Raw genomic sequence first — 56,577 nt, forward strand, 5'->3', positions numbered from 1 at the left:
TAAAACAAGCGATACCGGACGCGTTTTCAGGCGGTAGGCAATAGGAATTGGGCAATAGGGGGAGAGCGATCACTGCCACCTACTGCCTCTACCTACTGCCGAGTTCCCAATTCCCAAGACACACGAGGACAGCATGAGCAGCATCGAAATCAGACACATCGTTTTCGACATCGGCAAGGTGCTGATCCACTACGACCCGCATATCCCTTTCGCCCGCCTGATCCCCGATGACGCCGAGCGCAACTGGTTCTTCGCCAATGTCTGCACGCACGACTGGAACCTCGAGCAGGACCGAGGGCGCGACTGGGCGGCGGCGGAAGACCTGCTGATTGCCGAACATCCCGAGCGCAGCGAACATATCCGCGCCTTCCGCAAATGCTGGCATGAAATGGTGTCGCACGCCTATGTGGAGAGTGTGGCGATCATGGAAGCGCTCATTGCCGAAGGTCGCGACGTGACCATGCTCACGAACTTTGCCGCCGATACGTTTCGGCAGGCGCGCCAGCTCTACCCCTTCCTCGACATGCCGCGCGGCGTGACCGTTTCCGGGGAGATCGGCCTCATCAAGCCCGACCTTGCGATCTACGAGAAACACGCGAAGGATTTCGGCCTGTCGCCCGCCCATACGCTGTTCATCGACGACGCTCCGGCAAATGTGGTCGGCGCGCGAAACGCCGGCTGGAATGCCGTGCAGTTCACGGATCCGGAGAAGCTGAAAAGCGACCTTGCGGCGCACGGCATTGCGCTTTGATTGAGGGGGCGCGACGTACGTAGCGGCATCTAAACCGAAACGCCCGGAGCTTTGCGGCTCCGGGCGTTTTCACCTTTCCGGGACTGAAGGTACAAAAACCGGAAAAGCGATATCCGGCCTGCCCGGCCGGTTGATCGGCCCTGGCTTTCCGCAACGATTTCCGTTGCTTGGCCTGACGTGTTTACCAGATCACAGTAAGCGCTTGATGGTTAACATCACCTGAATCGCGCCCGTGGAAGTTGGGGGGATCGCGTCAAATGACGCGTGCACCCTCCCCTCAAAAGCCACAGCCCCCGGTGCAGGGAACACCGGAGGCCGCGGCTGGAGAAACCGTTTTGTCGTCGAGAGGTCTATTCGATGCCGGCCATGCCGGCGCGCACGATAGTGCGCAATGCATCGATCGGCTTCAGCGTGGCACCGTCCGCATAATGCCAGAAGGTCCAGCCGTTGCAGGCGTCATACCCCTGAACGCGCGCGCCGACGCGGTGGATGGAGCCGACATCGTTGCCTGCCGCGAGCGTGCCGTCGGCACGCACGATGGCGCTGTAGCGGCGACGTTCATCGGTCAGCACCGTGCCGGGGGCGATCAGGCCGCTTTCGATCAACGTGTTGAAGGCGACGCGCGGTTCGGCCTTCTTGCCGGTCATCACGGACAGCATGCCGCTGCCGAGTTGTTCGACAGCGTCGATGCGTTCACGCGCGGCGTCGATATAGGCCTGCTCACGTTCGATGCCGACGAAGTGGCGGCCGAGGCGCTTGGCGACAGCGCCGGTCGTGCCGGAGCCGAAGAACGGGTCGAGTACCACGTCGCCGGGCTTGGAAGAGGCCATCAGGATACGGGCGAGCAGCGCTTCCGGCTTCTGGGTCGGGTGCACCTTCTTGCCGTCGGCATCCTTCAGGCGCTCGCCGCCGTTGCAGATCGGGAACAGCCAGTCCGAGCGCATCTGCACGTCGTCGTTGGCGGCCTTCATCGCATCGTAGTTGAACGTATACCCCTTGGCCTTCGGGTCGCGGGTCGCCCAGATCATCGTCTCGTGCGCGTTCTGGAACCGGCGGCCCTTGAAGTTCGGCATCGGGTTCGCCTTGCGCCAGATAACGTCGTTCAGGATCCAGAAATTGAGGTCCTGAAGCGTGGCGCCGACGCGGAAAATGTTGTGGTAGGAGCCGATGACCCAGATCGTGCCGGACGGCTTGAGCACGCGGCGGCAGGCGAGCAGCCAGGCGCGGGTGAAGGCATCATAGGCCTCGAAGGAGGCGAACTGGTCCCATTCGTCATCGACCGCATCGACCTGCGACTGGTCCGGGCGCGTGAGCATGCCGCCAAGCTGAAGGTTGTACGGCGGATCGGCGAAGATGACGTCGACGGACTGGTCTGGCAGAGCCTCAAGGGCTGCAACGCAATCTCCCTTGATGATCGAGTCTAGCCAACCGCTTTTGCGGGGCGAACGGGAGACGTCTGCAAGCGAAAGAACAGATGGCATTTGATACTCGCTGATACGCTTACTCGGAGCTGAACTGATCCTCATGGTTACCGAAGATGGTTACCAAAGACTGAAAGGATTGGAGAAAAAGCGATATTCGTTCCGCGGTGGGACCTTCGGCGGAATTCAAGCAGCCGCGAATAGATGGTGCGTCCCACCCGTCATTCGATGAGCATGCCGCGCCCTGCCGGCGTGAACGACCGGGTTTGCCGGCAGACCGAGGAGAGCGATGTGCGACTGAGAGCAGCCTTCATGCTTCTGGCGGGGCTTCTAGCCGCCACCGAGACGATCGCCGCCGACAAGACAATGATCGTGCTCGACGCGTCCGGCTCCATGTGGGGGCAGATCGACGGTCGCGCGAAGATCGACGTTGCCCGCGAGACGCTGGGCACGGTGCTGAAATCCGTGCCGGTGGGTACGGAACTCGGCCTGATGGTCTATGGCCACCGCGAAAAGGGTTCCTGCAGCGATATCGAGCTTGCCGTGCCGCCGGGTGCGGGCACCGGGGATGCGATCAATTCCTTCGTCGCGGGCATCAACCCGAAGGGCAAGACGCCGATTTCGCACGCCGTCGAACAGGCGGCCGATATCCTGAAATACACCGAGGACAAGGCGACCGTCGTGCTGGTGACGGATGGGCTGGAGACCTGCGAGGCGGATCCCTGCGCGCTTGCCTCGGCACTCGAAAGCAAGGGCGTCGACTTCACCACCCACGTCGTCGGCTTCGGCCTGACGGAAGAGGAAGGCAGGCAGGTCGCCTGCCTTGCCGAAAACACCGGCGGCAAATATTTCCAGGCCTCCGACGCGACACAGCTCGTCGCGGCGCTGACCGAGACGGTGGCGGAAGCGCCGATGTCGAAGCCTGCGCAGGAGGTGGCGGTCGCCGAGCCCGAACCGGAGCCGGTGCCCGCAATCGAATTCAACACCGAACTCGACAGCGTGCTTGCAGAGGGCGGCCCGTCGCTTGGCGACAACAACGATGTGTTCTGGCAGATCTTCAAGGCGGACGCGAACGGCCAGCCCGCCGGCGACACCGTCGAGACCCAGTACAAGGGCAAATATTCCGGCAATTACCCACCGGGCAAATATGTCGCGGTCGCGACATTGCAGAGTTCGATCAAGCGGGAGGTCCCCTTCGAGGTAAAGGACGGCGCGGTGGCAAAACCCTTCGTCAACTTCGATGCGGGTCTGCTGACGATCAAGCCGAAGCGGACACCGCAGGATGCGGAAGCTGATGGCAATGCGGCTGTCCAGATCGCCTTCGGCGACTATTCCACCACCTATTACGGCACCGCGAAATTCTATGCTTCGGCCGGCGATGTAACGCTAAACGGCTCCATCGGCCCCGCCAAGGTGACGGAGACCGTCACGGTCAAAGCCGGGGAGACGATCGAACGAGACCTCGTCATCGGCTCGGGCATCGTGCTCAACAAGGCGATCTATGCAGAAGGCGGGCCGGAGGTCGATTCCGGCGACACGTTCTTCGAGGTGGTCGCCGCCAACAAGAGCATTGACGGCACCCGCAAGGTCGTCGCCTACAGCTATGGAACCGGAACGAAACTCGATGTCCCGCCCGGCGACCATGTGCTGACGGCGAAACTCGGCTCGGCGACGGGCGAGATCCCGTTCAGCGTCAAAGCCGGCGAGATGACGGAAGTCACCGTCAACCTCAATGCCGGCGTGCTGGCGATCACCGCACCCGGGGCGAACTTCATCGAAATCATCAGTGCCGCGAAGGATATCCAGGGCAACCAGAAATCGCTGTCCTACAACTATGGCACCGAGTGGCAGGACACACTGCCGCCCGGCGACTATGTCGTGCGCGTGAAATATGAGGGCGACGTGGCGCCGAAAGAGGCGAAGGCGACGGTGAAAGTTGGAGAGCGGTCGGAAGTGGCGGTGCAGTAGCCGCGAACATGATGGGAAGTCCATACGACACTCCTCACCGTTGTCATCCTCGGGCCTGACCCGAGGATCCATGCGACAAGGTTAGTGTTTGCCGTGTTGGTGGATCCTCGGGTCGAGCCCGAGGATGACAATGGTGAAGGTTGAGGGCCTTGTGAACGCAACACCGAGGCGTTCGGAACGAAGTGGAACGACCGGACGTGAGCGGGCCACTTGCTTTCACGCCGCATGAAACGCCCGGCTATCCTCCGGCGCCTGATCCCGGTCGTTCAACCCATAATCCCGCACCACGCTGGCGATGCGCAGCCGGTAGGCGTCGAATACGCCGTGGCGGCCGAGGGATTGGGCGGCGCGGTGTTCCTCGGTCGTCCGCCAGGCCTTGACCGCCGCCTCGTCGCGCCAGAAGGAGAGCGAGAGCAGGCGCGTCGGGTCGGTGAGGCTCCGGAAGCGTTCTATCGAAAGGAACCCGTCGATGCCGTCGAGCAGCGGGCGGAGGTCGCGCGCGGTTTCGAGGTAATAATCCATGCGACCGGGGGCCGGCACCACTTCGAAGATCACGGCGATCATGGCGTCACCTTGGGTGCATGCGGCAGCGAGACGTTTTTGAGGAAGATGCGGTCCTCCTTCAGGATGAAGCGCTCGCTGCTGGCGAAGTCGTAGTTTTCGCGGCCGAGCGGATCGGAAGCAAGCCGGGCGCGATAGGCCTCGTAGGCGGCAAGATTTTCAATGTTGTAGACACCGTAGGCCGTGGTGGCGGAGCCCTCATGCGGGCCGAAATAGCCGATCAGGTCGGCGCCGCAGCGTGGGATCGCCTGGCCCCAGTTGCGGGCATAGGTGGCGAAAGCATCCTTCTTGAACGGGTCGATCTTGTAGCGGATGAAGCAGGTGATCATCGTCATTTCCCTTTGTCTTGCGCGATCCCGGAGGCAAAACCGCTCGCGCACATTGCTGGAATTGCCTCGTTTGAGACACCCGCTTTTCCCATATTGCCCGACATGAATGCTTCGGCTAACATCGAAGTATGAAGGAAGGCCCGGACATTTCCCAGATCGGCGCGCTCATCGGCGATCCCGCGCGCGCCAACATGCTGACCGCGCTGATGGGCGGCCAGGCGCTGACGGCGACCGAGCTTGCCGGTGCCGCCGGCATCACCCTGCAGACCGCAAGCTCGCACCTTTCCAAGCTGGAGGCAGGCGCGCTGATCGCCCAGCGCAAGCAGGGCCGGCACCGCTATTTCGCGCTCGCCGACGACGAGGTCGGCCTGCTGCTCGAAAACATCATGGGCTTTGCCGCCAATCGCGGGCACCTGCGCACGCGCCCCGGCCCGAAGGACCCGGCGCTGCGCAAAGCGCGCGTCTGCTACAACCACCTCGCCGGCGATTTCGGCGTGCGCATGCTGGACCGGCTGGTGGCGGATGGCGACGTGACGCTGGACGGCGACGATGCCGCGCTGACTCAATCCGGCGAGGCCCGCATCGCCGCCATCGGCATCGACGTGCCCGCCCTTCGCGCCCAGCGTCGCCCCGTCTGCCGCACCTGCCTCGACTGGAGCGAACGGCGCTCGCATCTCGCTGGTTCGCTGGGCGAAGCGCTGCTCGGCCGCTTCATCGCCGACGGCTGGGCGAAGCGCGAGAAGGACAGCCGCGCCATCCGCTTCACGGCCGAAGGCGAGCGGCGGTTCGTGGCGCTGTTTCCCTGAACGAGAAAGGGCGGCCCGAAAGCCGCCCTTCAAACGCCTGCGACGCAAGACCCGTTTACAGGATGAAGTCCCCGTTCAGCAGCGTCATGGCGTCATCGAGGTGGATCGAAAAATCCGCCTTCTTGTCGCCGTTCACGTCACCGTGGATATAGGTATCCGAGGCCGTCCTGTCGTAGATCAACTGTCCGGCCTTGCCGGTAAAGCCGCCTTCGTTCGCGATGAAGGCAAAGGCCTGGTTGCCTGCGACCGTCGTGTTGGCGTCGATCGCCGACAGATTGATGCGGTCGCCCCTGACGAAATCGTGGATCGTATCCTGGCCGCTGGCGGCGACGGTTGAGTCCTTGATCGACGTGAAGACGAACGTATCGTTTCCGGACCCGCCAATGAGATCGTCGGCGCCCAGACCGCCATAGACCTTGTCCTGGCCGCCGCCGGCGGAAATGAAATCGTTGCCGCCCTTGCCGTTCAGCGTGTTCGCCCCGTCATTGCCACGCAGGATGTTGCGCACATCGTTGCCGATGCCGGAGATGGCGGCCGTGCCTGTCAGGCTGAGATTTTCCTGGTAATCGCCGAGGCGCCAGGTGACCGATGACCTGACCGTGTCCGTGCCGGAATCGGCGTATTCGAACCGGAGGACATCGTTGCTGTTGTCGATGATGTAGGTGTCATTGCCGGAACCGCAGACGAAGGTGTCGGCGCCGGTACCGCCATCAAGATAGTCATTGTCGGCGCCGCCATCCAAGTAGTCGTTGCCCGAGCCACCGGAAAGTAAGTCGTTGCCCGCCCCGCCCTTGATATCGTCATTGCCGGCTTCGCCGTAGAGACGATCGGCACCATCTGCCTTCGCGTAGAGATCGGCCCCATTCATGATGTCGTTGCCGGCGCCGCCGTAGAGAATGTCGGCACCGTCGCCGCCCTCCATGTCGTCGTCACCGCCACCGCCATAGATCAGGTCGCTACCAGCCTCGCCGTAGAGGTCGTCGCTGCCGGTTCCGCCATTCAGCGTGTCGTTGCCCGTGCCGCCATAAAGGCGGTTCAACGACTGCGCGGCATAGGTCACGCCCTGGATATCGGCCCAGAGAACATCGTTGCCGGCGCCGCCATAAAGGCCATCGCCACCGATGCCGCCGACAAGCAGGTCGTTGCCTTCGTCGCCGTAGAGCTGGTCGGCGCCGGCCTGCCCGTAGATCCGGTCGTTGCCGTTGCCGCCGTAAAGGGTATCGGACGCACCGTTCCCGCTGGTCTGCCAGTTCGGTTCGTCGGTACCGCAATCGCCGAAAATACGGTCGTCGCCATCGCCGCCATAGGCCACGTCGCCTTCGGTGTAGTCGTTACCATTGTTGTAGATGTCGCCGAAGATGGTGTCGTTGCCGCCATAGCCGCGGATTGCACCCTTGTGGCTTGCGCTGTCCATGTCGCTGGCATTGTCGTAGGTTCCATCGCCCAGAACGCGCGCGGTGCCCCACAGAACGTCATCGCTGTTGGTGCCTTTGATCTTGCCATTCGGATCTCTTGCCATTTCGATCTCCTGGTAGAACGGGTGCCGTCAATGGCTGCACTATAGGGCAGCGACCCGACGCCCATGTTCCCAGGGTAACAGCGCGGGGCGGCAAAACACAACTCGACCTTGCGAAAACCGCAACACAAGGTTGCCGCAAAACAGCCCTGCCAATCTGGCAATTGTCGCCTTCGGCCCTTTGGTGTAGGGAAGCCGCGCTTGCCGGGCGTATCGGTGCTCCCAAAGGAAAGACGACGACATGGACGGTTTCGACCTCATCATTTTCGACTGCGACGGTGTTCTGGTCGATTCGGAAATCATCGCGGCGGAGGTTGAATCCCGGCTTCTGACGGAGGCCGGCTATCCGATCGGCGTCGAGGAAATGGGCGAGCGCTTTGCCGGCATGACCTGGCAGAACATCCTGCTGACGATCGAACGCGAAGCCTCCATTCCGCTTTCGGCCTCGCTGCTCGACAAGTCGGAAAAGCTGCTCGACGCGCGGCTTGCCGCCGAGGTGAAGGTGATCGACGGCGTCAAGCTGATGCTCTCGCGCATCCGCAAGCCCTATTGCATCTGCTCGAATTCCTCCTTCCACCGCCTCGACATGATGCTGTCGAAGGTCGGCCTCAAGCAGGTTTTCGCGCCGCATATCTATTCCGCCAAGGATCTCGGACCGGACCGCGTCAAGCCGAAGCCGGACATCTTCCTGCACGGCGCCAAGCAGTTCAACGCCGATCCGGCACGCACGCTGGTCATCGAGGATTCGGTGCATGGCATTGCAGGTGCGCGCGCCGCCGGCATGCGCGTCGTCGGCTTCACCGGCGCCTCGCACACCTACCCTTCCCATGCCGACCGCCTGACGGAAGCCGGTGCGGAAACGGTGATCTCGCGCATGAGCGAGCTGCCGGGTGTCATCACGGCGCTTGCCGAATGGCAGGAAGCGATCTGATCTAGGCAGTAGGCAGTAGGCAGTAGGCAGTAGGCAGTGACATGAGGCTGACGGAAAGCGACGTCAATCTCTATTGGCTACTGCCTAATTCCCAACCTCTTACTTCGTATTGTACGGACCTTCGTCGAAGCCGACATAGACCTTCGTGAAGCCGCCGGAACCGCCTGGCAGGGCGACATTGGCCTGCGTGAAGACGAACTGGCCGGTCGTCGTGTTGATCGAGTGCTGCACGAGTTCGGAATAGAGCGTCGTCTTTTCGTCCGTCGCGGCGACCCGGATCGGCACATTCACCGTACCACCCGTACCGGCCGGCCCCTCGACCACGCGGCCCTGCACCATCACGGTCACGACGAGCTGGTTTTCGTTCAGCACGCACTGGCGCGTCGTATCGGCGAGCGTCACCTGATAGAGCAGCTTTTGCGGATCGTCCTTGGCGCCCTTGGCATAGCGACGAAGCACCGCCGTGCCATCCCGCAGATAGACCTGCGGGCACGCCCCCTGGACGACCGCCGTTCCGGTCTGCTGCTGGTGTGCGGTCTGCACGCCGGACGGGTCAGTCGTCACGCCCATATTGGCATTGTCGGTCTGGTTGCAGCCGGCGACGACAGCAAGAAGGGAGATGCCGAGAAAGCGGCGGATATTCAGTCCAAACACGTTACTTGTACCCCTGCGATCAGGCCCCGCCCCCGGCGACCAAGCCTTTCGGAACTCTTTTAGCGGGCCTTTTCACGACCCTAGGCGATGGTCTATAGCAGCGGCGTGGCGAAAAATCGATTGTCGAATGAAACCGCCCGCAGAATTTCGGACAAGCCCGTTTCAACGGGCATGACGCAACGGCATTGCCACGATCTGCCGCAAAGAGACCTGCGGCATGCGTGGCCTTTCGGGTAAGGTCGGAAGGACGATGGCAGCACAGCGACCGAACGACCGGCGGACGTTACCCTCCGCAAATCCCAACAATTCCAAGGACCTTTGAACGTGGATTATGTTTCGACACGGGGCGAGGCCCCTTCCCTCGGTTTCTCCGATGCGCTTCTGGCGGGTCTTGCCCGCGACGGCGGCCTCTACGTGCCGCGCGAATGGCCGACCTTCTCGAAGAAGGAAATCCGGGCGCTGCGCGGAAAATCCTACCAGGAGATCGCCTTCACCGTGCTGACACCCTTCGTCGAGGGTGACATTCCCGCCGACAAGTTCCGCGCGATGATCGACGAAGCCTATGCCACCTTCCGCCATCCGGCGATCGCGCCGCTGGTGCAGACCGGGCCGAACGCCTTCGTCCTCGAACTCTTCCACGGCACGACGCTCGCCTTCAAGGACGTGGCGATGCAGTTGCTCGCCCGCCTGATGGACCATGCGCTTGCCGTGCGCGGCGAGCGGGCCACCATCGTCGGCGCCACCTCGGGCGATACCGGCGGGGCGGCGATCGACGCCTTTGCGGGCCGCGAGCGTACCGACATCTTCATCCTGTTCCCGGAGGGCAAGGTCTCGCCGGTGCAGCAGCGCCAGATGACCACGTCCAAGCAGAAGAACGTGCACGCGCTTGCCATCCAGGGTAATTTCGACGACTGCCAGGACCTCGTGAAGGCGATGTTCAACGACACGAAGTTCCGCGACCGGATGAAGCTTTCCGGCGTCAACTCGATCAACTGGGCGCGCATCATGGCCCAGATCGTCTATTACTTCACCAGCGCCGTGGCACTCGGCGCGCCGGATCGCAAGATCTCGTTCACCGTGCCGACCGGCAATTTCGGCGATATCTTCGCCGGCTACGCCGCCAAGCGCATGGGCCTGCCGATCGACAAGCTGGTGATCGCCACCAACGAGAACGACATTCTCGCCCGCACGCTGAAGACCGGTCGCTACGAGATGAAGGGCGTGAAGGCTACCACCTCGCCCTCGATGGACATCCAGATTTCCTCGAACTTCGAGCGCCTGCTGTTCGAGGCCAGCGATCGCGATGCCGGCGCGGTGCGCCGCGCCATGGCGAGCCTCAAGCAATCGAGCGCCTTCGACATCGAGCCGCACGCGCTGAAGACGATCCGCAAGAAATTCCGCGCCGGCCGCGCCTCGGAAAAGCAGGTCGCCCAGACGATCAAGGACACGCTGAAGGACACCGGCTACCTGCTCGATCCGCATTCGGCAATCGGCGTCTTCGTCGCCGCCAAGCACGAAAAGCCCGGTTCGCCAATGGTTACGCTTGCCACCGCCCACCCGGCAAAATTCCCTGCCGCAGTAAAATCGGCCTGCGGTATTGACCCGGCGCTTCCATCATGGCTTGCTGATCTGATGCAAAGGGAGGAGCGTTTTGACGTGCTGAGTTCTGAACTCGACGTCGTGGAAGCCTTCATCGGCGACCATTCGCGAATCCGGGGCTAGGGCAATTCCGGAAGCGGTTTCGTCAGGGATTGTGTGATCACAGGAGGGCATGTCCAGTCTCCAGGCGAGCGGACATGCTGAAACGCAGAAAGTGCGCATGATGAAAGTTGAGTGCACCCGGCTTGCTTCCGGGTTGACCGTGGTGACCGAAAACATGCCGCATCTGGAGAGTGTCGCTCTCGGCGTGTGGATCAAGTCCGGGTCGCGAAACGAAACCACGGACGAGCACGGCATCGCCCACCTTCTGGAACACATGGCCTTCAAAGGCACGGAGCGCCGCTCCGCCCGGCAAATCGCCGAGGAAATCGAGAATGTCGGCGGCGAAGTCAACGCCGCGACATCCACGGAAACCACCTCCTACTATGCCCGCGTCTTGAAGGACCATGTGCCGCTCGCGGTCGATATCCTCGCCGACATCCTGACGGAATCCGTCTTCGACGAGGACGAGCTTCGCCGCGAGAAACACGTCATCCTGCAGGAAATCGGCGCGGCGAACGACACGCCCGACGACGTGGTCTTCGACAAGTTCTCCGAAGTCGCCTACCGCGACCAGATCATCGGCCGCGCCATCCTCGGCACGCCGGACTCGGTGCTCTCCTTCACGCCCGGTGAAATCCGCCACTATCTCGACCGCAACTACACGACGGACCGCATGTTCGTCGTCGCGGCCGGTGCCGTGAACCACGACGAGTTCGTGCGCCAGGTCGAGGACCGTTTTTCGAGCCTGCCGACCGCGCCGAAGATCTCGCCCGTCTTCGAGCCCGCCCGCTATACCGGCGGCGACATCCGTGAGACGCGCGACCTCATGGACGCGCAGGTCCTGCTCGGCTTCGAAGGCAAGGCCTATCACGCCCGCGACTTCTACTGTTCGCAGATCCTCGCCAACATCCTCGGCGGTGGCATGTCCTCCCGCCTCTTCCAGGAAGTGCGCGAGCATCGCGGCCTCTGTTACTCGATCTACGCCTTCCACTGGGGCTTTTCCGATACCGGCATTTTCGGCATCCATGCCGCGACGGGCGGCGAGAACCTGCCGGAACTGATGCCCGTCATCTTCGACGAACTGAAGAAATCCTCGGACACGATCGAGCAGCAGGAAATCGAGCGCGCCCGCGCGCAGATCCGCGCCCAGCTCCTGATGGGTCAGGAAAGCCCGGCCGCCCGCGCCGGCCAGATCGCCCGCCAGATGATGCTCTACGGCCGCCCGATCCCCAACGAGGAACTGATGGAACGCCTCGCCGGCATCACCATCGAACGCCTCACCGACCTCGCCGGCCGCCTGTTCTTCGACACCGCCCCGACGATCTCGGCGATCGGACCGCTCGACCATCTCGTGCCCACCGGCGACATTGCGCGCTCACTTGCGCGCGGGACCGTGCCGGAGCGCGCGGCGGGCTGAGGGGACCTCCCGGCCCCGTCGCCAACACGCCCGCCTGACAGCCGACCAGCGGGAGCTTGGGATATCGACGCCATGCTTGCGCCTGGCCGCGATATTCGATTGACGCAAAGCCGCTTTTCATCGAGTTCTTACGGATCATCGTATCCATGACTTGCGGATCCCCACATCCATGAAAAGCGTCCTACCTTTCACGCATGATCGGCCGGAAAAACGACGTTCGGTTCCGGCACGGGCAATGCTTATCCTGTTCGCGCTCCTCATCCTGTTCCCTGTTCTGTCGGCACCGGTATCGGCGCAGGTTTCGACGCCCACCCCCGAGAAGGTCGACCAGTTGCTTGGCCTGCTCGACGATCCCACGGTCAAGGAATGGCTGGCCGCCCGGCGGGCGCCTACGGCTGCTGCCGCAGAAGATGCAGCGGTGCCGCCGGCGGATAGCGACCAGGGCATGATGTCGTCGGCGCTCGACCGCGTGAAGACGCACCTGACGCGGCTTGCACATGCCTGGCCGCTCATGCCGCAGCGTTTCGATACGGTGCGCCAGGTGGTCATGAAGGATGTCGGCGAGAGGGGCGGCCTGAGCGTCGTTGCGCTGGTCGCGCTCTTCGTCGGTGTCGGGGCCACCCTGTCCTACATCGCCTTTCGTCTGTCGCGCCCCCTGCGTCTCTGGGTCATCGCGCAGGACATGGAAACGCCGCAAGGCAGGGTCGGCAAGTTCGGCGGGCGTTTCCTGGTCGGCCTGCTCATGCTGGGCGGTTTCACGATCGGCAGTGCCGGGGCGTTTCTCCTGTTCGACTGGCCGCCCCTTCTGCGCGAGATCGTGCTCGCCTATCTGACGGCGGCCATCGCGATCTGGGCGATCCGCATTGTCGCGCGTGTCGTCCTGCTGCCGTCTTTCATGGGCGTGGTCCGCGCGCGCGAGGTGCGCGCCTTCAACATCAGCGACGCACGCGCCGATCACTGGTATCGCTGGATCGTCATCTTTTCCGCCGTCGTCGCGGTCGGCGCGGCGACGATATCCCTTCGTTCGCGCTTCGGCTTCGCGCCGGATGACGTGCTCGCTCTCATCGTGCCTGCCGACCTTGCCCTGCTGGTCATCGCGCTGCTGGCCGTCTGGAAGCGGCCCGTGGCGCAAGCCGAGGATCAGGAGCGTCCCGGCCTCTTCAGCCACAAGGCGACGTCCTGGCTGCTCACCGTCTATCTTGTGCTGCTGTTCCTCGTCCGCGTCAGCGGTGCCAACGTGGCCTTCTGGTTCGCTGTGGCGGCCGTCGCCGCACCGATGGCCATTATCGTGGCGACGCATTCCGTCAATTACGTGCTGAGGCCGCCGCGAGGCGACAGCGGCACACCGCCCCTTCCCGCCGTCACCGTCGCGGTCGTCGATCGCGCCATCCGGTTGAGCCTGATCGTGCTCGCCGCCTATCTCCTGGCAAAGGTATGGGGCCTCGACATGTCGAGCATGGCGGAAACCAGCCCGCGCATGACCCTCATTCTGCGCGGCCTGCTCAATGCGGCGGTCATCGTGCTCGGGGCCGATTTCGTATGGTCGATCATCAAGGCGGTCATCCAGCGCAAGATCGGCGTCCAGGCGCCGGTCGCGATGCACGATGGGGAAGCTGCGCCGGTGCTCGATCCGCAGCAGGCCCGCTTGCGCACGCTGTTGCCGATCCTGCAGAACATCATGCTCGCAATCATTCTCGTCATGGCGGTCCTGATGGTGTTGTCATCGGTCGGAATTCAGATAGGGCCGCTGATCGCGGGCGCGGGCGTCGTTGGCGTGGCCGTCGGCTTCGGCGCCCAGACGATCGTCAAGGATGTGATCTCCGGCGTGTTCTATCTGCTCGACGACGCCTTCCGGGTCGGGGAGTACATTTCCACCGGCAAGTTCAGCGGCACCGTCGAGAGCTTCTCGTTGCGCTCCGTGAAGCTGCGCCACCATCGCGGGTCGCTCTACACCATTCCCTTCGGGGAGCTGGGTGCCGTGCGCAACGGAAGCCGCGATTGGGCCACCGACAAGTTCAACATCACTGTCGGCTTCGAAACGGACCTCGACTTCGCGCGCAAGCTGATCAAGCGGATCGGGCTGGAACTGGCCGAGGACCCGGAATACAAGCCCTGGATCATCGAGCCGATCAAGTTGCAGGGCGTGCAGGAATTCGGTGAATACGGCATCGTCCTGCGCATCAAGGCGACGACGCGTCCGGGCGGCGCCTTCGGCATGAAGCGCAAGTTCTATCTGCGCGTTCGCGAGGTCTTCAAGCAGAACGGTATCGAGCTGCCCGTACCCACGGTGCACATCCAGGGCCATTCGGCGGGAGCCCCCCCGATCGACCCGGAGAAGGAAGCAATGGCCGCGCAAATGCATCTGCAACGCCGGAAAATCGACCCGGCGGCTTCCGAGGAGCAGGCTTGAAAAACCGAGCGGCGGCAGTGAGATACCTTCGGGGCCGCAAGCCATTTGACGCCGTCGCGCCTGCTGTCATACTCTCAGCGGCAGGCGTGTCTCACGGCTGGTGTGCGCGGAGGAATGGATGACACGATCGGTTTTTCGGTTTCTGTCGCGGCAGTCCGACACCGTCGAGCTTGCGAGCGATCGCCATCTGCTGCGCCTCCCCCGTTTCAACGATTATCGCCAATGGTATGCCCTGCGGTCGGGCAGCCGGCGGTTCCTCGAGCCGTGGGAACCGACGTGGCGGGGGGATGAGCTGACCGAGAGTTCCTTTCGTGCCCGCGTCGTGCGCAATGAACAGGAATTTTCCTCCGGCCAGGCCGTGCCGCTGCTGATTTTCGAGCGGGGGGAAAACACCCTGCTCGGCGGGCTGACCGTGGGCTATATCCGCCGGGGGGCGGCGCAATGCTGCATGATCGGCTACTGGATGGGCGAGCCCCATGCCGGACAAGGCCATATGTATGGTGCCCTGAAACTGGCCATCCCCTATATCTTTTCGAGCCTTCAGTTGCACCGTATCGAGGCAGCCTGTATTCCAGACAATACAAGAAGCATCCGTCTCCTTGAAAAGGCCGGCTTTCAGCAGGAAGGCTACCTTCGGGAGTATCTGAAGATAAACGGGGAGTGGCGCGACCACGTGATGTTTTCGCTTCTGGCGACCGGCAGGTGACCCGAGCAGCACGCGACGCGACAGGACTGGGCAGTACCTAAGGACAATGCGCTTTCAATGACGTCTTCATTCGTGCTGCAAACGCTGCGTGTCAGCCGCTTGCTCGCCCTCATGCTCCTCGCAACGATGCTCTTCGCCGGCATGCTGGCAGGGCGTGCGCTCGCGGTCGAGCCCGTGAAAATCTCGCGTGACGACACCGCGCTCGACCTCACCGCCACCACCGAGATCTATACCGGCCGGGGCGAGGCCTTCCAGGTCTCCACCGCGCCCGGCACGGATGGCATCGTGCGGCGCATCGAGGTGCGCGCCACGTCGCCGGATCACCAGGGCGACTGGGCCGTCTTCGCGCTCGCCAACGTGTCGGAAGAGCAGATCGATCGTCTGATCGTCGCGCCGCATTTCCGTCTCGTGCAGTCGAAAGTCTTCTGGCCGGACCTTGGCGCCAAACGCATCATCTCGATCACTCCGAGCCAGGGTTTTGCGCTCGACCGGCAGCCGAGCGAGGAAGCCGACGTCTTCCGCATCACGCTCGATCCCGGTTCCGTCGTCACCTTCGTCGCCGAGCTTGCCACGCCCGACCTGCCGCAGATCTATCTCTGGCAGCCGGATGCCTACAAGGACACGGTCAACGCCTTCACGCTCTATCGCGGCATCGTGCTCGGCATTGCCGGCCTGCTGGCCGTGTTCCTCACCATCCTGTTCGTGGTGAAGGGCACTTCCATGCTGCCGGCAACGGCGGCGCTTGCCTGGGCGGTGCTCGGCTATATCTGCGTCGATTTCGGCTTCCTGTCGAAGCTCATCAGCGTCACGGCGGGGGATGAACGCATATGGCGCGCGGGCACGGAGGTGTTTCTGGCCGCCGGCCTTGTCGTCTTCCTGTTCACCTATCTCAACCTCAACCGCTGGCACGCGCATCTGTCCTATGCGACGCTCGCCTGGATCCTCGGCCTCGGCCTGCTGTTCGGCGTGGCGATCTACGATCCGCCGATCGCGTCCGGCATTGCCCGCCTCTCCTTCGCGCTGACCGGCACGGTCGGCATCGTGCTGATCGCCTATCTCGGCTTCAACCGCTATGACCGCGCCATTCTGCTGGTGCCCGCCTGGGCGTTGATCCTCGTCTGGTTGTTCGGCGCGTGGCTGACGGTGACGGGCCAACTCAACAACGACATCATCCAGCCGGCGCTTGGCGGCGGGCTCGTGCTCATCGTCCTGCTCATCGGCTTCACGGTGATGCAGCATGCCTTTGCCGGCGGCGCCTACAGCCAGGGCCTGTTTTCCGATCTCGAGCGCCAGTCGCTGGCGCTGACCGGCTCCGGCGATACAGTCTGGGACTGGGACGTGGCGCGCGACCGCGTCGTCACCATTCCCGATATTTCCATCCAGCTCGGCCTTGCCCCCGGCGTCATGCATGGGCCGGCGCGCAACTGGCTGCCGCGCCTGCACCCGGACGACCGCGACCGGTTCCGCGCAACACTCGACGTGCTGCTGGAACACCGCAAGGGCCGGCTCAACCATCAGTTCCGCGTGCGCGCCGAGGACGGCCACTATCACTGGCTTTCGATCCGCGCCCGGCCGGTGCTCGGCGCCAATGGCGAGATCATCCGCTGCGTCGGCACGATCATCGACATCACCGAACAGCGCAATTCCGTCGACCGCCTGCTGCAGGACGCGCTGCACGACAACCTGACCGGCCTGCCGAACCGCCAGGTCTTCCTCGATCGCCTGCAGGCGATCCTCGCGCTGACCGCCAGTTCCGAGACCGTGCGCCCGACGGTGCTGACCATCGATATCGACCGCTACAAGCAGGTCAACGATGCGCTCGGCATTGCCGCCGGCGACAATATCCTGATCGCGCTGACGCGGCGCCTGCGCCGTCTGCTGAAGCCGCAGGACACGCTGGCGCGGCTGGCCGGCGACCAGTTCGGCCTGATCCTGATGTCCGAGCGCGACCCGGCCAAGGTGGCGGATTTCGCCGATGCGGTCAGCAAGGCGATCATGGTGCCGATCAATTTCGGTGGCCGCGAGATCATCCTGACGGCGTCGATCGGCCTCGTCTCCTGGGTCGACCAACAGGAGGACGCGCAAGGCCTGCTGAACGATGCCGAGCTTGCCATGTACCGGGCGAAGAAGGCCGGCGGCAACCGCGTGGAACCGTTCCGCCCCGCCTTCCGCACCTTCGGCGCCGACCGGCTGCAGATCGAGACGGACCTGCGGCGCGCCATCGAGCGCAAGGAACTCTCCCTCGTCTACCAGCCGATCGTGCGGCTCTCGGATGCCGAGATCGCCGGTTTCGAGGCGCTGATGCGCTGGGATCACCCCAAGCGCGGCAACATTTCGCCGACCGAATTCATCCCGATCGCCGAAGCCGCCGACCTGATCGGCCAGCTCGGCCTGTTCGCCTTCGACAAGGCGGCGAGCGACCTGATGGACTGGCAACTCCAGACCGGTGAGCTGCCGGTCTTCGTCTCTGTCAACGTGTCGAGCGCGCAACTGCTCAACAACGAACTCTACAACGACGTGCGCGCCGTGCTCGCCAAGACCCGCTGCGAGCCGCAGAAGATCAAGCTGGAACTGACCGAATCCGTCGTGATGGAGAATGCGGAACAGGCCCGCCTGATCCTCACCAAGCTGAAGGATGTCGGCCTCGGCCTGGCGCTCGACGATTTTGGCACGGGCCACTCGTCGCTCTCCTACCTCACCCGATTCCCCTTCGACACGATCAAGATCGACAAGGCGCTGGTGCGCGACGGTTCCGACAAGCGCTCCGTCCTACTACGTTCCGTCATTTCCATGGCGCGCGAGCTGGAAATGCAGGTCGTCGCCGAAGGTATCGAATCGGAAGAGGATGCGATCGAACTCGGGAATATGGGCTGCGAGTTCGGCCAGAGCTACCTGTTCGGCCCGCCGATCGGCTACGGTTCGGTTCTACGGCTGCTGAAGGAGCGCTTTCCGCTGATGAAGCGGGCGTGAGTTGCCAATAGATTTCAATTCGCTATTCGCAACGCCCTACTCACTTCGCCGCACAAGGCGGTTGATGAATTCCAGCTTCTCCACGACCGGCGGCGGCAGCACGAAGGGGTAGCTGTCCGGCTGCCCCATGGAGCGCTGGATGGCGTTGAGGGCGACGCTGAGCGGGACCCAGGCTTCGACGAGGCGGCCGGCATTCGGCGCGCGATAGGGATCGAAGTTGACTTCGGCTTCCAGCTCCTCGTGGCCCCTGGGGTCCGTGTTGAGGCCAAAGGCACGCGCGGTTTCCAGGGTATCGACGATATGGAAGAAATGCGCCCAGCACTCGGCAAAGTCCTCTGCCGGATGCGCACTTGCATAGGTGCTGATGAAGTTCTGCGACCAGTCGGCAGGCGGCCCCTGCTCATAGTTGCGTTGCAGGGCGGCCGCGTAGTCCTCCCGCTCGTCGCCGAACAGGCGGCGTGCCTCTTCGAGGGTCGCATCGTCCCGAACGAGCAGCGACCAGTAGAAATGCCCGATCTCATGGCGGAAATGGCCAAGCAGCGACCGGTACGGCTCGCCCATCGAGACGCGGACGCTTTCGCGCACCTCGTCGTCGGCCTCCGCCGCGCGCAGGCTGATGAGGCCGTCCTCATGGCCGGTCATGGCGGCGTTGACGATGTTGCCGTTCAAGTCCACCTCGTCCGCCAGGAAATCGAAAACCAGGCCGCCGTTCGGATCGTCCTCACGCGTCGGATGCGGCAGCCGCCAGCGCAGAATGGAATAGAACAGATGGTGCTGCGCCATGCCGATGCGCCGCCAGCGCTCCAGCCCCTTCGGGTCCGTGGTCGGCACGATGCGGTTATGCCGGCAGGCCTGGCAGAAGGCATGCGAACTGTCGGCCGGCAGCAGCCAGTTGCAGACGTCGTGCACGGCGTTCTCGCAGAACCGGTAGACGCCCTCACCCGGCGCGATCTTCCAGAGACCATCGCCTTCCGGCACCAGGGCGTGCAACGTCACGTCCTCGGCGAGAAAGCCGAGCGAGGACCCGCAGCGCACGCAGACGCGATTGTCGAAATGGATGGTCTGGCCGCAGGTCTTGCAGGTGAAGAGTTTCATGACGCCCCCAAATTGCGGTATGGCCTCTTGCAAAATACCCGCATCGCCCACCGGCGACACGGGTATGCTTCAGTCACGAATTCCGGATGACACAGGCGTGTCGTCCCTCTCGGTCAGAGGCCGTCGACCGCATTCTTGACGGCGTCCTTCGCCTTGCCGACCGCTTTCTGGGTCTTGCCCTTGGCTTCCTGGCCGGCGCCTTCGGCGCGCAGCTTCGGATTGTCCGTCGCCTTGCCGGCGGCCTGCTTGGCCTTGCCGGCGAGTTCGTTTGCCGTGCCCTTGATCTTGTCGCTCGTGCTACCCACCGCCGTACTCCTGTTGTTCGAGGCGTGCTTTCCACGCGGCGAGAGAACGGCGCAGGCGTCAACAAGTTCCAAAGGAAATCCGGATCGCAGGGATCAGGCGTGGCCGGCTTCGGCCGACAGCATGGCGGGCGTGATGCCCATGAGGCCAAGCGCGCGCTCGTATTTGCTGTCGAGGTTCTTGTCGAAGATCAACTCTTCCTGCGCCGGGCAGGACAGCCAGCCATTGGCGCCGATCTCGCTCTCGATCTGCCCCGCGCCCCAGCCGGCATAGCCCAACATCATTAGGCCACGCTGCGGCCCGCGCCCGCGCGAAATGGCGCGCACGATATCGAGCGTCGCCGTCAGGCAAATGTCGTCACTCACCGGAATGCTCGATTCAGACATGTAGTCATCCGAATGCAGCACGAACCCGCGACCGCTCTCGACCGGGCCACCGGAGCGGATCGGGAAATCGCGTGTCGTGCCGGGCAACCGGATGACCTCGTCCTCTTCGACGATATCGAGATGCAGCAGCACGTCGGAAAAGTTCAATTGCTGCGGCCGGTTGATGACGAAGCCCATCGCGCCGTCATCCGAATGGGCGCAGATATAGACAACGGTCCGTGCGAAATTTGCGTCGGCCATCCCCGGCATGGCGATCAGGAACTGACCGTCAAGGAAGCCGCGTTCTCGTCTGTTTTTCAGAACCGACATAGCCATAATGCCGATAGCCTATCAATTCGCCGCCAAATGAAAAGCGTTCTTTTCGCCCGCGCGGAAGACTTGCTCCTGCGAAGAACGCGCGGCGGCCGGACGGCCGATCAAGCTTTTATGATTGGCGCGCGAGCGTTTGTTGCTGGAAAGCGGCGGGGAGCGGCGCTAGATGTGGAAGCATGAAACGCCTGCAAACCACGGCCCTCGCGCTGCTTTTCCTTCCCACCGCCGCCATGGCCGCGACCTCCGCCTGGGTCGAGACGCCGGGTGGCGACGTGCGCCTCGTCACGCTGCCGGTGGCGGCGGACGGCACGGTGCGCGCCATGCTCGACATTCGCCTGCACGACGGCTGGAAGACCTATTGGCGCGACCCGGGCGGCAGCGGCATTCCACCGTCGATTGTCGTCACGGGGGCAAATCTCGTCTCGGTCGGTTTTCCCGCGCCGAAGCGGCTGGGAGATGCCGAGAACCATTATATCGGCTATGACAAGCCGGTTCGGCTGCCGATGACGCTGGACAAGGCAGACGGAGCGATCAAGGCGACGGTCTTCCTCGGCGTGTGCAAGGAAATCTGTATTCCCGTACAGGCCGAGCTGACCGCCGATGCCAGCGCGGAGAGCTTTGCCAATCCGCTGGAGGAGACCGCGATCGCCGGGGCCGAAGCGAGACTTCCCGGCGGTGCGGAAGATGGTTTCCGGCCTCTCTCGGGCCAATGGTCGGCGGACGGCAAGACGGTGACGGTGCGCTTCGAGGCGCCGGCGAACGGGCCGCTTCCGGATGTCTTCCTCTCCGGCGCCCCGTTCGAATTCGGCGCTGCCGGTCCCGTTCGCCATGATGGCGACGCGCTTGTTTCCGACATACCCGTGCTGCACCGGCCGAAAGTGTTCGATCTTGCGAAGAACCCGATCCAACTGACCCTGCGCGCCGGCGACAGGACGATGGAAAGCCCGCTTGCCATCGAATGACGGTCGCCTATAGTCCCGTCGCACGGCCTTCCGGCCGCCCGCCATAACGATCTATCTGACAGGAGACGCCTCGTGACCATTGCCGTTGGAGACAAGCTGCCCGACCTCAAGCTCAAGGAGCGCACGCCGGACGGTCCCACCGAAATCGCAACCGGGGACCTGTTCAAGGGCAAGCGCGTCGTGCTCTTCGCCGTGCCGGGTGCTTTCACCCCCACCTGCTCGCTGAACCACCTGCCCGGCTATCTCGAAAACCGCGACGCCATCCTCGCCAAGGGTGTGGACGACATCGCCGTCGTCGCCGTCAACGACCACCATGTCATGGGCGCCTGGGCGACCTCGACGGGCGGCGCCGGCAAGCTGCGCTTCCTCGCCGATTGGGACGCCGCCTTCACCAAGGCGCTCGGCATGGATGTCGACCTTTCCGCCGGTACGCTCGGCGTGCGCTCCAAGCGCTATTCCATGCTCGTCGAGGACGGCGTGGTGAAGAGCCTGAACGTCGAGGAAAGCCCCGGCCAAGCCACCGTTTCGGGTGCGGCTGCGATGATCGAGCAGCTCTGAGCCGATTTTGACGGTGGGCGGCAGCGCCCTCCGTCATCCCCGCTTGAACGGCGCCATGCCCGTGCGGGCGAGTTCGTCTGCGCGTTCGTTTTCCGGGTGGCCGGCATGGCCCTTGACCCAATGCCATTCGACCTTGTGGCGCAGGCGGGCCGCATCGAGGGCCTGCCAGAGATCACCATTCTTCACCGGCTTCTTGTCGGCGGTCTTCCAGCCGTTTTTCTTCCAGCCGAAAATCCACTTCGAAATGCCGTCCATGACGTATTTCGAGTCGGTGTAGAGATCGACCTCGCAGGGCGATTTCAGCGCATCGAGCGCCGCGACGGCCGCCGAAAGCTCCATGCGGTTGTTGGTTGTCTGCGCCTCGCCGCCGGACAGTTCCTTTTCCACCTCGCCATAACGCAGCACCGCGCCCCAGCCGCCGGGACCCGGATTGCCCGAGCAGGCGCCGTCCGTAAAGATATCGACATGTTTCATCGGGAGAGGCCGTATTCCGCAGGGTTTGCGACCTGCCGGTGGAAGCGCAGCTTGCGCAGATATTCGAGCGGGTCCTTCTTGACGACGAGAGCGCCGGGCGGCGTCATCAGCCAGTCGTAGAGCCGCGTCAGGAAAAAGCGTAGCGCCGAGCCACGCGCCAGCAGCGGCAGGGCGGCTGCCTCTTCGTCCGAGAGCGGGCGAACGCTCTCGTAGCCGGCGAGCAGTGCCATGCCCTTGGTGAGGTTGAACGCACCGTCCTTCTCGAAGCACCAGGCATTGAGGCAGATGGCGACGTCATAGGCGAGCAGGTCGTTGCAGGCGAAGTAGAAGTCGATCAGGCCGGAGAGGTCGTCACCGAGGAAGAAGACGTTGTCCGGGAACAGATCGGCATGGATGACACCTGCCGGAAGATCCTTCGGCCAGTTTGCTTCCAGGAACGCCAGTTCGCCGGCAATCTCGTCCTGAAGGCCCTTCTCCACCTCGTCGGCACGATCGGCCGACTTGTCCCAGAGCGGCCGCCAGCCACCGACGGACAGCGCGTTCTCGCGGGTGATCTCGAAACCGTCTCCGGCCAGATGCATCTCGGCCAGCGCGCGGCCGACCTCCCGGCAATGCTGGGCCGACGGCTTGCGCAGCCACATGCCCTCCAGGAAGGAGATCATCGCGGCCGGGCGCCCTGAAAGTTCGCCGAGCAGCGCGCCATCGTTGCGCGGCAGCGGCAGGGGGCACGACAGGCCGCGCTCGGCCAGATGGTGCATCAGGCCGAGGAAGAACGGCAGGTCGTTTCGGTCGACGCGCTTCTCGTAGAGCGTCAGGATGAAGGCGCCCTTCGTGGTGTGCAGCAGGAAATTGGAATTCTCCACGCCCTCGGCGATGCCCTTGTAGGACGTCAGCGTGCCCGCGTCATAGGCGGTCAGGAAACGGGAAAGATCGTCTTCGGTGATATCGGTATAGACGGCCACGGCGGCTCTCAGGCTTGCATGGATGGAATCGGTGGTTGGGAGTTACCCCCCTCTGGCCTGCCGGCCATCTCCCCCCCAAGGGGGGAGATTGGATGGAGCGATGTCTCGCCCATCTCAAACGTTATCGAGAGAGCCGTGCCCCGTCGTCTTGCCGATTTCCCCCCTTGTGGGGGAGATGGCCGGCAGGCCAGAGGGGGGTGAGCCGCGGTGAATGCCATCCCTACCCTACTCGCCATTGACGAAGGCCATGTCGGCGGAGGTGAGTTCAATGCTGCGCAGCTCGCGATTGACGAGGAAATGCTCGTTTTCCTCGACCGTATCGGCCAGTTCCACCACCGCATTGTAGCGGACGCGAAACGCTTCGATGATCTCGTTGACGATGACTTCCGGCGCGGATGCGCCAGCCGACAGCCCGACGGTACGGATATCGCCGATCGTCTCCCAGTCGATCTCGGAGGCGCGCTGCACGAGCACGGACTTGGTGGCCCCTGCCCGGAGCGCCACTTCGACGAGGCGCTTGGAGTTCGACGAATTGGGCGCGCCGACGATGAGGAAGAGGTCGCAGCCGGGGGCAGCCTGCTTCACCGCCTCCTGCCGGTTGGTGGTGGCATAGCAGATCGAATCGGCAGCGGGTGCCGTGAGGTTCGGGAAGCGCTCGTGCAGGCGCTTGATGACGCCGGCCGTGTCGTCTACCGAGAGCGTCGTCTGCGTGACGAAGCCGAGATTGTCCGGATCCGGCGGCACATAGCGGTCGGCGTCCTCGACGGTTTCGATCAGGTCGACGGAACCGTCCGGCAATTGACCCATCGTGCCAATGACCTCGGGATGGCCGGCATGGCCGATCAGCACGACGTGGCGGCCGAGCCGCTGGTGGCGCATCGCCTGCTTGTGGACCTTGGAGACCAGCGGGCAGGTCGCGTCGAGATAGAACAGGTTGCGGCTCTCGGCATCGGCCGGAACCGACTTCGGCACACCATGGGCGGAGAAGACGACCGGCTGCTTGCGGTGCTCTTCGGGGATCTCGTCGAGTTCCTCGACGAAGATCGCACCCTTGGCCTCGAGGCCTTCCACGACATAGCGGTTGTGCACGATCTCGTGGCGCACATAGACCGGCGCGCCATAGGCCTTGAGCGCCAGCACGACGATCTGGATGGCGCGGTCCACGCCCGCACAGAAGCCGCGCGGGCCACACAGCCTGATGGTCAAGTCCGGTCGGTTTTCAATCATGCGCATCGGTTATCCGGCAATCAGGACAGCAACAAGGGCGATGGCCGCGGGAAGCGCCTGGATGACGAAAATTTTCCGCGAGGCCGTTGCGCCCCCATATAGGCCGGCGAGCACGACTGCGCCAAGAAAAAACAATTTGATCTGGTAGGCGAAGGCCGGATCGGGGTGGATGAGCGACCAGAACAGGCCGGCGGCGAGGAAGCCGTTGTAGAGGCCCTGGTTGGCGGCCAGCACCTTCGTCGACTCCGCCTGCGCGGGCGTCATGCCAAAGGCCTTGAGGCCCCGGGGCGTCGTCCAGAGAAACATTTCGAGGACGAGGATATAGACATGTTCGAGGGCGATGATCGCCACGAGAATGGTCGCGAGTGTCTGCATGTCTTTGCCCCCTGTTTACCCTCGCCTTTCCTACGGCATTTCAGGGCGCCGGGCGATCGCCTTTTCGCCGGAAGACAGCATAGAGCGCGACACCGACGAGTGCTGCCGCAAGTCCATACCAGGTGACGGCGTATTGCAGATGGTTGTTCGGCAGGTCGAACTGGGTGACGGCGCCGATCGGCAGGCCCTTCGGGTTCAGCGCATCACCGGCATCGACGAAGAAGGGCACCAGCTTGTCAGCCGGGATATCGACACTCGATGCCATGACGCCAAGATCCTTCCAATAGAAGATGTTCTTGGAAAGATCGTTGTCCGGCACGATGGAGGACGGTTTTTCGGCGAGGCGGGCGCGGGCGAGACCCTTCACGATCTGCTCACCGGTCAACTGCCCCTGCTTGCGCATTTCCGGCTCCTTCGCCTCGAAGGGCACGAAACCCCTGTTGACGAAGAGGAAGCGGCCATCGGCGAGCTGGAGCGGGGTGTAGACATAGTAGCCGGTCTGGCCGCGCCAGGTGGCGAAGAAGTGGCGCTCCCGGTTGTTGGCGAAGACGCCGGAGGCGGTGACGGGGCGGTATTCGATGTCCTCGCCCTGGGCAGCCAACGCCTCGATATCGGCAAGTGCCGCCGGGGCTGCCGCGCGGCGCTCGGCCATGTCGGCGAGAAGCTGCTCCTTCCAGTGCAGGCGCTGCAGCTGCCAGGTGCCGAGCGACAGCAGGATGGTGAGCGCGATGAGGAAGGCGATGCCGGCCAGGAGCGCCTTGCCCCGACCCTTGCCCTTGCCGGTGCGCGGCATATGGCTCACCGGCACCTCAGCCACGGTCGATCTCGCCCGGCCGCGCATTGTTCTTGTATTGCAGGGTGATCAGCAGGCCCTTCAGGATACGCGTCAGCCACAGGCCGAGGCCGATCGCCAGCGGGACCCACAGGATGAAATGCAGCCACATCGGCAGGCCGTAATTCACCTCCGCCCACAGCGCCGCACCGACGACGACGAAACCGACGATCAACAGCACGAAGACGACCGGGCCATCCCCCGCATCGGCGAAGGAATAGTCGAGCCCGCAACTGGTGCAGGCCGGCCGCACCTTCAGCAGGCCGTCGAACAGCTTGCCCTGGCCGCAGCGCGGGCAACAGCCGCGCACACCGGCGCTGAAGGGGTCGACGGGCGGAAAGAGCGCCTTGTCCTCGTCCATGATGCAAGTCCAATCAAACAGGTCTTTCGGCCTGACGGCCGCATTTCCGATAGGTAGCGCCCACGCAGCGCCGCGTCCAACCGAAAAGCTGCGACAAAGCGGCCGGGCGGTGCCCCAAAAAGAAAAACGGCCGCATCGCTGCGGCCGTTTTCAAGTCTCGTGTCTGGCGGATCACATATGCGCGATCGGCGCGCCCCAACCACCCCAGATGTAGATGGAGAAGAACAGGAAGAGCCAGACGACGTCAACGAAGTGCCAGTACCAGGCGGCAGCCTCGAAGCCGAAGTGCTGCTTCGGGGTGAAGTCGCCGCGCATGGCGCGGATGAGGCAGACGATCAGGAAGATCGTACCGACCAGAACGTGGAAGCCGTGGAAGCCGGTCGCCATGAAGAAGGTCGCGCCGTAGATCGAATCCTTGAAGGCGAACGGGGCGTGGGCGTATTCGTAGCCCTGGACGAAGGAGAACAGCACGCCGAGCACGACGGTGAGCGCGAGGCCATTGATCAGGCCCTTGCGGTCATTGTGCAGCAAAGCATGGTGCGCCCAGGTCACGCAGGTGCCCGAAAGCAGCAGGATGACCGTGTTGTAGAGCGGCAGGTGCCACGGGTCGAGCACTTCGATGCCCTTCGGCGGCCACATGCCACCGGTGTGCTCCACGCGTGCAGCCTGGATGGCTTCGCTCGGGAAGAGGCTGGCGTCGAAGAAAGCCCAGAACCAGGCAACGAAGAACATCACCTCGGAGGCGATGAACATGATCATGCCGTAGCGCAGGTGCAGCGCGACGACGCGGGTGTGGTGACCCTCATGCGCTTCCTTCACCGTGTCCGCCCACCAAGCGTACATGGTGTAGAGCACGATCAGCAGACCGATATAGAAGATCCAGGGATTGGCGAGGTTGACGCCGAACAGGTGGAACGCGCCGCCGGAAATGTAGCGCATGTAGCCAATGCCGCCGAGCGCCATGACAAAGGCGCCGATGGAGGCGAGAAGCGGCCACGGGCTGGGGTCGATGATGTGGTAGTCGTGTTTCTTCTGATGCGCATCGGCCATTTGCTTATCCCCGAATATATCGCGTTCGGCTCCCGGCATAGCCGGAAACGTATGTATTTCAAAGCTTGTTCGCGTCGTCCGTCTTGATATCCGCAGCCGAAACCACCGGTTTCGACGCCTCATGCGGATAGAAGGTGTAGGACAGCGTGATGGTGTGGATGCCCTTGGTCTCGACCGGCTTGACGATCTCCGGATCGACGAAGAAGACCACGGGCATGATGAGTTCCTCGCCCGGCTTCAGCGTCGTCTCGGTGAAGCAGAAGCACTGGACCTTGTTGAAATAGGCGCCGGCGGCCTGTGGCGTGACGTTGAACGTCGCCTGGCCGGTCGTCGCCTTGGAGGCGTTGTTGCGCGCCTTGTACATGACCTGCACGGTCTCGCCGATCTTCAGCTCGACTTCGCGCTGCACCGGCTCGAAGGTCCAGGCAAGGCCCGGCCCGGTATTGGCGTCGAAACGCACCTTGATCGTCTTGTCGAGAATGACATCGGAGGCCTGCTCGACGCGCTGCGTCGTGCCGCCATAACCGGTGACCTTGCAGAACATTTCGTAGAGCGGCACGGCGGCATAGGCCATGCCGGCCATGCCGATGACGAAGGAACAGCACATGGCGACGACCGCACCATTGCCCATTCCGCTCTTTTCCCGGTCGGTCTTTTGCGTCTCGCTCATGCTCAGCCCGCCATTCCGCCGGAGAACTTCACCAGCGTGACAATGTAGAACAGCACGACGAGACCTAGAAGCACGATGCCGAGCGCAATATTGCGGCCGCGGCGCGACTTCTTCTGGCTTTCCGTGAGATTGATCGTTTCCATGATTATACCCATCCGAATGACGCGATCAGGTGATCGACCATCAGGCCGGAGAAGACCGCGAACAGATAGACGATGGAGAAGGCGAAGAGTTTCTTGGCCGGCACCATCGCGCGGTCGCCTTCCGGCATGCGCAACACGCCGACAGAGTACCACACGAAGCCAAGACCAAGCGCTGCGGCAAAGAGACCGTAGCCGATGCTCGCGAAGCCGAGGACCGTCGGCACGACGGCAATGACGGCGGTCAGGATGGCGTAGACCAGGATCTGCACCTTCGTCGTCCATTCGCCGGCGACGTTCGGCAGCATCGGCACGCCGACGGCCTCGTAGTCGCGCATCTTGAACAGCGCGAGCGCCCAGAAATGCGCCGGGGTCCAGAGGAAGGTGATGAGGAAGAGGACGACGCTCTCGATGGAGACGCCGCCGGTGACACAGGCCCAGCCGATCATCGGCGGGAAGGCGCCGGCGGCTCCGCCGATAACGATGTTCTGCGGCGTCGAGCGCTTCAGCCACATCGTATAGATGACGGCGTAGAAGAAGATGGTGAAGGCGAGCAGGCCGGCCGAAAGCCAGTTGACCGCGAGGCCGAGGATGCAGACCGAAAAGGCCGAGAGCGTCAGGCCGAAGGCGAGCGCTTCTTGCGGGCGGATGCGGCCGGACGGGATAGGACGGGTGGCGGTGCGGGTCATCACCGCATCGATATCCGCGTCGTACCACATGTTGAGGGCACCGGAGGCTCCGGCGCCCACGGCGATACAGAGGATCGCAATGGCGCCGATGAACGGGTTGATCGTTCCGGGGGCGACGACGAGGCCGGCAAAGGCCGTGAAAACGACGAGCGACATGACGCGCGGCTTCAAGAGCTCGAAGAAGTCACGCGGCGACGCTTCGGAGAGGTAGACCTCGCCGCTGCCCGCTGCTGTATCGTGATGCTCGATGACCGCCATGTTCTTTCCGTATCGTTCCGTTGTCAGAGTGGGCAAGCCTCATGCCTCCCCTCCTCCGTCATCCCTGGGCTTGACCCGAGGATCCATGCCACATCCTCCGGCGTACCGTGGGGAGTGGATCCTCGGGTCAAGCCCGAGGATGACGGAGGGTGGGGTGTCGGTCGCGGGCTATCGCCAGCATCCTTGCCCCGACTTCCGCCGGTATTCGCATGTCTGCCGGCTTTTCAGCCAGCAAGTGGAGGAGCCGCCGTTTCCGGCGGCCCCGAGATCTCGAAAGACTTTACTTGATCTTCGGGAGCTGTTCCCACTGGTGGAACGGCGGCGGCGAAGAGAGCTGCCATTCCAGCGTGTTTGCACCTTCACCCCACGGGTTGTCGCCAGCGACGCGCTTCTTGGCGAAGGCTTCGAAGACGCAGAAGAGGAAGATCACAACACCGAAGGCCGAGATGTACGAACCGTAGGACGACACCGCGTTCCAGCCGGCGAAGGCGTCCGGGTAGTCGATGTAACGGCGCGGCATGCCGGCGAGGCCGAGGAAGTGCTGCGGGAAGAAGACGAGGTTCACGCCGACGAACATGACCCAGAAGTGCAGCTTGCCGAGGAATTCCGAGTACATGTAGCCGGTCATCTTCGGGAACCAGTAGTACCAGGCCGCGAAGATGGCGAAGACGGCGCCGAGCGACAGAACGTAGTGGAAATGGGCAACCACGTAGTAGGTGTCGTGCAGGGCGCGGTCGAGGCCGGCATTGGCGAGCTGGACGCCGGTGACGCCGCCAACGGTGAACAGGAAGATGAAGCCGATCGCCCAGACCATCGGCGTCGTGAAGCGGATCGAACCACCCCACATCGTCGCGATCCACGAGAAGATCTTGATGCCCGTCGGAACCGCGATGACCATCGTCGCGAAGACGAAGTAGCGCTGCGTGTCGAGCGACATGCCGACCGTATACATGTGGTGCGCCCACACGATGAAGCCGACGGCGCCGATCGCCACCATGGCGTAGGCCATGCCGAGATAGCCGAAGATCGGCTTGCGCGAGAAGGTCGAGACGATGTGGCTGACGATGCCGAAGCCGGGCAGGATCAGGATGTACACTTCCGGGTGACCGAAGAACCAGAACAGGTGCTGGAAGAGGATCGGGTCACCACCGTTTTCCGGCGCGAAGAAGGCCGTGCCGAAGTTGCGGTCGGTGAGCAGCATGGTGATGCCGCCTGCCAGAACCGGCAGCGAGAGCAGCAGAAGGAAGGCGGTGATCAGAACCGACCAGGCAAAGAGCGGCATCTTGTGCAGCGTCATGCCCGGAGCGCGCATGTTGAGGATCGTGGTGATGAAGTTGATCGCACCGAGGATCGAGGACGCGCCTGCAATGTGCAGGCCGAGGATCACGAAGTCCATGGCGGGACCGGGCTGGCCCGATGTCGAGAATGGCGGATAGATCGTCCAGCCGCCGCCCGCGCCATAACCGCCTGCCGGACCTTCGACGAACATCGAGAGCAGCACGAGCAGGAAGGCCGGGATGATCAACCAGAAGGAGATGTTGTTCATGCGCGGGAACGCCATGTCCGGCGCGCCGATCATGATCGGCACCATCCAGTTGGCGAAGCCGCCGATGAGCGCCGGCATGACCATGAAGAAGATCATGATGAGCGCATGTGCCGTCGTGAAGACGTTGAACATGTGCTTGCCGCCGTCGATGGCAGCATCACCCTCGAAGCCGTAGACCATCGAGGCCAGGCCGTGGAAGATCTGGATGCCCGGCTCCTGCAGTTCCATGCGCATCACCACCGACAGCGTGCCGCCGATGATGCCCGCACAGATCGCGAAGATCAGGTAGAGGGTGCCGATATCCTTGTGGTTGGTCGAGAGGAACCAACGCTGGAAGAAGGTGAGCGGCTTGTGTTCGTGGTGATCGTGGTGATCGCCGTGGGCAGCGGATGTTCCGGCCATGGATCAGACTCCCTTGGAATTACTGCGCGGCGTTCTGGGCGACGTTGACGGACTTGTCCGCACCGTCGACAGACGCCATCAGGGCCTTGTTTGCCTCGCCGACATTCGTCGCGGCGGCAGCAAGCCAGGTATCGTACTTCTCCTGCGAGACGACGCGGATGGCGATAGGCATGAACGCGTGGTCCTTGCCGCAGAGCTCGGAACACTGGCCGTAGAACAGGCCTTCGCGATCGGCCTTGAACCAGGTCTCGTTCAGACGACCCGGAACGGCGTCGATCTTGATGCCGAAGGACGGCATGGCATAGGCGTGGATCACGTCGGCAGCGGTGACGAGGAGACGGACATGCTTGCCGACCGGGACGACGAGTTCGTTGTCGACGGCGAGAAGACGCGGATAGACCGACTTGTCTTCCTTGCCGGCGCTGGCGCGGTCGCCATCCTGCAGGAGCAGACTGTCGAAGGAAAGCGGGCTGTCGCCGACCTGGTATTCATAACCCCAATACCACTGGAAACCGGTCGCCTTGATCGTCAATTCCGGCTCTTCGGTGGGCGCGAGCTGCTTGTTGAGGAGCTGGAAGGAGGGGACCGCCAGAAACAGCAGGGCAACGACCGGACCGAGCGTCCAGACGATTTCGATCGCCGTGTTATGGCTGGTCTTGGACGGGACCGGGTTCGCGCCTTCACGGAACTTGACGACGACGATGACGAGCAGGACGAGAACGAGCAGGGTGACCGGTACGATGAACCAGAGTGTGTACTGCTCGAACCAGCGAATCTCTTCCATGATCGAGGTTGCGGGGGGCTGGAGGCCCTTCTGCCACTCGAACGGCTGATCAGCGAATGCGGTCGAAGCAAAGAGCAGACAGCCTAGAGCGGCCAGAACTGCAAAAGCTTTGTTTTTCACAACGTATCTCCCCAAGGCGTTTGATTGGGATCAAACAGGCGCGCAGAATCCCTGCTATACTGAGTGCTTAAAACCACAGTTTCATGCTCGCCGCAACAGCCATGGGCGACCCCCCATGCGGCATTTTTGCGCAAAAGCAAAAGCCTAGGGCCGAACCCCACAGTTTCTTCACATTTCCCTATAGCATGAAAGGTTTGCCCGCGGCGATCCCGGCCAGAGCCCCTTCCCTTCCCGATTCGCGCGGCGGCTGCATGCGCCCGACGAGGTGGTCGCTTCTCTGGCCAGCGGGTGAGATCAAGCCTTTTCAGGGCGCTTCTCATCCAACCGTCCTGCGCGCGGCTGCATTGCAGGCGGAAGTGCTTCGTATAGATTGCCGACAGCATTTCTTACGAGGCTTTTCTCAGGTGATCGGATTTAAGGAACGCCTCGCGCTTTATACGCTCCTGACAGCGCTGACGTCGCTTAGCATTGACGCGCTTCTGCCGGCCCTGCGGGATATCGGTGCTGATGTCGGCGTCGTGCCACCCCTTTCAACCCAGCATGTAATATCGTTGTTCATCTTCGGCATGGCGTTTGGCGAACTGCTGCTAGGCCCATTGTCAGATGCGATCGGCAGGAAGAAAGCGCTCGTTTTGGGGATTGGCATATATGTGACGGGCACGCTGATATCGATGCTTGCGGGATCACTCGAGATCGTCATCCTCGGCCGCTTCCTGCAAGGCGTTGGGGTAGCCGGGCCGAAGATCGCCACACGCGCCATGATCCGGGATCAGTTCGAAGGTGATGCCATGGCGCGGGTCATGTCCTTTATGTTCACCCTGTTCATCCTGGTCCCCATGCTGGCCCCTGCTCTCACACAGGGGCTGATCAGCCTCGCCGGTTGGCGCAGTGTTTTTGTCGTCTACTTCGCAGTCTCCATTGGCCTTGGTATTTGGTTGGTGACTCGGCACCCGGAAACGCTGCCGGTATCCAACCGCATTCGCCTTCGCCCCAGACTTCTTTTCCGGAACGCGCTTCGCATCATTTCAAGCCGGCGCGTGTCGTTATTGATTGTGTCAACAGGGCTCATTTTCGGAGCACAGCTCCTGTACATCAGCACGGCCCCCGACCTGTTCTTCGACGCCTATCAGATCGAAAGAGCCTTTCCTCTCTATTTCGCCGGACTGGCTACAGCCATGGGCTTGGCGTCATTTCTAAATGCCCGACTGGTACAGCGCTTTGGCATGCGCGCTATGGTACGCGCCGGGCTAACCGGACTGACCGGCCTCTCATTGATCATGATGATTGCCTCCCTCATCGATGCGGGAGATCTTCATTTATTGGTGCTGTTGGCCCTTCTCTTCGGGGCCTTTTTCGCGATCGGGATTCTTTTCGGCAACCTGAATGCCTTGGCGATGCAGACCCTGGGGCAGACGGCGGGCCTTGGAGCGTCATTGATCGCTTCCGGCTCTAGCGCCATCGCAACAGTGTTCGCCGTTGGAACAGGCAGCCTCTATGACGGGAACGCCATGTATCTCGCGTTCGGTTTTCTCCTGGCAAGCATAAGCGCACTTCTTCTCACGGAAGCAGCTATGCGAGGCGACGAGGCGCCAATCGAAGCCGCACGATGAGCCTTCGAGTACAAGTTGGCTTCTCTATATTATAAAGTGTCCGCGCGAGGTCCAATTTCCGCCTTCAATCAATCGGAAAGGAGCGCTTGGGGCTTTTCATTTCGCCGCCGCCCCTTCAAATATACCGCGACTGATTCGAGATTTTCGAGGTTTTCATGGGTTTTGCTTCCCTTTCCCGGCTGTCCCGGGCGGCACTTGGCCTTGCCGCGCTGGGGCTCGCCGCCGCGGCGCTTCCGTCCGCCTCAGTGGCCCAGCAGCCCGGCACGGTGAAATCGAACCATGGCGCATGGTCGATCGTCTGCGATCAGCCGGCCGGTGCCTCCGGCGAACAATGCGCGCTGATGCAGAACGTGCTGGCCGAAGACCGGCCGGAACTCGGTCTCTCCGTCGTCGTGCTGAAGACCGCCGACCGCAAGGCGAAAATCCTGCGCGTGCTCGCGCCGCTCGGCGTGCTGCTGCCGAACGGGCTTGGCCTCAATGTCGATGGCAAGGATATCGGCCGCGCCTATTTCGTGCGCTGCTTCGCCGATGGCTGCTATGCGGAAGTGGTGCTGGAGGACGAACTCCTGAAGACCTTCCGCTCGGGCGCGACCGCCACCTTCATCGTCTTCCAGTCGCCGGAAGAGGGCATCGGCATCCCCGTCGACCTCAAGGGTTTCGGCGAGGGCTACGACGCGCTGCCGTAAGCCATCACCCGGCGGGCTTGCCGCCCGCCGCCGGGGGACTTACATGAAGCCCGGACATAAATGCTTGCGGAGCCTCTCATGAACACCGACCTCCTCTCCCTCTTCGATGCCGACGAGGCGTCCGTGCAGGCGATGCTCCGGGAGACGCTGAAGAACGCGGACGACGGCGAGCTCTTCCTCGAACACGCACAGGCCGAGTCGCTCTCCTTCGACAATGGCCGCCTCAAGGGCGGCAGCTTCAACACCGACCAGGGTTTTGGCCTGCGCGCCGTGGCCGGCGAGGCCGTCGGCTATGCGCATTCCGGCGAGATGACGCTCGCCGCCCTGAAGCGCGCCGCCGATGCGGCCGGCGCCGTCACGCGCGGCTATTCCGGCGACTATACGGACGCGCCGCAGGGCACGAACCGCCAGCTCTATACCCCGGACAACCCGATCGGGTCGCCGACCTTCGAACAGAAGGTGGCGCTGCTCACCGAGATCGACGCCTACCTGCGCGACAAGGATCCGAAGGTGCGGCAGGTGACGGCATCGGTTGCCGCAAGCTGGCAGGTCGTCAACATCCTGCGCGCCGACGGGCACCGCGTCACCGACGTGCGCCCGATGACCCGCATCAACATTTCCGTCGTCGCCGGAGAAGGCGACCGGCAGGAGACCGGCAGCTACGGTATTGGCGGGCGCACGACCTTCGACGCCTTCCTCACCGCGGAAAGCTGGCGGGCGGGCGCCGACGATGCGCTGCGCCAGGCGCTGGTCAATCTCGAAGCCGTCGAGGCGCCGGCCGGTACGATGGATGTGGTGCTTGCCTCCGGCTGGCCGGGCGTCATGCTGCACGAGGCCGTCGGCCATGGCCTGGAGGGCGACTTCAACCGCAAGAAGACCTCGGCCTTCGCGGGCCTGCTCGGCGAACAGGTCGCCTCCAGGGGCGTCACCGTCGTCGATGACGGCACGATCGACAACCGGCGGGGTTCGATCACCGTCGACGACGAGGGCACGCCGTCCGCCTACAACGTGCTGATCGAGGATGGCAAGCTGGTCGGCTACATGCAGGACCGGCAGAATGCCCGCCTGATGGGCATGAAAGCGACCGGCAACGGCCGCCGGCAAGGCTATGCCTACCGCCCGATGCCGCGCATGACCAACACCTACATGCTCTCGGGCGACAAGACGCCGGACGAGATCATCGCCTCGGTGAAGAACGGCATCTACGCCGTCTCCTTCGGCGGTGGCCAGGTGGATATCACCTCCGGCAAATTCGTCTTCGGCTGCACGGAAGCCTATCTCATCGAGAACGGCAAGGTGACGGCCCCGGTCAAGGGCGCCATGCTGATCGGCAACGGCCCGGACGCCATGCGCCGTGTCTCGATGGTCGGCAACGACAGCAAGCTCGATACGGGCATCGGCAATTGCGGCAAGGCCGGCCAATGGGTCCCGGTCGGCGTCGGCCAGCCGCATCTCAGGATGGATCAGATCACGGTGGGCGGGACGAAGGCCTGATACCCTTCTTGTACGATATCAGGCATGCCAAGTCGCGAAGCCCCCTCATCTTTGATCCACACCAAAACTCCGCAACAGCCATTCCCGGAAGGCGCGCGCTTCGGGTGAAAGGCGCTTGAAGTCGCGGGCGACCAGCCAATAGGCACCATAGGAGATCGAAATGTCGAAAGGCTGCACCAGGCGGCCCTCGGCGATATCCTCTGCGGCGAAGGACCGGTCGACAAGGGCCACGCCGTGGCCGCGCAACGCAGCCTGCAGCACAAGATTGCCTTCCGTGAATATCTGGGCGCGCGTGAGGGTTACGTCCGGCAGGCCGGCGGCTGCAAACCAGCGCTGCCAGGCGCTGCGGTTCTCCTCGTGCAGCAACGTGTAGGCCATCAGATCGGCGGGCGCGTTCAGCGGCGGGCCGTCCGCCCGCAGGCAGGGCATCATCACCGGCACCATTTCGACAGCCGCAAGGCGCTCGGCATCGACGCGAGACCAGGCCTTGGCATCCGTCCCGTGCCGGATGGCGATCTCGGCGTCCTGCGTGCGGAATTCAATGAGACGCGTGTCGGAATCGACCACCACGTCGATCTCGGGATGATCTTCGTGGAAAGCCTCGAGATTCGGCACCAACCAGCAGGCGGCGAAAGACGGTTCGGCGCTGATTTCCAGCAACCCGCCACCGCGGCGGCCACGGATTTCCGACAGGCTGGCATCCATCGCATCGAAGGCGCGGGAGAGCACACCGAGAAGGGCGTGACCGGATGGCGTCAGACGGACGCTGCGATGGCGGCGCTCGAAGAGCGGTTTGCCAAGCTCGGCTTCCAGTTCCTTGACCTGCCGGCTGACGGCGGCCTGCGACACCAGCAGCTCCTCGGCGGCCAGCGTAAAACTTCCGAGCCGGCCCGCCGCCTCGAAACTTCGCAGCGCCGTCAGGGGCAGCCGTCCGCGTTTCATCGCATAACCTCAAGTCATCCGAGATCGACGATAAACTCGTTTGAGTGAAAGAGGCAAGCGGGCGGACAATCCATGCAGTCAAACGCATGGAGAACGAGACAATGTTCGACGCTGTCACAACCATCATGATGGAGGTCATCCTCATCCTCACCTTCCAGTACGGGCGGGCCGCACCCCACCGTCACAGGAAAGCCGTTGTTAACCCATCGGATACCGACCGGATGCGATAACGACCGCACGAAACGACAGGAAAGACCGAAAAAACATGCCAATCCGCAATGTCATGCGCCAGGGGCTCAAGCGCGCCGTCATTACCGGCGGGCTGGAGTTTGCGCATTTTGCGGGCCGCGCCGGGCTGATGGCCACGGCGCGCGGCATGGGCGCGATCTTCACGCTGCACCATGTGCGCCCGAAGTTGCCGCAGGCCTTCGATCCGAATGCGCATCTGGAGATTACCCCGGAATTCCTCGAGGCGGCGATCGAGCATCTGCGCGAGGAAGGCTACCAGTTCGTGGCGCTTGCCGACTTGCCGGCGCGCCTTGCCATCGCACGGGCAGGCGAACGCTTCGCCGCCTTCACGCTCGATGATGGCTATCGCAACAATGCCATGCACGCCCAGCCGGTCTTTACCCGCCACAAGGTGCCGTTCACGGTATTCGTCGCGCCGGGTTTCTGCTGCAAGACCCATGGCATCTGGTGGGAGACGCTGACGGAACTGCTGCGCGCGGCGCCACATCTGGAGTTCGATTTCGGCACCGGCCCGGTCACCATGCCGCTTGCCACGCCCTTCCAGAAGCAGGCGGCCTTCAACCGCATGACCCGCTTCGTCCAGGTGGAGACAGACGAGGCGACCGCGATCGAAAAGCTCGATGCCGCCGCAAAGGCGCATGGCATCGACCCGATGATGATCACCGAACGGCTCGTCATGCGCGAACCGGAGTTGAAAAGCCTCGTGCTCAACCCGCTCGCCTCGATCGGCGCCCATACGGTCAGTCACCGGTCGCTGGCGCGCCTCAGCGACGAGGAAGCCCGCCGCGAGATGAATGAATCAGCCGACCGCATCGCCGCGATCATCGGCCACCGCCCGGAAACCTTCGCCTATCCCTATGGCAACAACGCCGCCGTCTCGCCGCGCGAACACCGCCTCGCCAAGGAGCTTGGCTTCCGCCTCGCCGTGACGACGGACCCGGGCACGCTCTCCGCGCGCTCCTTTGACACGCCGACGACGCTGCCCCGCATCTCGCTGAACGGGCTATACCAGAAACCGAAATATGTCGGCGCCCTGGCCTCCGGCATCCCGTTCCGGCTGCTGCGGCGCTAGAATTTACGGATACATCCGAACCTTCGTCCAGCCCTTGCCATCGTCCGCGCGGCGGAACTCCACGCGGTCGTGCAGGCGGAAGGCGCGGTCGTGCCAGAATTCGATCGAGACCGGCTTTATCCGAAAGCCGGACCAGTATGGCGGGCGGGGGATTTCGCCGATCGCGTAGCGCGCGGTGTATTCCGCGACCGCCTTTTCCAGCGCGAAGCGGCCTTCGAGCGGGCGGGACTGTTTCGAGGCCCAGGCACCGATGCGGCTGCCGCGCGGACGCGAGGCATAATATTCATCGGCCTCGGCATCCGTGACGACCTCCACCTCGCCACGCACGCGCACCTGGCGGCGCAACGATTTCCAGTGGAAACACATGGCGGCCTTACGGGCGGCGAGCAGTTCTTCGCCCTTGCGGCTTTCGAAATTCGTGTAGAAAACGAAGCCGCGCTCGTCGAATCCCTTGAGCAGCACCATGCGCACGTTTGGCAGGCCCGTCTCGTCGACGGTCGCGAGTGCCACCGCGTTCGCATCGTTCGGTTCGGTCTTTCCCGCCTCTTCCAGCCATGTGCCGAACAGGGAATAGGGTTCGTTTTCCTCGGTGAAGTCACCGCTTGTTAACGCGTTTTCGCTCATATTCGATTCAATGCCGATCTATTGGCTGCATGAGGCAGGTTGGAGTGGACGTCATAGCAAAATCGCGACCGGAGACAAAGCCATACTGGGCGCGCTGCCTTGCGATCGTTGCCGTGATGACGTCCGGTGCGCTCCTTTCCGGCTGCATGGGCGGCCTCGACCTGTTTGACGACAAGGTGGATACCGTGCGCACCAGCGCCGTGGCGACCAGCGCGGAACGGCTGACCGATGAAATCACCGTGCGCAATGCCGTCTCGTCCGCCGATCTTTCACACACGGCCGGCAACCCCATTCCCTGGGCGAATTCCGCCTCAGGCAGCGCCGGCGTGATCAGCACCATCGCCGAAAACCGCGACACGGCGGGGCGTACCTGTCGCGATTTCGTGACGACCAAACATTCCTACCAGGGCATCGCCAACTATTCCGGCCGCACCTGCCTTGGCAGTTCCGGCGAGTGGCTGCTGCTCGCCTTCGACCTCCAGGGCTGAGGGCGCCAACCGGGCTTGCGCGAAATCTTTGCGATTTCTCAACCCTGACCCGTAACGAGAGATTAGGACGTTCCTCGCTATCGTGATCGGCAAAACGTCAACGGGTGGAAGTTATGCGTGACCCCTATTCAGTGCTCGGCGTGAAGCGAAACGCCGGACAGGACGAGATCAAGGCTGCCTGGCGCTCGGTCGCAAAGGCGGTGCATCCCGACCAGAATCACGACGACCCGAACGCCACCGTTCGCTTTACCGAGGCCGGCCGCGCCTACGACCTGTTGCGCGACCCGGACAAACGCAGCCGCTACGACCGCCACCAGCGCGAGGCGGAGCTTCGCCGCATGGAGCAGATGCGTCGCCAGCAAGCCGAGCGCAAGGCCCAGACCGAAGCCCCACAACGCGTGGTGGACGAAGGCGCGGAAGACATGATCGCCCGCATCTTCGGCGTCGATTCCCGCGGGCAGCCCGCGGAAGCAAAACCGGACGCCCGCCCGCAGCCGCAGGCCCAACAGCCCAACGCCGCCACGGCGCCGGACACACGCAAGACCACCGGCGAGACCACGTCGGACGAGACCGCGTCTGCGCGCGCCGCCGCGCCCGCGGCAGCGATCATCTCCGCCATCATCCGCCGCATCCGCGGTAGCCGCGCAAAGGTCGAGAAGGCCCCGGATCTTGTCGCCGACGTCACCGTCACGGTCGAGGATATCCTGAACCGGGTGCGCCCGACGCTCGAAACGCCGGACGGCCAGACGTTGCGGGTGCCGATCGGCGCCGGCTCGACGGACGGCCAGGTGATCCGTCTCAGGGAAGCGGGCCATCGCCTGGAAAACCTGAAACGCGGCGATGCAATCGTCACCGTGCGCGTGGCGCCGGGCCGTTTCCGCGTCGATGGCTTTGACCTGAAGGTCGACTTGCCGATCACCATCGAAAACGCCGTGCTCGGTTGCGAGACGACGATCGACGGGCCGCTTGGGCCCCTTCCCGTCTCTGTCCCAGCCTGGTCGGGCTCCGACCAGACGATCACGATTGCGGGCGAAGGCCTCGTCAAGGAAAACGGCGAGCGCGGCGATCTCATCGCCGAAATCCGTCTTCTCCTGTGGGAAAAGCCGGACGCCAAGATGATCGATCTCATGCGTTCACTGCGCGAAGGCCTTTATCTTTAAGCCTTTTGTGACGCTACGGTAAAACATGCACCCATTGTTACGTGTGCTAACAGTTCCTGAAGCCTCCCGCGCTTGAACCACCGTGCCGCCTATGCCATAGGCAGTTTCGACTTTAAGTTCAGGGGGCATACCATGGTTCAGGCATCTGGTCTGATGAAGGGCAAGCGCGGCGTCATCATGGGTGTCGCCAACAACCGTTCCATCGCCTGGGGCATCGCCAAGGCTATCCACGCACAGGGCGGCGAGATCGCCTTCACCTATCAGGGCGATGCGCTGAAGAAGCGCGTCGAGCCGCTGGCCGCCGAAATCGGCGCCGTGCTGGCTGGCGATTGCGATGTTTCGGACGAAGCGTCGATCGACGCCGTTTTCGACAATATCGAGAAGATGTGGGGCAAGATCGACTTCATCGTGCACGCCATCGGCTTTTCCGACAAGGATGAGCTGACCGGCCGCTATGTCGACACGACGCCGGGCAACTTTGCCAAGACGATGCAGATCTCGGTCTATTCGTTCACGTCGGTCGCCCGCCGTGCGGAAAAGCTGATGACCGACGGCGGCTCCATGCTGACGCTGACCTATTACGGCGCGGAAAAGGTCATGCCGAACTACAACGTCATGGGCGTTGCCAAGGCCGCACTCGAAGCGAGCGTAAAGTACCTCGCAGTCGACCTCGGCCCGAAGAACATCCGCGTCAACGCCATTTCGGCAGGCCCGATCAAGACGCTTGCGGCGGCCGGCATCGGCGACTTCCGCTACATCCTCAAATGGAACGAATACAACGCGCCGCTGCGTCGTACCGTTACCATCGAAGAAGTGGGTGATGTCGGCCTCTACATGCTGTCCGACCTGTCGCGCTCTGTGACCGGCGAAACGCACCATGCCGACAGCGGTTACCATGTCGTCGGCATGAAGGCCGTGGACGCGCCGGACATCTCCGTCGCCAAGGATTGAACTGACAGCGGGACCCTCTGCCTTGCTTATCTACATGATCCGACACGGCCAGACCGCGTGGAATGCAGAAGGCAGACTGCAAGGGCAGAAGGACATCCCGCTGAACGACACCGGCCGCAAACAGGCGGCCGGTAACGGCACGGCCTTCAAGGGCATTCTCGGCACGACGGTTTCCGATTTCGATTTCGTGGCAAGCCCGCTCGGGCGCACGCGCGAGACGATGGAGATCCTGCGCCGCGCCATGGGCATCGACCCCCTCGCCTACCGCACCGATGCGCGCCTGGTGGAAGTCTCCTTCGGCGACTGGGAGGGCCATACGCTGCCCGAGCTCGCGGCGCAGGCGCCGGAACGTGTCGAAGAGCGCCGCCACGCGAAATGGAACTTCATCCCACCGGGCGACGATGCCGAGAGTTACGAAATCCTCTCCTGGCGCATCGCCTCATGGCTTGCCGATGTGCGCCAGCCGACCGTCTGCGTCAGCCATGGCGGCGTTTTTCGCGCGGCCTTCCGCCTGCATGGCATGGGTGAGGAAGAGGCGGCCAACACGCCGATCCACCAGGACCGGCTGCTGCGCATCGATGCGACCGGCATGCACTGGCTCTGACGAGCGGTTCAAATCCTACTGAATGATCTCGAGGTCGTTGATGACGCGCTTGCCGTCCACTTCGGTGTAGAACACCAGCACCTTCACGCCGGGCGTCAGGCCCTCGAAATTGAACTCTTCCGGCGCCTGATACTTCTTGCCGTCGTCGAGCGACAGGCTGAGATTCGTCGTATCGACATTCGTGATGGTGGCCTCGACATCGGCGCTTTCTGCCGATGCGGTGAGTGGCGAGAGGAAAACAGCCGTAGCCATCAGAGCGGCGATCAGAAAGCGCATCGTGCGAATCCCAGGAAATGAATCGGTCTTTTTGCTGGCCATCAGATGCCCCCCAAATATGGCAAAATTTGCCCGCCCCCGCGGTCGTGTGAAATGGATGGCCGGAAAGGTGCGGCAAATCAAGGCGCGGGCAGTGCTCATCCCCCGGTTTGTCGGACAAATGCGATGCAACCGCGCGTCATCAAGCGGAAGTGCAAGTATTTCAGCTGCTTATAAATGCAATTTTAAGGAAACAGACCGTACCGTTTTGCAACAAACGGGAACTGTCTTTTGCACCTGCCTGCCGCCCTTCGCCGTCATCTGGCGTCCATTGCAGAATGGGCGCGGCCGTCGCTCATCCCGGCGGCCATTGCCGGCTGCGTCATCCTGACGGCGGGCATCATCTACGAGCGGCAAAACGAGCACATCTACCGCAACGAGTTGCAGAACCATATCGCGGGCGACCTTGCGCTTGTCGGCGCTCGCCTGCAGAGCGAGGTCAACAGCAACGTGGCGGCACTTCGCAGCGTCGCCAACATGTTTGCCGTGGCGCCGGAGCAGGCGACCCTGCAATTCAACGTCTTCGCCCGCAAGCTGATGCTGCAGAACACCCATTTCCGCCGTGTCGGCGTCGCGCCAGACGGCACGGTCACGCAAGCCTTCCCGCTGGACGGCAACCAGCACTATCTCGGCACGAATTTCAACCGCTTCAACTCCTTCCGCATGGCCGCCCAGACGGACCGCTCGCGCGGGCGCCCGCTGATGTTCGGGCCGGTGGAATTCGCCAAGGGCGGGCGCGGCTTCAACCTGTTCATGCCGGTCTTCACCAATGTGGATGCCCGGCACTACTTCTGGGGTTACATCGACGGGGTGATCGACGAGCGCAAGCTCTTCACCGATGCCGGCCTCATCGACCCCGACCGGCACAACCCGCCCGGCATTTCAGCGCATCCCGCCGATATCCAGCTCGCCATCCGCGATATCAGTGTGCCGGACAACATTGTCGACCCCTTCTTCGGCGCTGCCGAGATCTTCGAAAGCGCGCCCATCGTCCAGGTGCTGGATTTTCCTGGCGGACGCTGGGAGCTCGCCGCCATTCCGACGAAGGGCTGGCAGCATCCGCCGGAAAACCTGACGCAGATCCGTCTGATCATCGTCGCAGCCGCACTCGTCATCATCGTGCCGATCTTCCTGACCGGCGGCCTTGTCAGCGAACGCCAGCGCAACATCGCCCGGCTCCGGGCGCGCGAACGGCAGGTACAGTCGCTCTCCCAGCGTCTCGACATTGCACTCGACGCCTCCAAGATCGGCATCTGGGAAATCGAGCTTGCCAGCGGCGCGCGCAACTGGGACGCCCAGATGCATCGCCTGCACGGCTTCTCGGAAGGCGCCACGCCGAACGACCACGAATGGCGCTCGGTTCTCCACCCAGACGACGTCGCCACCGCCAAGGCCCAGATGGACCTGATCCGCGCCGGCGGCAGCGACTACAAATCGCAATATCGCATCCTAATGCCGGACGGCAGCTGGCACTATATCCGCAATGTCGGCTCGCGCCTCATCGGCCCGAACGGCGATGAAAAACTGACCGGCATCAGCTGGGACGTCACCGAGGACGTCCTGCTCAACCAGGCCCTGAAGACCGCCAAGGAACAGGCCGACATTCAGAACGCCGAGCTTGCCAAGCTGACGCAGCGCCTCGACCTCGCGCTCGATTCCTATGAATGCGGCCTCTGGGAGGCCGACCTCGAGGATGGGCTGACGCTGTGGGACGAGCGCATGCACCAGCTCTATGGCGTCACCAACACGGGAAACCGCATCACGCACGAGACCTGGATCGGCGCCATCCATCCCGACGACCGGGACGAGGCGGAAGGCAAGGCCGACCAGACCATCCGGGAAAACGTGCCCTACATGCGCACCTCGCGAGTTGTCCATCCCGACGGCACGATCCGCCATGTCCAGTCGGTCGGCAAGCTCCATGTCGGGCAGGACGGCCGCCGCAAGCTCGTGGGCCTCGCCTTCGACGTCACCAGCGACGTGCAGATGACCGCCCGCCTCAAGGAGGCCAAGGAGCGCTCCGAGCTACAGAACAGCGAGCTGGAGCAGACGACCCGTCGCCTCGACCTCGCGCTCGATTCCTATCAGTGCGGCCTTTGGGAAGCTGACCTGAACCGCGGCCGGACCTTCTGGGACCCCCGCATGCATCAGCTCTACGGGCTGACCTTCACCGACGGCATCGTGACGCAGGAAGCCTGGCTTGGCGCCATCCACCCGGATGACCGGGCAGCGATCATCGAGAATGTCGAACGCTGCATCGCCCAGGACCTGCCCTATGTGCACGAGGCGCGCGTCGTTCTACCCGGCGGGGAAATCCGCCATGTGCGCTCCGTCGGCAAGATCCACTATGGCCATGGCGCCACCCGCAGGCTGATCGGCCTCGCCTTCGACGTCACCGAGGATGTCGTGCTGCGCGAACACCTCAAGGCCGCCAAGACGCAGGCCGACGCCAAGAACCTGGAACTGGAACAGGCGAAGGTCCGCATCGAGCACAACGCCCTGCACGACCCGCTGACCAGCCTCGGTAACCGGCGCAAGCTCGACGACGAGCTGACCGCCATCGCCGCACGCAGCGCGACGACGGACGTGCGCGTCGGCATCCTGCATATCGACCTCGACCGCTTCAAGCAGATCAACGACACGCTCGGCCATGCGGCCGGCGATGCGCTGCTCGTGCATGCCTCGCAGGTGCTACGCGCCTCGGTGCGCGAGGGCGATCTCGTCGCCCGCATCGGCGGCGACGAATTTGTCGTGGTGGTGGCCGATACGACGGACGAGACCTATCTCAGCGCGCTGTCACGCCGCATCATCACGCTGATGCAGCAGCCCATCGAGTATGAGGGCCATTTGTGCCGCTTCGGCGTCAGCATCGGTATTGCGCTCGCCGAAGGTCGGGCGGTCGATACCGCCAGGCTGCTGGTGAATGCCGACATCGCGCTCTACCGCGCCAAGGCGATGGGGCGCAATCGGCACGAATTCTTCACGCAGGCGCTGCAGGCCGAGATCATCTCGAACAAGCGCATCGCCGACGACATTCTGTCCGGCATCGAGAACAACGAATTCGTGCCCTACTACCAGCCTCAGATCGACGCCGGCACGCTGAAACTCGCCGGCGCCGAGGCGCTCATCCGCTGGAACCATCCACGCGACGGCGTGCTGACGCCGGACCGCTTCCTGAAGATCGCCGAAGACCTCAACGTCATGGCGACGCTCGACCGCATCGTTCTGGAGAAGGCGCTGCTCGACTGCGCCCGCTGGGCGGCGCAGGGTCTGATCATGCCGAAAATCTCGGTCAACGTGTCCGCCCGGCGGCTGCGCGACGAGAGCCTGATCGAAAGCCTGACCGGCCTTTCCATCCAGCCCGGCCAGATCGCCTTCGAACTGGTGGAATCGATCTTCCTCGACGAGAGCGACGACGTCGTTCTCTCCAACCTCGAACGCATCAAGGCGCTCGGCATCGACATTGAGATCGACGATTTCGGCACCGGCCACACCTCCATCGTCAGCCTCTTGAAGCTGAAGCCCAAGCGGCTGAAGATTGATCGCCAGCTCGTTGCGCCGATCCTCTCCTCGCGCGATGAACAGGCGCTGGTGCGCTCGATCATCGAGATCGGCCGCTCGCTCAACATCGAGATCGTTGCGGAAGGCGTGGAAACGATGGCGCACGCCGAAATGCTCGGCATGCTGGGCTGCGATCTCCTGCAAGGCTTCGCCTTCGCCAAGCCGCTCTCGCGCGACGCCTTCCTTGCCTTCGGCAGCGAGATGCGCTGGAAGCTCGCTTCCTGACCGGACCTCACGCGAAACCCTTGTCCCTCCCCCGCTTTTTCCACTAAGAGAGGGACCACTTCTATCGGGTCCGGTTCCGCTCATGTCGCACAACACTTTCGGTCATCTTTTCCGCGTCACCACCTGGGGCGAAAGCCACGGCATCGCGCTCGGCTGCGTGGTGGACGGCTGCCCGCCCGGCATCCGCTTCACGCTGGCCGAAATCCAGGCCTGGCTCGACAAGCGCAAGCCCGGCCAGTCGCGCTTCGTAACGCAGCGCCGCGAGGACGACCTCGTCAAGGTGCTCTCCGGCGTGATGATGGACGCGGACGGCGAGACGATGATCACCACCGGCACGCCGGTATCGATGATGATCGAGAACACCGACCAGCGCTCGAAGGATTACGGCGAGATCGCACGGCAGTACCGTCCCGGCCATGCCGACTACACCTATGACCTCAAATACGGCATTCGTGACTATCGCGGCGGTGGCCGCTCCTCCGCCCGCGAAACGGCGGCACGCGTCGCGGCCGGCGGGCTTGCCCGCAAGGTGGTGCCGGGCCTCAACGTCCGCGCAGCCCTCGTGCAGATCGGCAAGCACAAGATCGACCGCAACAACTGGGACTGGAACGAGGTCAACAACAACCCGTTCTTCGCACCTGATCCGGCGATCGTTCCCGTCTGGGAACAGTATCTCGACAGCATCCGCAAGGCCGGCTCGTCGATCGGCGCCGTCGTGGAAGTCGTTGCCGAAGGCGTTCCGGCCGGTATCGGTGCGCCGATCTACGGCAAACTCGACCAGGACATCGCCTCGCTTCTCATGTCGATCAACGCCGTGAAGGGCGTCGAGATCGGCGAGGGTTTTGCCTCCGCGGAGCTGACCGGCGAGGACAATGCCGATGAAATGCGCATGGGCAATGACGGCAACCCGATCTTCCTGTCCAACCATGCCGGCGGCATTCTGGGCGGCATTTCCACCGGCCAGCCGGTCATCGCGCGTTTTGCCATCAAGCCGACCTCCTCGATTCTCACCGAGCGCCGCTCGATCGATGCCGACGGCAACAATGTCGACCTGCGCACCAAGGGCCGGCACGATCCCTGCGTCGGCATCCGCGCTGTGCCGATCGGCGAGGCGATGGTTGCCTGCGCCGTCGCCGATCACTACCTGCGCGATCGCGGCCAGACCGGCCGCCTGAAATAACTGGCTGAAACAGGAGCCTGCCATGAGCTATGACCAGAAGCGTGTCGTCGATGCCATCCGCGCCTTCGAGGCCGGCGAGATCGTCGTCGTCATGGACGACGACGGCCGCGAGAACGAGGGCGACCTGATCGTCGCGGCCGTGCACTGCACGCCGGAAAAGATGGCCTTCATCGTGCGCCACACTTCCGGCATCGTCTGCACGCCGATGCCGCGCGAGGAGGCCAAGCGCCTCAACCTCAACGCCATGGTGGCGGAGAACGATTCGGCGCACACCACCGCCTTCACCGTCTCCGTCGATTTCAAGCACGGCACGACGACCGGCATTTCCGCCGACGACCGCACGCTGACGGTGCGCAACCTCGCCAATCCGAATGTCGGCCCGACCGATTTTGTGCGCCCCGGCCACATCTTCCCGCTCGTCGCCCGCGAAGGCGGCGTGCTGATGCGCTCCGGCCATACGGAAGCCGCCGTCGATCTCTGCAAGCTCGCCAGCCTGCCGCCGATCGGCGTGATCAGCGAACTCGTCAACGACGACGGCACAGTCATGCGCGGTCCGCAGGTGGCAAGCTTTGCCGAGACGCACGGCCTCAAGCAGGTCTCGGTCGCCGATCTCATCGCCTACCGCCAGCGCAAGGAAACGCTGATCGAGCAGGTCGACAGCTTCACCATCGACACGCCCTATGGCCGGGCCAAGGCGATGACCTACACCCTGCCCTGGGACCCGATGCACCACCTTGCCGTCGTCTTCGGCGATATCCGTGATGGCGTGGACATTCCGGTACGCCTGCATCTCGAAAATGTCGGCGGCGACGTTTTTGGCGCGGACCGCCAGATCGACAGCATCATGAAGCGCATCGCCGGCGAAGGCCGCGGCGTCATCGTCTACCTGCGCGAGGGTTCGGTCGGTGTCGGCGCCTCGCAGACCGCCCGCCGGAGCAAACATGACGGCGAAGGCCACGACGAGGCGCAGGCACGCGAAAGCGAATGGCTGGAAATCGGCCTCGGCGCGCAGATCCTGAAGGATCTCGGCATCACCTCGATCCGCCTGCTGGCCTCGCGTGAGCGCCACTATGTCGGTCTCGAAGGATTCGGCATCCAGATCAGCGCGACCGACCTCTGCTGATCGCCCGCTAGCGCCCGAATATCCCGCGCCCCCAAAACGTTTGCAGTTCACGCGACGATTGGGGGCCGCGGGATTTTCTTTGGGGGCGACAAGGGCATGTGGGATTTCAGCATCGGCAAGACTATCGGCATTCTGCTGAAGACCATGCCCTTCATCCTGACCCGGATGGTGATCTACTTCGCCATCACGCTTGCCTTCATCCTGGCAACAGGCGTCGGCGCCGGCATCGGCTATGGTGTCGGCTCGGTCAGCGACAGCCCGGAATCCTTCGCCGTCTGGGGCGGTTTCTTCGGCATGGGGCTGGTCGGAACGGCCGTCTACTGGGCGCGGGAATGGCTGCTCTACATGGTGAAGGCCGCGCATATCGCCGTCATCGTCAGGCTGATCGACGGCGAGGCCCTACCGGAGGGCAAGGGTCAGGTCGCCTATGGCCGCGAGATCGTCACCGCCCGCTTCGGCGAGGCGAACGTGCTCTTCGCGCTCGACCAGCTCATCAAGGGCGTCATCGCCGCCATCACCGGGCTGATCGGCGGTGTTGCCGCCTTCCTGCCAATCCCGGGCCTCGACGGCATCGCGCGCTTTGCCAATACGGTCATCCGCCTCTCGCTGACCTATGTCGACGAAATCATCCTCGGCTACAACATCCGCACCAAAAGCGACAATGCCTGGGAAAGTTCGCGCCGCGGCCTCGTGCTCTACGCGCAGAACGGGCTGAAGATGGTGAAGAACGCCGTCTGGCTCTCCATCTTCCTGTGGGTCCTCTCGATCGGTGTCTTCCTGCTAGCCCTCGCCCCGGCGGCGGCGATCCTCTATCTCTTCCCCGGCGAAATCGCCGGCTACAGCTTCATCATCGCGATCGTCTTCGCCTGGGCCTTCAAGGCGGCCGTGCTGGAGCCCTTCGCAATCACCGCGCTGATGGCCGTCTATTTCGACACGATCCGCGGCCAGGTGCCGGACCCGGATTGGGACGCGAAGCTGATGGGCGCATCGGAGAAATTCCGGGCACTCACGGAAAGCGCGAGGGGTGCCTTCGGCGGACGACCGGCGACGGCTTGAAACCTGTTGGAGATGAGGGGCAGAGCTAACCGCCCTCGCCCCGCCACCCATCGAGATACCGTACCTCCTCCAGGCCCGAAAACTTCGCCAGACGGGCAAGCTCGGCCTCCAGCTTCTCCAGCCGCCCCGCCGAGGCGCGGACCTTCGGTTCCCACCACAGCCGCTTGACGTCGAGCGTGCCGGACTTGCGGTCGGCCTTCATGTCGATGCGGCCGACGAGGCGGTCGCCTTCGAGTAACGGGAAGACGTAGTAGCCGTATTGGCGCTTCGGCTCCGGCACGAAGACTTCGATGCGATAGAAGTAACCGAACAGCCGTTCCGTGCGGTTGCGGTCACGGATCAGCGGATCGAAGGGCGAGAGCACACGCAGCCGGGCTGGCGGTTCGGGGATATCGCCGAGGTTTTGCGGGAAGTCGGCGAAGGCATGGGAGGCACGCGGCTTGTCGCCGTCTGCCGTCTCGATGGCAACGGGGCGCAGTTCGTCGCGGTGCGTTTCCACCCAGGCTTTCGCCTCCTCCGGCGAGATCAGCGCCCAGAAGGCAGCAAGCTCGCCATGGGTGGCAAAGCCGAGCCTCGTCAGCGCGCTGCGGCAGGCCCAGTCGACGAAGGCGTCATGTTCGACATCCGGCTCGTGGTGATGCGCCGGCACGACGCGCTCGGTGAGGTCATAGACCTTCTGGAAGTTTTCCCGCCGGGCGATCGCCAGCTTGCCGGTGTGCCAGAGAAATTCGAGCGCCGTCTTGTTCGGATGCCAGTTCCACCAGCCGCCGGACTTGTGCTCGTCGGTCTTCAGATCGCGCGACAGGACGGGGCCGCCTGCGGCGATGCGCTCATAGGTTTCCTCGAATGTGGCGTCAAAACCCTCGCCCTGCCACTTGCTCCAGCGCTCGAGGATGGATGCCTCCTTGCGGCGGAAGCGGTGCTTCCAGTAGCGGAAGAATTCGCTCGGGATGATGGAGGCATCATGCGTCCAGTGCTCGAACAGATCACCGTCCGTCTCCAGCAATTCCGTCAGGTGCTCGCGCCGGTAGGTCTGGTTGCGCGAGAAGAGGATCTGGTGATGTGCCCGCTCGACGGTGGCGATGCTGTCCACCTGCACGAAGCCGATATCGTGGATGAGCTGCAACAGCCCCGCCTTGCCGAGCAGGCGACCGGGTGGCGTGCTAAGCCCCTGGCGGGCGAGGAAGATGCGCCGGGCCTCGGCATTGGAAAGCAGAATCGTCATAACCGGATGATAGACACATATTCCTGTTTTGTTCCACCCACTTTCTGTTGGAAAAAACCAAGCGACATCCGGCTCCTTCAACGTTTTCCGCAGATTGTTCAACATTATTACAGGCGTCGACACAAAAGCGCTTCGCACTTCCCGTGGAATTGCTTATAGGTCCACCACCCATCTGCGAACGGGACCCCGCTCTTGGATATCGTTTTCTCCGCCGCCACGGTGAACTATGCGGGACGCACCGCGCTCCAGCCGCTGGATTTACGGCTGACCGAACAGCGCATCGGTGTCGTCGGCCTCAACGGTTCCGGCAAGACGACCATGGCGCGGCTGATCAACGGCCTCGTCAAGCCGACCACCGGCACGGTGACGGTCGGCGGGCTCGATACGGTGGCCGACGAGGTTGCCGCGCGCGGAAAAACCGGCTTCATCTTCCAGAACCCGCAACACCAGATGATCCTGCCGATCCTTTCGGAAGACATCGCCTTCGGCCTCAAGAATCGCGGCTTCGGCAAGGTCGAGATCGCGGAGAAGACCGAGGCGGTGCTTGCGCGTTTCGGCATTTCGCACCTGGCGCGCCGGCGTGTCCATGAGCTTTCCGGCGGAGAAACGCAGCTTGGCGCCATTGCAAGCGTGCTCGTCACCGGCCCGGAGCTTCTGATCCTCGACGAGCCGACCAACCAGCTCGACCTGAAAAACCGCACACTTATCGCGCGCACCATCGCCGGACTGCCGGAGCAGGTGCTGGTGATCACCCACGACCTAGCGCTGATCGAAGGCTTCGACCGCGTGCTGGTCTTCCATGACGGGCGGCTTACCGCAGACAGCGCGCCGGCCGAGGCGATCCGCACCTACCGGGAGATCGCCGCATGCTGAACGGGCTCGACATCGAGGGTACCTCGCCTTTGCATCGCATGCCCGTGCGCGGCAAGTTGATCGTGCTTTTCGTCGCGGCCATCGTGCTTTTCCTGACCTCGGACCTGCGTTTTCTCGTGCCGGCGCTCGTTCTGGCCGCAACGATTTATCTGTCGACTGGCATCGGCCTCAGGGAAGCGGCGCGGCGCACGCGCTTCGTGCTCTTCACCGTGCTGCTGGTCGCGGCGGCAAACTATGTCTTTCATTCGCTGCACGAGGCCCTTGCCGTCTTCAGCCGCCTGTCCACGCTGGTGCTGCTGGCCGCCGCCGTCACGGCGACGACAGGCATTTCCACCTTCATGGACGAAATCACCCGGCTCCTCACGCCGCTGGAGCGATTCGGCTTCGTGCGGGCGGCGGATGTCAGCCTTGCCGTCGGCCTCGTCATCCGTTTCGTTCCGGAGATTTTTGCCCGCTACCAGGACATCGCCGACGCCCACCGGGCGCGCGGCCTGCCGGTGCGGCCGCTTTCCACGCTGACGCCGCTCATCATTCTGACGCTGAAGGATGCGGATACGATCGCCATGGCGATTGACGCCCGCGGTTTTCGGCGGCACTAAACACCAACCCAATTTTGTCCATCCGGGAACCTCGACATGACCACCAGAGACATCGTCCTCGTCGCCCTCTTCGCCGCGATCATCGTGGTGCTGGGCCTGCTGCCGCCGATCACGCTCGGTTTCATACCCGTGCCGATCACCGCCCAGTCGCTCGGCGTCATGCTGGCCGGCTGCATTCTCGGCGCCAAACGTGGTGCTGGCGCCGTGCTGCTCGTCCTGCTGCTCGTTGCGATCGGCCTGCCGGTGCTGTCCGGCGGTCGTGGCGGCCTTGCCATTTTCGCCAGCCCGACCGGCGGCTACCTCGTCGGCTGGGTGTTCGGCGCCTTCGTCTGCGGCTTGATCGCCGAGCGTTTCGCCCGGGAAGACAAGGGCGAACTGACGCAGTTTCTCGCCTTCCTGGCCGCATCCATCGTCGGCGGCATTGCCGTTGTCTATCTCTTCGGCATTCCGTGGCTCGTCTACATGAGCGGCAAGGCGTTCTTCGAAACGGCGCTGGCATCGCTCGTCTTCGTTCCCGGCGACCTCATCAAGGCATTTGTCGCCATGCTGGCCGGCCGCGCGGTGCTTGCGGGTTACCCGCTCCTGCCGCAGCGCGCCTGAGCCCATGCCGCTTTCCGGCGCCCTCGAACAGCACGCCGCCAACCATCCTGAAAACCCGGCCTTCCATCTGGAGGACCGGGTTCTCTGCTACGGCGCGCTGGCCGCGACGGCGCGGCGGCTGTTTGCGGCCTTCTCGCGCCTCGCCCCTGAAGGCCACAGCGCGATCGGGCCGAAAAACCGGCTCATCGCCATCATCACCGGCAACCACGCGCTCTTTGCCGCCGCCTTCGCCGCGGCGACGGCCGGCAACAACTGTGCGGCGCTGATCGATCCGCACCTGCCGGAACCGGTTCGGCGCCGCATGATCGAAAAGCTCGGGCCTGATCTCGTCGTCACCGCAGACGGCGCCAACCTCCTCGCCCGCAGCCCGCACGACGGCAACAGCACGACGATCAGCGAAGAGGCCGCCCTCGGCGACCCGCCGCTCCCCGAGGGCAACGGCGACGATCCGTTCCTGATCGTCTTCACCTCCGGCACCACCGCCGACCCGAAACCGATCATCCGCGATCGCCGCTCCTGGCGCATCAGCCTTGAAACAGGCGCCCCCTTCTTCGGCATCGACGCGACGACCAGCACCTATTCTCCCGGTCCCCTCGCCCACGGTCTTGCGCTCTATGCAATGACGGAGACGCTGCTTGCCGGCGGGATTTTTTACACAGCCCGGCATTTCGACGCCGCCGAGGCGGCGAACACGATCCGGAGCAACGACGTCCGCCGCCTTGTGCTCGTGCCGACGATGCTGCGCCGGCTTTGCGAGGGCGGTGGCGCGGAAGGAGTGACGGCGATCACCATTGCCGGCGCCAAACTCACCGCCGCCGACCACGCACTGTGCCGCAGAACGTTTCCGGGCGCAGCACTTCGCGAATATTACGGCGCCTCGGAGATCGGCTTCATGACCGCCACCGCGCCGGGCGATCCCGCCTCCTCCACCGCCGTCGGCACGGCTTTTCCCGGCGTTCGGCTCTCCATTCTGGATGGGGCCGGCAAGGCGCTGCCCGCAGGCGAAACAGGCACCATCTTCGTCGAAAGCCCGCTCGTCGCCACCGGCTATCTCGGTGCTGGCGACGGTGCAGGGCTTGCCCGTGTCGGCAACCTCACCACCGTGGGAGACCTCGGCTTCCTCGAGGCGGACGGCACGCTGCACCTCCTCGGCCGCTCCGGCGGCATGGTGCTATCCGGCGGCAACAACATCTATCCGTCCGAAGTGGAAGCGGCACTGCTTGGCCTGCCGCATGTGCGCGCCGCCCATGTCTTCGGCGTCGACCATGCCGATCTCGGCAGCGAACTCGTCGCCGTCATCGAACCGAGCAGATCGGCGCTGACGCCCGACATATTGACGGCTGCGATGACCGAGGTGCTGCCACGCTACAAACAGCCGCGCCGCCTGTGGCTTTGCCGCGCCATGCCGGTGACGCCCTCCGGCAAGGTCGAGGCGAAGACGGTGCGGCAATGGGTGGCGGAGGGAAACAATGCACTCGAACGGTTCCTCTGATCCGGCGCGCATTCCGGTCATCGCCGCGGCCTTTCGCACGCCGATCGGCCGCGTCAACGGCACGCTTGCCGCAATCGAGCCGGCCAGCCTCGCCGCGCCGCTGATCCGCCGCATCCTTGCCGAGACAGGGCTTGCGCCAGACGCGGTGGACGACGTGATCCTCGGCAATGCCGCCAACAGTGCGGGCAACCTTGCCCGTCTCGCCGCCTTGGAAGCGGGCCTGCCGGTCAGCGTGCCCGGCATGACGGTGGACCGACAATGCGGCTCGGGGCTGGAAGCGATTGCGCTGGCCGCTCGCTTCGTGCAGGCCGGTGCCGGCCGCTTCTATCTTGCCGGCGGCACGGAGAGCAGCAGCCGAGCGCATCTGCGCTTTCGCCCGCCCGCCGCGCCCGGTGGCGAGCCGGAGCCGGTGCGCCGCGCCCGCATGGCGCCGGATTCCGTTGGCGATCCGGACATGGGCATCGCCGCCGAAAACGTCGCTGCACACGCCGGCATCAGCCGCGCGCGGCAGGATGCCTTTGCGCTCGAAAGCCATCGCCGCGCCGTCGCGGCCGCAAAAGCCGTTCAGTTCGACGACGAGATCGTGCCGCTCGAAACGCCCGCCCGCACGGTCTCCCACGACGAATGCCCGCGGGAAAACACCTCGCTGGAGAAACTTGCCGCGCTCAAACCCGTCTTTCGGCCGGACGGCACCGTGACGGCGGGCAATGCCTGCCCGGTAAATGACGGCGCCTCGGTCGTGCTGGTCACCTCGCTTGCCGAGGCACGAAGCCTTGGCCTGACGGTGCTGCTGGAGATCGTCGACAGCGCGGCCGCCGGTGTCGATCCCAACCTGCTCGGCCTTGGGCCGGTGCCGGCGATGCACAAGCTCATTGCCCGCAATCCGGGACTCGACGCCGCGGCGATCCCGTTCATCGAGTTCAACGAGGCCTTCGCCTCGCAGGTGCTGGCAAGCCTCGATGCGCTCGGCATCGATCCCGCAACGGTCAATCGCGACGGCGGGGCGCTGGCGCTCGGCCATCCCTATGGCGCGTCCGGCGCCATTCTCGTCACGCGGCTTTTTGCGCAGATGCGGCAAGCCGAGGCCGAGACCATGGCACTTGCCATGATGGGTATCGGCGGCGGCATGGGTATTGCGACCTTGTTTCGGAAAGTGTGAGGAACGATTTGAGCGACACGATTTATTCCGGCGGCTGCCTGTGCGGCGCCATTCGCTTCGAGGCGACGGGGCCGGCGGAAAAGCCGCATACCTGCTCCTGCCGCTTCTGCCAGCAGCATACCGGCGCGCCAACCGCCGCCTGGGTGGAGTTTCCCACCGACCGCCTGAAATGGACGGGACCAGGTGCAAAACCCTCGACTTGGCGGTCCTCGGACTATTCCAGCCGCGCCTTCTGCCCGGCCTGCGGCAGCTCCATCGGCGCGATCGACGACGAACCGGTCGTGGCGCTGCTCATCGGCGGCTTCGACGATCCGGCCGATCCGGCGCTGGCACCGCAATACCATTCGTTCGAGGATTGCCGGCCCGGCTGGCTGCAGGTCGAGACGGCGTCAGGCGAGGAATGATTTCAGCCAGTCGCGCACCGGTTGCGGCACGCTGACGGGCTGGCGGGTCGCCGGATCTACGGCAACCCAGACGATCTCCAGATCGGCGACCGGAGCGTCCTCGCAGGACATGGCGACGGTGAAGCTGAGCGAGGTTGCGCCAATGCGCGCCACCGAGACCTTCAGGCGGGCGATGTCATCGAGCCTGAGCCCGCGATGGAAGGTGCAGCCGGATTTGCGCACGAAATAGACCGGATCATTCGCCCCTTCGGGCCGGTGCCGCCACAAGCCGGCGACGGCGGCTTCGGCATGGGCATAGTAAGCGGCATTGTGCATATGGCCGTGCATGTCTATATCGCGGAAGGGTATGCGGACGTCGCTCACCGTGATGTCTGCCGCCTGTTCCACGTCGACTCCCGGGATAAAACCATGCTTCGTGCCGTTGTTAGAGCGTTCGGCGATCCCCGGCAAGTGATCGGCCTCGAAGAGCTGGAGCGGGCTGCGCCCGGCCCCGGCGAGGTGGAGATCCGCATCCGCCGCGCGGCCATCAACCCGTCCGACCTCATTCCCGTCACCGGCGCCTATCGCAGCCGCACCACCCTGCCCTTCGTGCCCGGCTTCGAAGGTGTGGGCGAAATCGCGCGACTTGGCGAGGGTGTCGACAGCCTCGCCCTCGGTCGGCGCGTTCTGCCGATCGGCGCGAGCGGGCTGTGGCAGGACTATCTGGTCCGCCCGGCCGAGCGGTGTTTTGCGGTGCCCGACGATCTTTCCGACGATCAGGCGGCCATGGCCTATGTCAACCCGCTGACGGCCTTCCGGCTGGTCGATGCCGCGCAGGCGCATTTCGGCAGCGCGCGCGGCCAGCCCATCGGCGTCACCGCCGCAGCCTCCGCCATCGGCAAGATGCTGCTGGTGCTGCTGGCGGAGGCCGGGTTCCAGCCGGTCGCCCTCGTGCGCAGCGCCGCGACCGCGGCGCGGCTGAAGCAGAGCTTTTCCGGCGAGATCATCGCGCAATCCACACCACCGCTCGACGCGGTTCTCGATGCGGTTGGCGGCGAGCCCGGCAATGCGCTGTTCCGGCACATCCACGCCGGCGGCGCTTTCATCCAGTATGGCGCGCTCTCCGGCCTGCAACTGGATCCGATGCTGGTCGCCGAACGCCGCGAGGACGTCGCGTTCTCCTTCCTCTGGCTGCGCAACTGGGTGCATTCGGCCCCGCGCGCCGAGATCGAGGACGCCTTCGCGCGCAGCTTTGCCGG

55 protein-coding genes and 1 pseudogene (2 of these 56 running past the window's edge) are annotated in these 56,577 nt (G+C 63.7%); 31 read left to right on the forward strand and 25 right to left on the reverse strand.

The features are described 5' to 3' along the window. Both mutY and GR138_RS22685 read left to right on the forward strand, forming a co-directional pair. Nucleotides 1–44: the final stretch of an A/G-specific adenine glycosylase gene (gene mutY / locus GR138_RS22680; RefSeq protein WP_420853699.1), read on the forward strand. Its footprint begins 1,051 nt before the window's first position; only the last 44 of its 1,095 coding nucleotides appear in the window; its start codon lies beyond the left edge, outside the window; its stop codon occupies nt 42–44. A gap of 89 nt (nt 45–133) precedes the next feature. Further along, a complete protein-coding gene (locus GR138_RS22685; RefSeq protein ID WP_160861540.1) occupies nt 134–751 on the forward strand; it encodes an HAD family hydrolase in 618 nt (205 codons plus the stop codon). Between the two features lie 350 nt (nt 752–1,101). Here the strand turns inward: GR138_RS22685 and GR138_RS22690 are convergent, their stop codons facing one another. Continuing rightward, entirely contained in the window at nt 1,102–2,232 is a 1,131-nt protein-coding gene (locus GR138_RS22690; RefSeq protein WP_160861541.1) for a site-specific DNA-methyltransferase, read from the reverse strand. A 231-nt stretch (nt 2,233–2,463) separates the two neighbouring features. Between GR138_RS22690 and GR138_RS22695 the strand changes: the two genes are divergently transcribed. Beyond that, nucleotides 2,464–4,140 (forward strand): vWA domain-containing protein, encoded by a 1,677-nt coding sequence (locus tag GR138_RS22695; protein WP_338091142.1) that lies wholly within the window; start codon nt 2,464–2,466, stop codon nt 4,138–4,140. A 216-nt stretch (nt 4,141–4,356) separates the two neighbouring features. Here the strand turns inward: GR138_RS22695 and GR138_RS22700 are convergent, their stop codons facing one another. Together GR138_RS22700 and GR138_RS22705 are read right to left on the reverse strand one after the other, a co-directional pair. Next, a complete protein-coding gene (locus GR138_RS22700; protein WP_160861542.1) occupies nt 4,357–4,704 on the reverse strand; it encodes an antibiotic biosynthesis monooxygenase family protein in 348 nt (115 codons plus the stop codon). Next, a complete protein-coding gene (locus GR138_RS22705; RefSeq protein ID WP_160861734.1) occupies nt 4,701–5,030 on the reverse strand; it encodes an NIPSNAP family protein in 330 nt (109 codons plus the stop codon). The genes GR138_RS22700 and GR138_RS22705 overlap by 4 nt, the downstream gene beginning before the upstream one ends. Before the next feature lie 128 nt (nt 5,031–5,158). On the opposite strand from GR138_RS22705, the gene GR138_RS22710 reads away from it, so the two are divergent. Further along, nucleotides 5,159–5,836: an ArsR/SmtB family transcription factor gene (locus tag GR138_RS22710; protein ID WP_160861543.1), complete on the forward strand. Its 678-nt coding sequence runs from the start codon at nt 5,159–5,161 to the stop codon at nt 5,834–5,836. A gap of 55 nt (nt 5,837–5,891) precedes the next feature. On the opposite strand, the gene GR138_RS22715 is transcribed toward GR138_RS22710, so the two are convergent. Then, nucleotides 5,892–7,355, reverse strand: a complete 1,464-nt coding sequence (locus GR138_RS22715) for a calcium-binding protein (RefSeq protein ID WP_160861544.1) — start codon at nt 7,353–7,355, stop codon at nt 5,892–5,894. A gap of 238 nt (nt 7,356–7,593) precedes the next feature. Here GR138_RS22715 and GR138_RS22720 point away from each other — a divergent pair, with 238 nt between their 5' ends. After that, entirely contained in the window at nt 7,594–8,283 is a 690-nt protein-coding gene (locus GR138_RS22720) for an HAD family hydrolase (protein WP_160861545.1), read from the forward strand. A 99-nt stretch (nt 8,284–8,382) separates the two neighbouring features. Here GR138_RS22720 and GR138_RS22725 read toward each other — a convergent pair whose 3' ends face one another. Beyond that, entirely contained in the window at nt 8,383–8,937 is a 555-nt protein-coding gene (locus tag GR138_RS22725) for a hypothetical protein (protein ID WP_160861546.1), read from the reverse strand. A gap of 324 nt (nt 8,938–9,261) precedes the next feature. On the opposite strand from GR138_RS22725, the gene thrC reads away from it, so the two are divergent. From thrC to GR138_RS22750, 5 genes are all read left to right on the forward strand, one after another. Then, nucleotides 9,262–10,659, forward strand: a complete 1,398-nt coding sequence (thrC, locus tag GR138_RS22730) for a threonine synthase (RefSeq protein ID WP_160861547.1) — start codon at nt 9,262–9,264, stop codon at nt 10,657–10,659. A gap of 97 nt (nt 10,660–10,756) precedes the next feature. Beyond that, nucleotides 10,757–12,055 carry a M16 family metallopeptidase gene (locus GR138_RS22735; RefSeq protein WP_202402784.1) on the forward strand — a complete coding sequence of 433 codons (1,299 nt, stop codon included), beginning with the start codon at nt 10,757–10,759 and terminating at the stop codon, nt 12,053–12,055. Nucleotides 12,056–12,290: 235 nt separating this feature from the next. After that, nucleotides 12,291–14,465 (forward strand): mechanosensitive ion channel family protein, encoded by a 2,175-nt coding sequence (locus tag GR138_RS22740; RefSeq protein ID WP_160861548.1) that lies wholly within the window; start codon nt 12,291–12,293, stop codon nt 14,463–14,465. A 118-nt stretch (nt 14,466–14,583) separates the two neighbouring features. Further along, complete coding sequence (locus GR138_RS22745) at nt 14,584–15,171, forward strand: GNAT family N-acetyltransferase (RefSeq protein ID WP_160861549.1); 588 nt, start codon at nt 14,584–14,586, stop codon at nt 15,169–15,171. 111 nt (nt 15,172–15,282) lie between these two features. Next, on the forward strand, nt 15,283–18,141 hold the full coding sequence (locus GR138_RS22750) for an EAL domain-containing protein (RefSeq protein WP_246200648.1): 2,859 nt from the start codon (nt 15,283–15,285) through the stop codon (nt 18,139–18,141). Nucleotides 18,142–18,177: 36 nt separating this feature from the next. On the opposite strand, the gene GR138_RS22755 is transcribed toward GR138_RS22750, so the two are convergent. The 3 genes from GR138_RS22755 to GR138_RS22765 all read right to left on the reverse strand — a co-directional run bounded on the left by GR138_RS22755 (nt 18,178) and on the right by GR138_RS22765 (nt 20,240). Then, on the reverse strand, nt 18,178–19,236 hold the full coding sequence (locus GR138_RS22755) for a zinc-binding metallopeptidase family protein (protein WP_160861551.1): 1,059 nt from the start codon (nt 19,234–19,236) through the stop codon (nt 18,178–18,180). A 113-nt stretch (nt 19,237–19,349) separates the two neighbouring features. Continuing rightward, a complete protein-coding gene (locus GR138_RS22760; RefSeq protein ID WP_160861552.1) occupies nt 19,350–19,541 on the reverse strand; it encodes a CsbD family protein in 192 nt (63 codons plus the stop codon). A 93-nt stretch (nt 19,542–19,634) separates the two neighbouring features. Beyond that, nucleotides 19,635–20,240: a YqgE/AlgH family protein gene (locus GR138_RS22765; protein ID WP_160861553.1), complete on the reverse strand. Its 606-nt coding sequence runs from the start codon at nt 20,238–20,240 to the stop codon at nt 19,635–19,637. A gap of 173 nt (nt 20,241–20,413) precedes the next feature. On the opposite strand from GR138_RS22765, the gene GR138_RS22770 reads away from it, so the two are divergent. Next, nucleotides 20,414–21,199, forward strand: coding sequence for a protein-disulfide reductase DsbD domain-containing protein (locus GR138_RS22770; RefSeq protein WP_160861554.1), 786 nt, complete (start codon nt 20,414–20,416; stop codon nt 21,197–21,199). 72 nt (nt 21,200–21,271) lie between these two features. Further along, complete coding sequence (locus tag GR138_RS22775; protein ID WP_160861555.1) at nt 21,272–21,757, forward strand: redoxin family protein; 486 nt, start codon at nt 21,272–21,274, stop codon at nt 21,755–21,757. Nucleotides 21,758–21,790: 33 nt separating this feature from the next. Here GR138_RS22775 and rnhA read toward each other — a convergent pair whose 3' ends face one another. From rnhA to coxB, 12 genes are all read right to left on the reverse strand, one after another. Continuing rightward, nucleotides 21,791–22,231: a ribonuclease HI gene (gene rnhA / locus GR138_RS22780; RefSeq protein WP_160861556.1), complete on the reverse strand. Its 441-nt coding sequence runs from the start codon at nt 22,229–22,231 to the stop codon at nt 21,791–21,793. Beyond that, nucleotides 22,228–23,193 carry a homoserine kinase gene (locus tag GR138_RS22785; RefSeq protein ID WP_160861557.1) on the reverse strand — a complete coding sequence of 322 codons (966 nt, stop codon included), beginning with the start codon at nt 23,191–23,193 and terminating at the stop codon, nt 22,228–22,230. Before GR138_RS22785 ends, rnhA begins: the two co-directional genes overlap by 4 nt. Nucleotides 23,194–23,418: 225 nt before the next feature. After that, a complete protein-coding gene (gene ispH / locus GR138_RS22790) occupies nt 23,419–24,426 on the reverse strand; it encodes a 4-hydroxy-3-methylbut-2-enyl diphosphate reductase (RefSeq protein WP_160861558.1) in 1,008 nt (335 codons plus the stop codon). Between the two features lie 3 nt (nt 24,427–24,429). Next, nucleotides 24,430–24,795, reverse strand: a complete 366-nt coding sequence (locus GR138_RS22795; RefSeq protein WP_160861559.1) for a DUF1304 domain-containing protein — start codon at nt 24,793–24,795, stop codon at nt 24,430–24,432. A 40-nt stretch (nt 24,796–24,835) separates the two neighbouring features. Next, the gene (locus GR138_RS22800) at nt 24,836–25,588 is read right to left on the reverse strand and encodes an SURF1 family protein (RefSeq protein WP_246200650.1); all 753 of its coding nucleotides are present in this window, start codon (nt 25,586–25,588) and stop codon (nt 24,836–24,838) included. A 16-nt stretch (nt 25,589–25,604) separates the two neighbouring features. Then, on the reverse strand, nt 25,605–25,988 hold the full coding sequence (locus GR138_RS22805) for a DUF983 domain-containing protein (protein ID WP_160861561.1): 384 nt from the start codon (nt 25,986–25,988) through the stop codon (nt 25,605–25,607). Between the two features lie 171 nt (nt 25,989–26,159). Then, the gene (locus GR138_RS22810; RefSeq protein WP_160861562.1) at nt 26,160–27,038 is read right to left on the reverse strand and encodes a cytochrome c oxidase subunit 3; all 879 of its coding nucleotides are present in this window, start codon (nt 27,036–27,038) and stop codon (nt 26,160–26,162) included. Nucleotides 27,039–27,096: 58 nt separating this feature from the next. Next, a complete protein-coding gene (locus tag GR138_RS22815) occupies nt 27,097–27,708 on the reverse strand; it encodes a cytochrome c oxidase assembly protein (protein WP_160861563.1) in 612 nt (203 codons plus the stop codon). Between the two features lie 2 nt (nt 27,709–27,710). After that, complete coding sequence (locus tag GR138_RS22820; RefSeq protein WP_160861564.1) at nt 27,711–27,851, reverse strand: zinc metallopeptidase; 141 nt, start codon at nt 27,849–27,851, stop codon at nt 27,711–27,713. 2 nt (nt 27,852–27,853) lie between these two features. Beyond that, complete coding sequence (locus GR138_RS22825; RefSeq protein ID WP_160861565.1) at nt 27,854–28,795, reverse strand: heme o synthase; 942 nt, start codon at nt 28,793–28,795, stop codon at nt 27,854–27,856. A 280-nt stretch (nt 28,796–29,075) separates the two neighbouring features. After that, entirely contained in the window at nt 29,076–30,743 is a 1,668-nt protein-coding gene (gene ctaD / locus GR138_RS22830) for a cytochrome c oxidase subunit I (protein ID WP_160861566.1), read from the reverse strand. A gap of 19 nt (nt 30,744–30,762) precedes the next feature. Next, nucleotides 30,763–31,647, reverse strand: a complete 885-nt coding sequence (gene coxB, locus GR138_RS22835; RefSeq protein WP_160861567.1) for a cytochrome c oxidase subunit II — start codon at nt 31,645–31,647, stop codon at nt 30,763–30,765. 83 nt (nt 31,648–31,730) lie between these two features. Here coxB and GR138_RS22840 point away from each other — a divergent pair, with 83 nt between their 5' ends. The 3 genes and pseudogenes from GR138_RS22840 (at nt 31,731) to tldD (ending at nt 35,437) form a co-directional block, all read left to right on the forward strand. Continuing rightward, complete coding sequence (locus GR138_RS22840) at nt 31,731–33,257, forward strand: multidrug effflux MFS transporter (RefSeq protein ID WP_246200634.1); 1,527 nt, start codon at nt 31,731–31,733, stop codon at nt 33,255–33,257. A 251-nt stretch (nt 33,258–33,508) separates the two neighbouring features. Next, nucleotides 33,509–33,943 (forward strand): annotated as a pseudogene (locus GR138_RS22845) (invasion associated locus B family protein); the annotation flags it as partial. 78 nt (nt 33,944–34,021) lie between these two features. After that, the gene (gene tldD / locus GR138_RS22850) at nt 34,022–35,437 is read left to right on the forward strand and encodes a metalloprotease TldD (protein WP_160861569.1); all 1,416 of its coding nucleotides are present in this window, start codon (nt 34,022–34,024) and stop codon (nt 35,435–35,437) included. 45 nt (nt 35,438–35,482) lie between these two features. Here the strand turns inward: tldD and GR138_RS22855 are convergent, their stop codons facing one another. Then, nucleotides 35,483–36,379 carry a LysR substrate-binding domain-containing protein gene (locus GR138_RS22855; protein WP_160861570.1) on the reverse strand — a complete coding sequence of 299 codons (897 nt, stop codon included), beginning with the start codon at nt 36,377–36,379 and terminating at the stop codon, nt 35,483–35,485. A 265-nt stretch (nt 36,380–36,644) separates the two neighbouring features. Here GR138_RS22855 and GR138_RS22860 point away from each other — a divergent pair, with 265 nt between their 5' ends. Continuing rightward, nucleotides 36,645–37,700, forward strand: a complete 1,056-nt coding sequence (locus GR138_RS22860; RefSeq protein WP_160861571.1) for a polysaccharide deacetylase family protein — start codon at nt 36,645–36,647, stop codon at nt 37,698–37,700. A gap of 3 nt (nt 37,701–37,703) precedes the next feature. Here GR138_RS22860 and pdxH read toward each other — a convergent pair whose 3' ends face one another. Continuing rightward, entirely contained in the window at nt 37,704–38,324 is a 621-nt protein-coding gene (pdxH, locus tag GR138_RS22865) for a pyridoxamine 5'-phosphate oxidase (RefSeq protein ID WP_160861572.1), read from the reverse strand. Between the two features lie 44 nt (nt 38,325–38,368). Here pdxH and GR138_RS22870 point away from each other — a divergent pair, with 44 nt between their 5' ends. The 4 genes from GR138_RS22870 (at nt 38,369) to GR138_RS22885 (ending at nt 41,527) form a co-directional block, all read left to right on the forward strand. Continuing rightward, entirely contained in the window at nt 38,369–38,812 is a 444-nt protein-coding gene (locus GR138_RS22870) for an RT0821/Lpp0805 family surface protein (RefSeq protein ID WP_160861573.1), read from the forward strand. Between the two features lie 113 nt (nt 38,813–38,925). Further along, nucleotides 38,926–39,972 (forward strand): DnaJ C-terminal domain-containing protein, encoded by a 1,047-nt coding sequence (locus GR138_RS22875; protein ID WP_160861574.1) that lies wholly within the window; start codon nt 38,926–38,928, stop codon nt 39,970–39,972. Between the two features lie 132 nt (nt 39,973–40,104). Then, a complete protein-coding gene (fabI, locus tag GR138_RS22880; RefSeq protein ID WP_160861575.1) occupies nt 40,105–40,923 on the forward strand; it encodes an enoyl-ACP reductase FabI in 819 nt (272 codons plus the stop codon). Between the two features lie 22 nt (nt 40,924–40,945). After that, a complete protein-coding gene (locus GR138_RS22885) occupies nt 40,946–41,527 on the forward strand; it encodes a histidine phosphatase family protein (protein WP_202402788.1) in 582 nt (193 codons plus the stop codon). 15 nt (nt 41,528–41,542) lie between these two features. Here GR138_RS22885 and GR138_RS22890 read toward each other — a convergent pair whose 3' ends face one another. After that, entirely contained in the window at nt 41,543–41,803 is a 261-nt protein-coding gene (locus GR138_RS22890) for a DUF1344 domain-containing protein (protein WP_160861576.1), read from the reverse strand. A gap of 270 nt (nt 41,804–42,073) precedes the next feature. Between GR138_RS22890 and GR138_RS22895 the strand changes: the two genes are divergently transcribed. From GR138_RS22895 to GR138_RS22910, 4 genes are all read left to right on the forward strand, one after another. After that, entirely contained in the window at nt 42,074–45,628 is a 3,555-nt protein-coding gene (locus GR138_RS22895; RefSeq protein WP_160861577.1) for a bifunctional diguanylate cyclase/phosphodiesterase, read from the forward strand. An 82-nt stretch (nt 45,629–45,710) separates the two neighbouring features. Further along, a complete protein-coding gene (gene aroC / locus GR138_RS22900) occupies nt 45,711–46,808 on the forward strand; it encodes a chorismate synthase (RefSeq protein WP_160861578.1) in 1,098 nt (365 codons plus the stop codon). A 22-nt stretch (nt 46,809–46,830) separates the two neighbouring features. After that, a complete protein-coding gene (ribB, locus tag GR138_RS22905; protein WP_160861579.1) occupies nt 46,831–47,931 on the forward strand; it encodes a 3,4-dihydroxy-2-butanone-4-phosphate synthase in 1,101 nt (366 codons plus the stop codon). A 96-nt stretch (nt 47,932–48,027) separates the two neighbouring features. Then, nucleotides 48,028–48,987, forward strand: coding sequence for a hypothetical protein (locus GR138_RS22910; RefSeq protein WP_160861580.1), 960 nt, complete (start codon nt 48,028–48,030; stop codon nt 48,985–48,987). Nucleotides 48,988–49,012: 25 nt separating this feature from the next. On the opposite strand, the gene GR138_RS22915 is transcribed toward GR138_RS22910, so the two are convergent. Then, nucleotides 49,013–50,212, reverse strand: a complete 1,200-nt coding sequence (locus tag GR138_RS22915) for a winged helix-turn-helix domain-containing protein (protein WP_160861581.1) — start codon at nt 50,210–50,212, stop codon at nt 49,013–49,015. Between the two features lie 192 nt (nt 50,213–50,404). On the opposite strand from GR138_RS22915, the gene GR138_RS22920 reads away from it, so the two are divergent. From GR138_RS22920 to GR138_RS22945, 6 genes are read left to right on the forward strand one after another with little or no spacing between them, the layout of a single operon-like run. Then, nucleotides 50,405–51,085, forward strand: a complete 681-nt coding sequence (locus tag GR138_RS22920) for an energy-coupling factor ABC transporter ATP-binding protein (protein ID WP_160861582.1) — start codon at nt 50,405–50,407, stop codon at nt 51,083–51,085. Beyond that, entirely contained in the window at nt 51,079–51,684 is a 606-nt protein-coding gene (locus GR138_RS22925) for an energy-coupling factor transporter transmembrane component T family protein (protein WP_160861583.1), read from the forward strand. Before GR138_RS22920 ends, GR138_RS22925 begins: the two co-directional genes overlap by 7 nt. A 36-nt stretch (nt 51,685–51,720) precedes the next feature. Then, nucleotides 51,721–52,284 (forward strand): biotin transporter BioY, encoded by a 564-nt coding sequence (locus GR138_RS22930; RefSeq protein WP_160861584.1) that lies wholly within the window; start codon nt 51,721–51,723, stop codon nt 52,282–52,284. 4 nt (nt 52,285–52,288) lie between these two features. Then, complete coding sequence (locus GR138_RS22935; protein WP_160861585.1) at nt 52,289–53,776, forward strand: class I adenylate-forming enzyme family protein; 1,488 nt, start codon at nt 52,289–52,291, stop codon at nt 53,774–53,776. After that, the gene (locus tag GR138_RS22940; protein ID WP_160861586.1) at nt 53,754–54,935 is read left to right on the forward strand and encodes a thiolase family protein; all 1,182 of its coding nucleotides are present in this window, start codon (nt 53,754–53,756) and stop codon (nt 54,933–54,935) included. Before GR138_RS22935 ends, GR138_RS22940 begins: the two co-directional genes overlap by 23 nt. 8 nt (nt 54,936–54,943) lie before the next feature. Then, on the forward strand, nt 54,944–55,339 hold the full coding sequence (locus GR138_RS22945) for a GFA family protein (RefSeq protein WP_160861587.1): 396 nt from the start codon (nt 54,944–54,946) through the stop codon (nt 55,337–55,339). Here GR138_RS22945 and GR138_RS22950 read toward each other — a convergent pair. After that, entirely contained in the window at nt 55,325–55,726 is a 402-nt protein-coding gene (locus GR138_RS22950; protein WP_338091144.1) for an acyl-CoA thioesterase, read from the reverse strand. The genes GR138_RS22945 and GR138_RS22950 overlap by 15 nt on opposite strands. A gap of 21 nt (nt 55,727–55,747) precedes the next feature. On the opposite strand from GR138_RS22950, the gene GR138_RS22955 reads away from it, so the two are divergent. Further along, a protein-coding gene (locus GR138_RS22955) for a zinc-dependent alcohol dehydrogenase family protein (protein WP_160861588.1) crosses the window boundary here: on the forward strand, nt 55,748–56,577 show its 5' portion. It continues 121 nt past the right edge of the window; the window shows 830 of its 951 coding nt (coding positions 1–830); its start codon is at nt 55,748–55,750; its stop codon lies beyond the right edge, outside the window.

Origin of the sequence: Shinella kummerowiae (assembly GCF_009827055.1) — a bacterium.
GTDB lineage: Bacteria > Pseudomonadota > Alphaproteobacteria > Rhizobiales > Rhizobiaceae > Shinella > Shinella kummerowiae.

Excerpts from the sequence above, each read along its gene's own strand:
- GR138_RS22735 (WP_202402784.1), top strand. The coding sequence starts at position 10,757 with ATGATGAAAGTTGAGTGCACCCGGCTTGCTTCCGGGTTGACCGTGGTG.
- GR138_RS22700 (WP_160861542.1), bottom strand. The coding sequence starts at position 4,704 with ATGATCGCCGTGATCTTCGAAGTGGTGCCGGCCCCCGGTCGCATGGAT.
- GR138_RS22925 (WP_160861583.1), top strand. The coding sequence starts at position 51,079 with ATGCTGAACGGGCTCGACATCGAGGGTACCTCGCCTTTGCATCGCATG.
- GR138_RS22745 (WP_160861549.1), top strand. The coding sequence starts at position 14,584 with ATGACACGATCGGTTTTTCGGTTTCTGTCGCGGCAGTCCGACACCGTC.
- GR138_RS22805 (WP_160861561.1), bottom strand. The coding sequence starts at position 25,988 with ATGGACGAGGACAAGGCGCTCTTTCCGCCCGTCGACCCCTTCAGCGCC.
- GR138_RS22810 (WP_160861562.1), bottom strand. The coding sequence starts at position 27,038 with ATGGCCGATGCGCATCAGAAGAAACACGACTACCACATCATCGACCCC.
- GR138_RS22750 (WP_246200648.1), top strand. The coding sequence starts at position 15,283 with ATGCTCCTCGCAACGATGCTCTTCGCCGGCATGCTGGCAGGGCGTGCG.
- ctaD (WP_160861566.1), bottom strand. The coding sequence starts at position 30,743 with ATGGCCGGAACATCCGCTGCCCACGGCGATCACCACGATCACCACGAA.
- GR138_RS22800 (WP_246200650.1), bottom strand. The coding sequence starts at position 25,588 with ATGCCGCGCACCGGCAAGGGCAAGGGTCGGGGCAAGGCGCTCCTGGCC.
- GR138_RS22720 (WP_160861545.1), top strand. The coding sequence starts at position 7,594 with ATGGACGGTTTCGACCTCATCATTTTCGACTGCGACGGTGTTCTGGTC.
- GR138_RS22890 (WP_160861576.1), bottom strand. The coding sequence starts at position 41,803 with ATGCGCTTTCTGATCGCCGCTCTGATGGCTACGGCTGTTTTCCTCTCG.
- fabI (WP_160861575.1), top strand. The coding sequence starts at position 40,105 with ATGGTTCAGGCATCTGGTCTGATGAAGGGCAAGCGCGGCGTCATCATG.
- GR138_RS22685 (WP_160861540.1), top strand. The coding sequence starts at position 134 with ATGAGCAGCATCGAAATCAGACACATCGTTTTCGACATCGGCAAGGTG.
- GR138_RS22935 (WP_160861585.1), top strand. The coding sequence starts at position 52,289 with ATGCCGCTTTCCGGCGCCCTCGAACAGCACGCCGCCAACCATCCTGAA.
- GR138_RS22910 (WP_160861580.1), top strand. The coding sequence starts at position 48,028 with ATGTGGGATTTCAGCATCGGCAAGACTATCGGCATTCTGCTGAAGACC.
- ribB (WP_160861579.1), top strand. The coding sequence starts at position 46,831 with ATGAGCTATGACCAGAAGCGTGTCGTCGATGCCATCCGCGCCTTCGAG.
- GR138_RS22915 (WP_160861581.1), bottom strand. The coding sequence starts at position 50,212 with ATGACGATTCTGCTTTCCAATGCCGAGGCCCGGCGCATCTTCCTCGCC.
- GR138_RS22940 (WP_160861586.1), top strand. The coding sequence starts at position 53,754 with ATGCACTCGAACGGTTCCTCTGATCCGGCGCGCATTCCGGTCATCGCC.
- GR138_RS22815 (WP_160861563.1), bottom strand. The coding sequence starts at position 27,708 with ATGAGCGAGACGCAAAAGACCGACCGGGAAAAGAGCGGAATGGGCAAT.
- GR138_RS22860 (WP_160861571.1), top strand. The coding sequence starts at position 36,645 with ATGCCAATCCGCAATGTCATGCGCCAGGGGCTCAAGCGCGCCGTCATT.
- GR138_RS22855 (WP_160861570.1), bottom strand. The coding sequence starts at position 36,379 with ATGAAACGCGGACGGCTGCCCCTGACGGCGCTGCGAAGTTTCGAGGCG.
- GR138_RS22820 (WP_160861564.1), bottom strand. The coding sequence starts at position 27,851 with ATGGAAACGATCAATCTCACGGAAAGCCAGAAGAAGTCGCGCCGCGGC.
- GR138_RS22710 (WP_160861543.1), top strand. The coding sequence starts at position 5,159 with ATGAAGGAAGGCCCGGACATTTCCCAGATCGGCGCGCTCATCGGCGAT.
- GR138_RS22795 (WP_160861559.1), bottom strand. The coding sequence starts at position 24,795 with ATGCAGACACTCGCGACCATTCTCGTGGCGATCATCGCCCTCGAACAT.
- GR138_RS22740 (WP_160861548.1), top strand. The coding sequence starts at position 12,291 with ATGCTTATCCTGTTCGCGCTCCTCATCCTGTTCCCTGTTCTGTCGGCA.
- tldD (WP_160861569.1), top strand. The coding sequence starts at position 34,022 with ATGAACACCGACCTCCTCTCCCTCTTCGATGCCGACGAGGCGTCCGTG.
- aroC (WP_160861578.1), top strand. The coding sequence starts at position 45,711 with ATGTCGCACAACACTTTCGGTCATCTTTTCCGCGTCACCACCTGGGGC.
- rnhA (WP_160861556.1), bottom strand. The coding sequence starts at position 22,231 with ATGAAACATGTCGATATCTTTACGGACGGCGCCTGCTCGGGCAATCCG.
- GR138_RS22825 (WP_160861565.1), bottom strand. The coding sequence starts at position 28,795 with ATGGCGGTCATCGAGCATCACGATACAGCAGCGGGCAGCGGCGAGGTC.
- GR138_RS22755 (WP_160861551.1), bottom strand. The coding sequence starts at position 19,236 with ATGAAACTCTTCACCTGCAAGACCTGCGGCCAGACCATCCATTTCGAC.
- GR138_RS22840 (WP_246200634.1), top strand. The coding sequence starts at position 31,731 with ATGCTCGCCGCAACAGCCATGGGCGACCCCCCATGCGGCATTTTTGCG.
- ispH (WP_160861558.1), bottom strand. The coding sequence starts at position 24,426 with ATGCGCATGATTGAAAACCGACCGGACTTGACCATCAGGCTGTGTGGC.
- pdxH (WP_160861572.1), bottom strand. The coding sequence starts at position 38,324 with ATGAGCGAAAACGCGTTAACAAGCGGTGACTTCACCGAGGAAAACGAA.
- GR138_RS22930 (WP_160861584.1), top strand. The coding sequence starts at position 51,721 with ATGACCACCAGAGACATCGTCCTCGTCGCCCTCTTCGCCGCGATCATC.
- GR138_RS22770 (WP_160861554.1), top strand. The coding sequence starts at position 20,414 with ATGAAACGCCTGCAAACCACGGCCCTCGCGCTGCTTTTCCTTCCCACC.
- GR138_RS22705 (WP_160861734.1), bottom strand. The coding sequence starts at position 5,030 with ATGATCACCTGCTTCATCCGCTACAAGATCGACCCGTTCAAGAAGGAT.
- GR138_RS22690 (WP_160861541.1), bottom strand. The coding sequence starts at position 2,232 with ATGCCATCTGTTCTTTCGCTTGCAGACGTCTCCCGTTCGCCCCGCAAA.
- GR138_RS22875 (WP_160861574.1), top strand. The coding sequence starts at position 38,926 with ATGCGTGACCCCTATTCAGTGCTCGGCGTGAAGCGAAACGCCGGACAG.
- GR138_RS22715 (WP_160861544.1), bottom strand. The coding sequence starts at position 7,355 with ATGGCAAGAGATCCGAATGGCAAGATCAAAGGCACCAACAGCGATGAC.
- GR138_RS22765 (WP_160861553.1), bottom strand. The coding sequence starts at position 20,240 with ATGGCTATGTCGGTTCTGAAAAACAGACGAGAACGCGGCTTCCTTGAC.